The sequence below is a fragment of the Streptomyces sp. NPDC020875 genome, assembly GCF_040641415.1.
Classification (GTDB): domain Bacteria; phylum Actinomycetota; class Actinomycetes; order Streptomycetales; family Streptomycetaceae; genus Streptomyces.
Map to the genome: position 1 here is coordinate 55,248 of NZ_JBFADP010000025.1, position 50,419 is coordinate 105,666.

Annotated in this window: 52 protein-coding genes and 2 pseudogenes (1 of these 54 running past the window's edge); 31 read left to right on the forward strand and 23 right to left on the reverse strand. The window is 68.9% G+C overall.

The annotated features are described in order from the left end of the window. The 3 genes and pseudogenes from AB0G74_RS16615 to AB0G74_RS16625 form a co-directional block, all read right to left on the reverse strand. Positions 1-614 (reverse strand): annotated as a pseudogene (locus AB0G74_RS16615) (Tn3 family transposase); its annotated part reaches 236 nt to the left of the window's first position; the annotation flags it as partial. Between the two features lie 35 nt (positions 615-649). After that, on the reverse strand, positions 650-1,366 hold the full coding sequence (locus AB0G74_RS16620) for a hypothetical protein (protein ID WP_361146321.1): 717 nt from the start codon (positions 1,364-1,366) through the stop codon (positions 650-652). A 7-nt stretch (positions 1,367-1,373) separates the two neighbouring features. Beyond that, positions 1,374-2,012: a sigma-70 family RNA polymerase sigma factor gene (locus tag AB0G74_RS16625; protein WP_361146324.1), complete on the reverse strand. Its 639-nt coding sequence runs from the start codon at positions 2,010-2,012 to the stop codon at positions 1,374-1,376. An 821-nt stretch (positions 2,013-2,833) separates the two neighbouring features. On the opposite strand from AB0G74_RS16625, the gene AB0G74_RS16630 reads away from it, so the two are divergent. Continuing rightward, positions 2,834-3,145, forward strand: a complete 312-nt coding sequence (locus AB0G74_RS16630) for a hypothetical protein (protein ID WP_361146327.1) — start codon at positions 2,834-2,836, stop codon at positions 3,143-3,145. Positions 3,146-4,602: 1,457 nt separating this feature from the next. Here AB0G74_RS16630 and AB0G74_RS16635 read toward each other — a convergent pair. The 4 genes from AB0G74_RS16635 to AB0G74_RS16650 form a co-directional block, all read right to left on the reverse strand. Then, positions 4,603-5,937: a multidrug effflux MFS transporter gene (locus tag AB0G74_RS16635; protein ID WP_361146330.1), complete on the reverse strand. Its 1,335-nt coding sequence runs from the start codon at positions 5,935-5,937 to the stop codon at positions 4,603-4,605. Continuing rightward, entirely contained in the window at positions 5,930-6,574 is a 645-nt protein-coding gene (locus AB0G74_RS16640) for a hypothetical protein (protein ID WP_361146333.1), read from the reverse strand. Before AB0G74_RS16640 ends, AB0G74_RS16635 begins: the two co-directional genes overlap by 8 nt. Positions 6,575-7,354: 780 nt before the next feature. Further along, entirely contained in the window at positions 7,355-7,753 is a 399-nt protein-coding gene (locus tag AB0G74_RS16645) for a hypothetical protein (RefSeq protein ID WP_361146336.1), read from the reverse strand. Continuing rightward, a complete protein-coding gene (locus AB0G74_RS16650) occupies positions 7,750-8,484 on the reverse strand; it encodes a hypothetical protein (RefSeq protein ID WP_361146339.1) in 735 nt (244 codons plus the stop codon). The genes AB0G74_RS16645 and AB0G74_RS16650 overlap by 4 nt, the downstream gene beginning before the upstream one ends. Between AB0G74_RS16650 and AB0G74_RS16655 the strand changes: the two genes are divergently transcribed. Next, a complete protein-coding gene (locus tag AB0G74_RS16655) occupies positions 8,473-8,652 on the forward strand; it encodes a hypothetical protein (protein ID WP_361146342.1) in 180 nt (59 codons plus the stop codon). The two genes, AB0G74_RS16650 and AB0G74_RS16655, sit on opposite strands and share 12 nt — an antisense overlap. Positions 8,653-9,113: 461 nt before the next feature. Here the strand turns inward: AB0G74_RS16655 and AB0G74_RS16660 are convergent, their stop codons facing one another. Together AB0G74_RS16660 and AB0G74_RS16665 are read right to left on the reverse strand one after the other, a co-directional pair. Then, complete coding sequence (locus AB0G74_RS16660; protein WP_361146345.1) at positions 9,114-9,980, reverse strand: class I SAM-dependent methyltransferase; 867 nt, start codon at positions 9,978-9,980, stop codon at positions 9,114-9,116. Between the two features lie 71 nt (positions 9,981-10,051). Further along, positions 10,052-10,354, reverse strand: a complete 303-nt coding sequence (locus AB0G74_RS16665; RefSeq protein WP_361146348.1) for a hypothetical protein — start codon at positions 10,352-10,354, stop codon at positions 10,052-10,054. Positions 10,355-10,790: 436 nt separating this feature from the next. Between AB0G74_RS16665 and AB0G74_RS16670 the strand changes: the two genes are divergently transcribed. Continuing rightward, positions 10,791-11,159, forward strand: coding sequence for a hypothetical protein (locus AB0G74_RS16670; protein WP_361146351.1), 369 nt, complete (start codon positions 10,791-10,793; stop codon positions 11,157-11,159). After that, a complete protein-coding gene (locus tag AB0G74_RS16675; protein ID WP_361146354.1) occupies positions 11,156-11,398 on the forward strand; it encodes a hypothetical protein in 243 nt (80 codons plus the stop codon). The genes AB0G74_RS16670 and AB0G74_RS16675 overlap by 4 nt, the downstream gene beginning before the upstream one ends. 17 nt (positions 11,399-11,415) lie before the next feature. Here the strand turns inward: AB0G74_RS16675 and AB0G74_RS16680 are convergent, their stop codons facing one another. The 3 genes from AB0G74_RS16680 to AB0G74_RS16690 all read right to left on the reverse strand — a co-directional run bounded on the left by AB0G74_RS16680 (position 11,416) and on the right by AB0G74_RS16690 (position 14,269). Continuing rightward, complete coding sequence (locus AB0G74_RS16680) at positions 11,416-11,982, reverse strand: hypothetical protein (protein ID WP_361146357.1); 567 nt, start codon at positions 11,980-11,982, stop codon at positions 11,416-11,418. Between the two features lie 314 nt (positions 11,983-12,296). Next, a complete protein-coding gene (locus tag AB0G74_RS16685; RefSeq protein WP_361146360.1) occupies positions 12,297-13,136 on the reverse strand; it encodes a DciA family protein in 840 nt (279 codons plus the stop codon). Further along, the gene (locus tag AB0G74_RS16690; RefSeq protein WP_361146362.1) at positions 13,133-14,269 is read right to left on the reverse strand and encodes a cell wall protein; all 1,137 of its coding nucleotides are present in this window, start codon (positions 14,267-14,269) and stop codon (positions 13,133-13,135) included. Before AB0G74_RS16690 ends, AB0G74_RS16685 begins: the two co-directional genes overlap by 4 nt. Positions 14,270-15,478: 1,209 nt before the next feature. Between AB0G74_RS16690 and AB0G74_RS16695 the strand changes: the two genes are divergently transcribed. The 3 genes from AB0G74_RS16695 to AB0G74_RS16705 all read left to right on the forward strand — a co-directional run bounded on the left by AB0G74_RS16695 (position 15,479) and on the right by AB0G74_RS16705 (position 17,666). Continuing rightward, the gene (locus AB0G74_RS16695) at positions 15,479-16,096 is read left to right on the forward strand and encodes a hypothetical protein (protein ID WP_361146365.1); all 618 of its coding nucleotides are present in this window, start codon (positions 15,479-15,481) and stop codon (positions 16,094-16,096) included. An 84-nt stretch (positions 16,097-16,180) separates the two neighbouring features. Continuing rightward, positions 16,181-16,822, forward strand: a complete 642-nt coding sequence (locus tag AB0G74_RS16700; RefSeq protein ID WP_361146368.1) for an HAD family hydrolase — start codon at positions 16,181-16,183, stop codon at positions 16,820-16,822. Positions 16,823-16,826: 4 nt separating this feature from the next. After that, positions 16,827-17,666 (forward strand): DUF1932 domain-containing protein, encoded by an 840-nt coding sequence (locus tag AB0G74_RS16705; RefSeq protein ID WP_361146371.1) that lies wholly within the window; start codon positions 16,827-16,829, stop codon positions 17,664-17,666. Positions 17,667-17,673: 7 nt separating this feature from the next. On the opposite strand, the gene AB0G74_RS16710 is transcribed toward AB0G74_RS16705, so the two are convergent. The 3 genes from AB0G74_RS16710 to AB0G74_RS16720 form a co-directional block, all read right to left on the reverse strand. Then, positions 17,674-18,243: a guanylate kinase gene (locus AB0G74_RS16710; protein ID WP_361146374.1), complete on the reverse strand. Its 570-nt coding sequence runs from the start codon at positions 18,241-18,243 to the stop codon at positions 17,674-17,676. Next, a complete protein-coding gene (locus tag AB0G74_RS16715; RefSeq protein WP_361146377.1) occupies positions 18,240-19,280 on the reverse strand; it encodes an AAA family ATPase in 1,041 nt (346 codons plus the stop codon). The genes AB0G74_RS16710 and AB0G74_RS16715 overlap by 4 nt, the downstream gene beginning before the upstream one ends. A gap of 182 nt (positions 19,281-19,462) precedes the next feature. Continuing rightward, entirely contained in the window at positions 19,463-20,254 is a 792-nt protein-coding gene (locus tag AB0G74_RS16720; protein WP_361146380.1) for a GntR family transcriptional regulator, read from the reverse strand. A gap of 395 nt (positions 20,255-20,649) precedes the next feature. Between AB0G74_RS16720 and AB0G74_RS16725 the strand changes: the two genes are divergently transcribed. The 18 genes from AB0G74_RS16725 to AB0G74_RS16810 all read left to right on the forward strand — a co-directional run bounded on the left by AB0G74_RS16725 (position 20,650) and on the right by AB0G74_RS16810 (position 35,666). Continuing rightward, positions 20,650-21,258, forward strand: a complete 609-nt coding sequence (locus tag AB0G74_RS16725) for a hypothetical protein (RefSeq protein ID WP_361146383.1) — start codon at positions 20,650-20,652, stop codon at positions 21,256-21,258. A gap of 87 nt (positions 21,259-21,345) precedes the next feature. Then, on the forward strand, positions 21,346-21,702 hold the full coding sequence (locus AB0G74_RS16730; RefSeq protein ID WP_361146386.1) for a hypothetical protein: 357 nt from the start codon (positions 21,346-21,348) through the stop codon (positions 21,700-21,702). 113 nt (positions 21,703-21,815) lie between these two features. After that, positions 21,816-22,586 carry a DUF4097 family beta strand repeat-containing protein gene (locus AB0G74_RS16735; protein WP_361146389.1) on the forward strand — a complete coding sequence of 257 codons (771 nt, stop codon included), beginning with the start codon at positions 21,816-21,818 and terminating at the stop codon, positions 22,584-22,586. 109 nt (positions 22,587-22,695) lie between these two features. Next, entirely contained in the window at positions 22,696-22,950 is a 255-nt protein-coding gene (locus AB0G74_RS16740) for a hypothetical protein (protein WP_361146392.1), read from the forward strand. Positions 22,951-23,103: 153 nt separating this feature from the next. Further along, complete coding sequence (locus AB0G74_RS16745; protein ID WP_361146395.1) at positions 23,104-23,691, forward strand: hypothetical protein; 588 nt, start codon at positions 23,104-23,106, stop codon at positions 23,689-23,691. 178 nt (positions 23,692-23,869) lie between these two features. Further along, positions 23,870-24,049 (forward strand): hypothetical protein, encoded by a 180-nt coding sequence (locus AB0G74_RS16750; protein ID WP_361146398.1) that lies wholly within the window; start codon positions 23,870-23,872, stop codon positions 24,047-24,049. A 129-nt stretch (positions 24,050-24,178) separates the two neighbouring features. Beyond that, a complete protein-coding gene (locus AB0G74_RS16755; RefSeq protein ID WP_361146462.1) occupies positions 24,179-24,424 on the forward strand; it encodes a WhiB family transcriptional regulator in 246 nt (81 codons plus the stop codon). Between the two features lie 113 nt (positions 24,425-24,537). Then, the gene (locus AB0G74_RS16760) at positions 24,538-24,789 is read left to right on the forward strand and encodes a hypothetical protein (protein ID WP_361146401.1); all 252 of its coding nucleotides are present in this window, start codon (positions 24,538-24,540) and stop codon (positions 24,787-24,789) included. Between the two features lie 161 nt (positions 24,790-24,950). After that, positions 24,951-25,721, forward strand: a complete 771-nt coding sequence (locus AB0G74_RS16765) for a hypothetical protein (RefSeq protein WP_361146404.1) — start codon at positions 24,951-24,953, stop codon at positions 25,719-25,721. 91 nt (positions 25,722-25,812) lie between these two features. Continuing rightward, a complete protein-coding gene (locus tag AB0G74_RS16770) occupies positions 25,813-26,277 on the forward strand; it encodes an NUDIX hydrolase (protein ID WP_361146405.1) in 465 nt (154 codons plus the stop codon). Between the two features lie 34 nt (positions 26,278-26,311). After that, a complete protein-coding gene (locus tag AB0G74_RS16775) occupies positions 26,312-26,512 on the forward strand; it encodes a hypothetical protein (protein WP_361146407.1) in 201 nt (66 codons plus the stop codon). Positions 26,513-26,721: 209 nt separating this feature from the next. Then, positions 26,722-26,991 carry a hypothetical protein gene (locus AB0G74_RS16780; protein ID WP_361146410.1) on the forward strand — a complete coding sequence of 90 codons (270 nt, stop codon included), beginning with the start codon at positions 26,722-26,724 and terminating at the stop codon, positions 26,989-26,991. Beyond that, the gene (locus tag AB0G74_RS16785) at positions 26,988-28,730 is read left to right on the forward strand and encodes a DUF2637 domain-containing protein (RefSeq protein WP_361146412.1); all 1,743 of its coding nucleotides are present in this window, start codon (positions 26,988-26,990) and stop codon (positions 28,728-28,730) included. The genes AB0G74_RS16780 and AB0G74_RS16785 overlap by 4 nt, the downstream gene beginning before the upstream one ends. A 364-nt stretch (positions 28,731-29,094) precedes the next feature. Further along, positions 29,095-31,203 carry a hypothetical protein gene (locus AB0G74_RS16790; protein WP_361146415.1) on the forward strand — a complete coding sequence of 703 codons (2,109 nt, stop codon included), beginning with the start codon at positions 29,095-29,097 and terminating at the stop codon, positions 31,201-31,203. A gap of 101 nt (positions 31,204-31,304) precedes the next feature. Then, positions 31,305-33,818 carry a DNA translocase FtsK gene (locus AB0G74_RS16795; protein WP_361146418.1) on the forward strand — a complete coding sequence of 838 codons (2,514 nt, stop codon included), beginning with the start codon at positions 31,305-31,307 and terminating at the stop codon, positions 33,816-33,818. Between the two features lie 5 nt (positions 33,819-33,823). Further along, positions 33,824-34,126 carry a hypothetical protein gene (locus AB0G74_RS16800; RefSeq protein ID WP_361146421.1) on the forward strand — a complete coding sequence of 101 codons (303 nt, stop codon included), beginning with the start codon at positions 33,824-33,826 and terminating at the stop codon, positions 34,124-34,126. 81 nt (positions 34,127-34,207) lie between these two features. Then, positions 34,208-34,846 (forward strand): hypothetical protein, encoded by a 639-nt coding sequence (locus tag AB0G74_RS16805; RefSeq protein ID WP_361146424.1) that lies wholly within the window; start codon positions 34,208-34,210, stop codon positions 34,844-34,846. A 100-nt stretch (positions 34,847-34,946) separates the two neighbouring features. Further along, positions 34,947-35,666 carry a hypothetical protein gene (locus AB0G74_RS16810; RefSeq protein ID WP_361146426.1) on the forward strand — a complete coding sequence of 240 codons (720 nt, stop codon included), beginning with the start codon at positions 34,947-34,949 and terminating at the stop codon, positions 35,664-35,666. A gap of 219 nt (positions 35,667-35,885) precedes the next feature. Here the strand turns inward: AB0G74_RS16810 and AB0G74_RS16815 are convergent, their stop codons facing one another. Then, the gene (locus tag AB0G74_RS16815) at positions 35,886-36,221 is read right to left on the reverse strand and encodes a DUF2199 domain-containing protein (protein ID WP_361146465.1); all 336 of its coding nucleotides are present in this window, start codon (positions 36,219-36,221) and stop codon (positions 35,886-35,888) included. Positions 36,222-36,627: 406 nt separating this feature from the next. Here AB0G74_RS16815 and AB0G74_RS16820 point away from each other — a divergent pair, with 406 nt between their 5' ends. Beyond that, positions 36,628-37,209: a hypothetical protein gene (locus tag AB0G74_RS16820; protein ID WP_361146428.1), complete on the forward strand. Its 582-nt coding sequence runs from the start codon at positions 36,628-36,630 to the stop codon at positions 37,207-37,209. Between the two features lie 72 nt (positions 37,210-37,281). Here the strand turns inward: AB0G74_RS16820 and AB0G74_RS16825 are convergent, their stop codons facing one another. Continuing rightward, complete coding sequence (locus tag AB0G74_RS16825; RefSeq protein ID WP_361146431.1) at positions 37,282-37,704, reverse strand: DUF6188 family protein; 423 nt, start codon at positions 37,702-37,704, stop codon at positions 37,282-37,284. A gap of 251 nt (positions 37,705-37,955) precedes the next feature. Between AB0G74_RS16825 and AB0G74_RS16830 the strand changes: the two genes are divergently transcribed. Both AB0G74_RS16830 and AB0G74_RS16835 read left to right on the forward strand, forming a co-directional pair. Next, entirely contained in the window at positions 37,956-38,633 is a 678-nt protein-coding gene (locus tag AB0G74_RS16830; RefSeq protein WP_361146434.1) for a GGDEF domain-containing protein, read from the forward strand. Beyond that, a complete protein-coding gene (locus tag AB0G74_RS16835) occupies positions 38,630-39,100 on the forward strand; it encodes a hypothetical protein (RefSeq protein WP_361146437.1) in 471 nt (156 codons plus the stop codon). Before AB0G74_RS16830 ends, AB0G74_RS16835 begins: the two co-directional genes overlap by 4 nt. Here AB0G74_RS16835 and AB0G74_RS16840 read toward each other — a convergent pair. Continuing rightward, positions 39,011-39,754, reverse strand: coding sequence for a hypothetical protein (locus tag AB0G74_RS16840; RefSeq protein ID WP_361146439.1), 744 nt, complete (start codon positions 39,752-39,754; stop codon positions 39,011-39,013). The two genes, AB0G74_RS16835 and AB0G74_RS16840, sit on opposite strands and share 90 nt — an antisense overlap. Before the next feature lie 575 nt (positions 39,755-40,329). Between AB0G74_RS16840 and AB0G74_RS16845 the strand changes: the two genes are divergently transcribed. Further along, positions 40,330-44,067, forward strand: a complete 3,738-nt coding sequence (locus AB0G74_RS16845; protein ID WP_361146441.1) for a DNRLRE domain-containing protein — start codon at positions 40,330-40,332, stop codon at positions 44,065-44,067. A gap of 59 nt (positions 44,068-44,126) precedes the next feature. On the opposite strand, the gene AB0G74_RS16850 is transcribed toward AB0G74_RS16845, so the two are convergent. From AB0G74_RS16850 to AB0G74_RS16865, 4 genes are all read right to left on the reverse strand, one after another. Beyond that, positions 44,127-44,762: a hypothetical protein gene (locus AB0G74_RS16850; protein ID WP_361146444.1), complete on the reverse strand. Its 636-nt coding sequence runs from the start codon at positions 44,760-44,762 to the stop codon at positions 44,127-44,129. Positions 44,763-45,765: 1,003 nt separating this feature from the next. Further along, positions 45,766-46,086, reverse strand: coding sequence for a MafI family immunity protein (locus AB0G74_RS16855; protein ID WP_361146447.1), 321 nt, complete (start codon positions 46,084-46,086; stop codon positions 45,766-45,768). Between the two features lie 397 nt (positions 46,087-46,483). Beyond that, entirely contained in the window at positions 46,484-47,809 is a 1,326-nt protein-coding gene (locus AB0G74_RS16860) for a ParB/RepB/Spo0J family partition protein (protein ID WP_361146450.1), read from the reverse strand. Then, complete coding sequence (locus AB0G74_RS16865; protein WP_361146453.1) at positions 47,806-48,957, reverse strand: ParA family protein; 1,152 nt, start codon at positions 48,955-48,957, stop codon at positions 47,806-47,808. Before AB0G74_RS16865 ends, AB0G74_RS16860 begins: the two co-directional genes overlap by 4 nt. Before the next feature lie 269 nt (positions 48,958-49,226). Between AB0G74_RS16865 and AB0G74_RS16870 the strand changes: the two genes are divergently transcribed. Both AB0G74_RS16870 and AB0G74_RS16875 read left to right on the forward strand, forming a co-directional pair. Next, complete coding sequence (locus AB0G74_RS16870) at positions 49,227-49,472, forward strand: hypothetical protein (RefSeq protein ID WP_361146456.1); 246 nt, start codon at positions 49,227-49,229, stop codon at positions 49,470-49,472. A 143-nt stretch (positions 49,473-49,615) separates the two neighbouring features. Continuing rightward, on the forward strand, positions 49,616-50,158 hold the full coding sequence (locus tag AB0G74_RS16875) for a hypothetical protein (RefSeq protein ID WP_361146458.1): 543 nt from the start codon (positions 49,616-49,618) through the stop codon (positions 50,156-50,158). A 73-nt stretch (positions 50,159-50,231) separates the two neighbouring features. Here AB0G74_RS16875 and AB0G74_RS16880 read toward each other — a convergent pair. Then, positions 50,232-50,419, reverse strand: a pseudogene (locus AB0G74_RS16880) (HNH endonuclease); the annotation flags it as partial.

Here is a 50,419-nt window from a genome sequence, read left to right on the forward strand (position 1 = left end):
CGAGCGCGGCCCGCATCGCGGTCTCCGCCGCGTTCTCGTCCTGCGGCACCAGCGACACGACCGTGGCGGCCGCGCTCAACGCGGCCGACCGCGGCGCGACTTCCTCTCGGCCGCCGCCCACAGCGCCGCGACGTCCAGGTCCGCGCCGTGTTCCTCGACCAGTTCCAGCTCCTCGAACAGCACCTTCGCCGCTCGCGGGACCGTCCTGGACGCCCTCTCCAGCTGCGGCAGCGTGGAGAGCCGCTCTCTGTCCGTGGCACGCTTCGCGGTGCTGATCAGCCGGGTGGCCATGAGGACCTGGAACAGGTGCAGGGCCTCGTCGATCGCCTTCGCCTCCAGGTGCCGCATCACCGCGGTAAGCATCGCCGTACGCTTCGGCTCGGCCACCCTCTCCAGTAACGGCGCCTTCGACCCCAGCGCGTACCGCGCCAGCGCCGCCAGCCGGTTCGGCGGAATCCGCGACAGCTTCAGCTTCCCCAGCTGGACGCCGAGATCTCGTCCACCCGCTCCAGGGAGCGGGCGAACGCCGTGCCCGTCGTCCGCGTCGGCAGCGGGCGCATCCGCTCCAGCTCCGCGAACCGCCCGCCCTCCGGCGTCCTCAGCAGCGCCACCAGGCCGCGTCCTCGGCGAGGATGCGGCCCATGCACGATCAAGGAGTGCTGCTGGCGATCAAGTCCTGGAGTTGGTGAGCGAGGCGGGGGCTGGGTTGCGGTACGGGGCCGAGTCCGTCGATCTGGCCGACGTCGAGGCTCTGGATGGCGTCGCGGACGGCTTTCTCAGGGATGGCGGCGCTGTGCTCGGGGATGGCGACGTCCATCCGGATGGTGACGTTGACGAGGAGGTAGTTGGGTTTGAGGAGTTGGTGGGTGACGGGCCGGTATTGGCAGGGTTCGTTGTCCAGGGCGGCGCTTTGCCTGACCCAGAACTCGGCGTCTTTGATGTCGCCGCGGCGTAGGTGGAGGAGGTAGAGGCAGACGGCGGCGCTGGGGTTTCCGGCGCCGGCTGCGAACTGCCACCAGAACTGGGCGCCTTCCTCGATGCCCGCGAGGACGAGGAGGCAGGCGAAGGCGAGGGCACCGCCGGGGTCGCGGGTGGTGTCGAAGCGTGCGATGCGGCGGGCGGCGTCGGCGTCGTGGATGATGCCTTGGCACAGGGCTCGGAGGTCGTGTGCGGCGCGGTCGTGTAGGGGTGGGGGGCCGGCCGGCCGGGCGGCGAACGCGCCCGGGACGGTCAGCATTGTGTGCAGGTCGTTCAGCTTCTCGGTGATGCGGCGCCGCGAATCCGCGAGGTGGGCCGGGGTGTAGCGGCCATCGAAGACCCGCGCGCGGGCGAGGGCTTCGTCGAGGTTGCGCGGTTCGCGGCGCACGGGTCTGTCACTCCTCATCAGGGTCGGTGAGGTTGCCGATCGGGAGGCCCAGGTCGGCGGCGAGCCTGCGTCTGGCGGAGCGGCGGGTGGAGCGGACGGTGCTCTTCTGCATTCCCATGACCCGGGCGATGGTCTCCGTGTCGAAGTCGAGGGCGTACTGGAGGACTATGACATCAAACTGACGCTCCGGTAAGCGGGCTATTGCCGCAAACAGCCTCATGCTGTCGGCGAGTTCCGTAACCTGCCCCTCGAAGGCTGCGAGGTCGTACTCGGCGCGGAACTGGGTACGGAAGTCGTCGAGGATCGGCGAGGTGGCTGCCTTGATGGCGCGCTCGAACGCGAGGGTCTCGGTGGCCGCAGAGGCTGCGCGGCCCTGGAGGGCGAGTTCGTCGGCGACGCGGGTCTTGAGCAGGGCCCAGGCGTAGGCGGCGGGGTTCTCCTCGGTCATGAGGTGGTCCCACATGACGGCGAGTACGACGAAGGTGTTGTCGACGAGGATGTGGGCCGCTTCCTCGTTGCCGAGTTGGACGGTGGCGTACTCGAGGTAGGGCCTGTGGTACTGCGCGTGCAGGGCCCAGAACGCCGGAGGCATCGGATCGTCGGCGTGTACGGAGGATGCGGGGCGGGAGGTGGGCTGGGAGGTCATCGTCGACCTCCGCGGTCGTGGTTGGGGTGGGAGGTGGGCGCGGAGCACTGATGCTCCATCAGCGAGGTTGTTCCGGCCCGGACTCCTGCGGACAGCAGGCGTCGCAGCGCTATTCGCACGTCGGGGGCGAACGCGCGTGCGCAGGCGATCGAGGCCAGCACGAGGCTGGCGACGTCGTGGGTCAAGGTGGTGTAGGCCTTTCAGGTTCTACGGGCCCGGGGGCGTGCCTGAGCCTCCCCTAGTCAGGCGGGTCGGGACCTGGAGCGTCGTTGCTCTTGCCGATCAGGAAACCGCTTCCAGGGCCCGGAACGTGCAGAGCTCTGACCACCAAAAATTAACGGAAGGTAACTTTCGCATCACACAAAATCTCGCACAGGGGTTCACTCGTACACCCGGGTCGCGACGCATAGCCTTGCCGCATGCCGGTTGACCTGCGCGGCTCACGACTCGGGCGGCCCTCAACTAGAGCAACGCGTCAACGTTAAGTGATCATTCAATCACTCTACGTGTGATGCACATCACCTCAAGCCCACCCAATACGCGCCCCAAACGCGCCCCCAAGAAGCGATCGCGCCCCACCTCGAAGGCGAGCGGCTCACTACCGGCGACGTGGTGGCCGACGAGCGTCACGACAGGCCCGGCGGAGGCCGCGTACCTCGCGCCGCCACCAACCGGCGAGCGGTGCCCCGGTGGGGTGGGCGACAGGGTGCCGCGAGTGAATGCCGATGGCAGAGCGTTACAAGCGTGGCGTGGGGGGTTATGGGCGCTGCTGCGTGCCGGTGCGGATCCGCTGCGCTGGCTCAGCCGCGAAGGAGTCAGTTTTGCTGCGTCGTCGTATCACCGCCGCCGTCGGGGTTCTGACGTCGGCAGGAGCTCTGGTCCTCGGGATGACCGGCCCTGCGCATGCCGCTCAGGGCGACATTCGCAACAGCGGGTGGCACGAGATCAACCCCAGCGGTTGTGTCGAGGTACCCCGCCAGGACAACCAGTTCGTGGTGCACAACTACACCAACGAGTACGCGCTCGTGTACCAGACGGCCGACTGCAAGGGGCCGGTCATCGAGGTGATCCCGCCAGGGGGCTCCTCCACCGACACGTCGAGGTTCCTCGGCCGTGCCGTCTTCCTGAAGTGACCTCTTGGCGCGCTGGCCTCGCTTCCGCGAGCGCCGCCCGCACCAGACCGTAGTACTCGGCCGCCGGCCGCGCCTTCCAGTTCGGCCGGCTCGCCCACGTCACGGTCTACACATCCCTGAGGAACCAGGTCGGCCGCTCGCACAGGACAACCATCCGGCATCGACCGCTGCCTCCCGCCGGTCGGCCGCGGTGCGACACCCACAGCGTCGGGCTCCTGCTCGAACAGCACGACAGCGGTCCCGGCCGGGCCGTCCGCGCGGCGCAGGGGGCCTCCGGACTGGCCCGAGGGCCGCTCCGGCAGAGCCCGGTCCGCCATCCGCTCCGATTCAACGCCTTCGACCGACGGACCCTGCTCGCACCCGATCGCCGACGCCTCCCGCATCGACAGCTTCCTCACCCGCCCCCCTGGCCCCTGGCTCCTCGCGCGCTCCTGCCCAGCGGTGCCGTCTGGCGGCCGCGGCCGCCGTGCCGGCGCGCTGCGCAGCATGCCCTGTCGGCCCGGCGCAGAGGGTCGAGGCGTGTGTATCGCCCGCCGGACCGGGGGCGTGAGCGGACCGCTGTACCGGTGCTCCGTACCGCAGACCTTGTTGATGGGCAGGTCCATGCCATTCGGGTTGGGGTACGCGTGGGTAGGCCGTCTCGGTAGCCGGTCGCAGGAGCGCACCGGGCCCCGTCTGCAACGGACGGGGCCGTAGCGGCACGGCGACACCGCGGGACCGGGACCGGCTGCCAGGCCGTCCACCAGGTCCGGCCCGCCCGCGCCCGTCGTCGTCTCGGCCAGCGCAGCTTCGTGCCGACGGCCGGGGCGTCGGGAACGACGTCCAGGCGGCCGGTGTCCGCGTCGCACGCCGTCGCCTGCACGCGTCCTGCCAGCTCGGGCGCGGCCCTGGCGAGGATGTCGTCGAAGTGGGCGAGGACGCTGCCGCCGACGGCCGGGGCGACCAGGCCGCGCTCGGTCATCATCATGCTGATTGCCACCGAGCCCGAGCGGCTCGCGCCCGTCCCGCCGTACGACCGTGCCGGTCCGGCGCTAGGGAGCGGTGATCATCCCGCCACCCTGGACCAGATCACCTGTGGACAGATTCTTGAACCCGGCGGCAGAGGCGGTTCCTCCCGTCAGACGCGCAGGAATCTTGAACCGCGTCCCGTGCGACGGGATGGCGGGGACGGGCGCCGTGCGCCGCACGCTGGTACGGACAGAGGTCTTCACACCTGCTACAGGTGTGGAATCCGGGCGCGGCGTGACGGCGCCCGGACGCTGTCGCGGGAGCATCCCGCGCATGTGGGCGGTGGAGAGAACGCTCGGCTGCAAAGCCCTTACCGCCCGCTCCACCGCCATGGTCTACCTCGCGATCACCAACCTCATGACCGCGGCCTCCAGCACAAACCGACACGGAGAGAGGCCTGAACGACCATCAAGGGCTCACCACGAGGTGAGTCGTTGGGAGAAATGCTCTTAAAGTCTCTCATGGTTAGGTCCCGTTGCTGGTCTAACTTCGCCGGGGCCGCTGGGGGGCCTATCGCCGTCCCGCCTTAGCAATGCAGAACATGGACGGCATACACAGATAAGGGTTAGTAAGGCTGCTGCAGAGACGGTGAGCTGAACGACCGCCATGGGGAGTGCAGTATCCTCGCCAGCAATCCCCACGATTGGGGATACGATTGCGCCGAGAAGATACTGGGCGCTCCCGAGGAGCGCGGAAGCCGAACCTGCGTGTCCGGCAGAATCGGCCAGAGCCAGCGCGTTGGCATTGGGGAAGATAAGACCCATGGAAGCCATGAGCAATACCATGGCACATGCAGTAGGTACTAGACCCATCGCCTCGATGCCATACATGGCCATACCGAACAGGGCCGCCGAGCTCAGGAGCGCGGCGACGATGCCGGCCAGTAGAACGCGGTCAAGTGACCAGCGGCGAATCAAAACTCTTCCGTTCAATTGACCTGCCGCAACCAGGCCCAGGGAGCTGATCCCGAACATCAGGCTGTATGTCTGGGCTGAGGCGCCGAAAATCTCCTGGTAGACGAAGGAAGAAGCCGCGACACACGCGAAAAGCGCAGAGAACGCGAGTCCGTTCGTCAGCACGTAGCCGACGTAGGATCGGTTGCTGAGCAGCTCGCCAGTTGTACGGAACCAGCCGGAATTCGATCGGCCGGAGGCGGACTTCCCAGGAGATGTCTCCCTCAGCCACTTCCATACACCGAGGGTGAGAAGTAGTCCAAGGACAGCCAGTGCAATGAAAATGCCGCGCCAGTCAGTTCCGCGAAGGATCTGACCTCCGAGTACCGGTGCGCCAATCGTTGCGGCGCCCGAGGCCAGCATGAGGGCTGAGAAGAACCGGGCCATCGCGGCTCCCTCGAACAGGTCACACACGATAGCGCGTGACAGCACGATACCTGAGGAACCAGCGAGCCCCTGGATCAATCGCCATGCGACTAAGGTCTCGATGGAGTTCGTCATCGCGCACGCTGCAGTGGCCAGTGTGAAGACGAGCATTCCTATGATGAGGGGTCGCCTACGGCCCCAACGGTCACTTAGCGGACCGACCAGGAGTTGCCCCACAGCTAAGCCGACCACGCAAGCGGACAGGGTGAGCTGAACGGATGAAGCTGGTGTTGAAAGGGCCCGGCTGACTTCGGGGAGAGCCGGAATATACATGTCCATGGATAGCGGCGGGAGCGCTGCTAGGCCACCCAACACGACAACGATGCGCCTGCGTTTGCCCTGCGGTATGGCATGCCTCTCCGGTTCAGGAAGCATGCGGATCTCCGGCACACGGCCTTCAGTCATGCGCCCGACCCTCTGGGGTTCCGGAAACTTTTCGGAAGACCGGAACCTCTCTCACCTCGCGCAGATACGGGGTTCCCTCCGTGTAGCCGGTGCCCGACCGATCACCTAACATCCGGACGGCAAGTCGATAGTGAGTATTACGCCATCGGCGCATTGTCGATGCGAAGAGCTCGAGCGCATCCATAACTAGGTGTCGACTATTAGCATCGGGGCAAGCTTGCGCAGCGAACCGGCCATAGGCATCGTCCAGGGAAACTTGCCCCTCAAGGATCCGCTGCCTGATGTCGGGAACTGAATAGTAGGCAGGAGAGTCTCGGCGCTCTTCACTCGGGGAGCAGCAAAGAGATTCCATGAGTTTATAGTTCTGCGACTGGATGGCGCTTGCACCCTCTGTGAAATCCCGGAAAGTTCGGAAGGATTCCACCTGCATTGTCACCAGTAATGAAAATAAGGGCGCCGACTCGCTCAGGGATCGCTCGGCCAGGAGGATAGCCTCTGTAGCCCTCTCAGCCTCGCTGCGCGTTAAGCGCAAGATTGCGATCTTTATTTGACTGGCCATCAAGGCAAAAGTTACCTCGAACATCTGCAGTACGCGAATAAATAAGTATTCGTCGTGTGACGTGTAGACCGGCAGCATGCTGGACGCAACTTCTACGCCTGGTCCTGCGTCTTTTTGGGCTACGGCTTCCAGCAATGTTCGTACTCTGCTCTCCGTGTCAGTAGAGGATGGCACCCGGATGTCTCTGCGTGCCATGATCGGCCCAGCGATTCGCAGGCCTAGTCGACAGCGCTTCTCCACAGGCGGCGGACGGCCAGAGCGCGGCCAGGGTGGGGACGGTCGAGACGAAAGGGAAGCCAGGTGTTTTGCTTTTCGGTTCAGCTGCCGGTAGGTCAGATTCTGAGCTCCGTAGCGCACCGCAGGATGGTTTGGAGTCCTATCTGCCTGCTTGCTCAGGAGGGTCGCGAGCGAGTTGGTAGCGATCGATTGATTTAAGCCAATGGCGACTGCAGGGATGTTGCCGCGTCCCGCGACGGGCGAGGCCCCAGTGTTGAAAGTTTCACGATTCGGCATGTCAAGTGCCCCGTCAGGTTTGAAATCAAGATCTTTTGGCCGTGGACCGTAACTGCCGAAACGCGATAGATGCAATGGGTAGCCAAAAAAATGTCTGATCCTTCCGGTGCAGTCAGAAAATGCGCACGGCAACCTAGCGTGGCCTAAAAGGGTTGAATTGCGCAACTTGTGCATTCAGTTAGAAAGGGAGATATCGCCCCTGTCTGTGCACCCGCTCAGCAATGGCCCCTATCACCGATTGATCGCAGGTCGACCAGCTGTGCTGTTGCAACTCGAGCCCTGGAGGTACGGCATCCCGGATCGTGACGGTTGCAACCATGCACCTCGTGGTGTCTGTGAGGAACGTCATGAACGGGTGATCGGCGCACGTTGAACCGAGATGACTGAAAGCCGTTGCATGCGAATTTCCAGCGTGGTGATCAGTGCCAACAAGCCGTGCGGGGTTGGTAGCGCGACGCTGGAGGTGCCAGTTGGCCATGCTCCTGTGGCGAGGAACAGGGCTCGCGCAGCGATCATCATCAGCGAGACGGATCCGCCGGCGGCCGGGGCCACCAGGCCGCGCTCGGTCATCATCATCCCGATTGCCGCACCGAGCCCGAGCGGCTCGCGCCCGTCCCGCCGTACGGCGGTGGTGGTGCGCCGCTTCGGCTTCGCCGCGCGGCCAGCGCCGTTCTTCTTGGGGGCTTCCTGGGCGGCGAGCAGGGCCTGGCGGGCGAGGTCGATACCGCTCGGCTCGCCGGTCATGCGGTCACCGCCCCGGTGTCGCCGTCCAGCGGGCGAGCGGCCAGTTGCGGCAGGCGCTGTGCCCACGTCTCGGGCTGGACCGGGGTGGGGCGGGTCTGGGTGTGCAGTTCCTCGAGGCGCGCCGCGAGCAGGTGTTCGGCGGTGCGGGTCTGCGCCCTTGCGGCGGCTTCGGTCGCGGCGCGGTGGGTGTCGTCGCTGTCGGGCACGGCCCTGTGCCACGGTTTGGCGAGCTCGGTGGCGTACGCCTTGCGGGCCTCGGCCCGGGCGGTCTCGCTGCGGCCGAGCATCATCAGGGCGTTGTCCTGGTACGCGCCGACGGCCTGCTGCGCGATCTGGAACGCGGTGAACGCGTATGCGTCTGCGGCGGCTTGCGGGTCGGCTTCCAGGGTGGCGGCGTCGGTGATCTGGAGGAACTCCTGCCACGCGGCGGCGGTGCTGCCCCCGATGGCCGTACGGACCTCGGCGACGGCGGCCGCGACGCCTCCCGGGTCGCTCAGGTCGGCCGACCCGGCCGCCGCGAGGAGACCGGCCTCCACGGTCAGGGCCCCGGTCTGACGACGGTGACCGCACACCTCGCACAGCCCGGCCGACCGCTCCCGGCCGCAGTCCCCGCACGCCAGCGCCTGACGGACCGCGTCGGCCGTGGCCTGGCGCTCGCGCTGCTCAGCGGCTGCCCCCCGGGCCGCTTCGCGCCTGGCCCGCTCCGCACGGGCCTGCTCGTGGCGCCACACGAATTCCTCCGCCTCGACAGCAGCGTGATCGCGCAGCCGCTCCTCGAGGACGCGACGACGCTCACCGTGGGCCAGGCCGGGCAGCTCCCGGTCGACCTCGGCCGCGATCTGACGGCTGATCGCCGCCCGGCCCGGCGGGGTGGCGCGCAGTCCAGATACTCACCCTGAGGGGTGTTCAGGCGGCTCGTGGAGCGTGCTGAGCCGATGCAGTCTCGCCGCTCGTGGGTAACCGCAACGATCGGCGAGCACCGGGGACGGCGCAACCCGCTGAGTCGAAGTGTTGCGCGGTCGATGTCGGATCCGGCTTCCATCCGCCATCGACCGCGAGATTCCAGCACGGGCGTTGCGGTTCTCATAAGCCGTGTAGGTTCTCGCCGTTCGTGTCGGATGCCGTCTTCATGACCTGCGGCTTCATCCGAAGTCTCACGACGAGTCGGACGCGAGAGTCTCACGCCCGTGTCGGATCCTCGACGGTCCGTGCAAAGCGGCGCGGACCGCCGGCCCTCTGACCTGGGCTGTCCCGTCGCATTCCAGTTGGCAGGTGACAAGGCCCCGACCTGGAGGGCTGCCAGATGGTGTGAAAGTTCGGTGCGGTGTCATTCTCAAATGAGTTGGCCTCCGCAGAAGGGTCACGTGGCCGGCGCAGGTGTCGGTTCGGCGGGGTCGTTCCACCAGACGAAGACCTCGGTGCTCGGCTGGCGTTCGGAGAACCGGTCCTCCGGGGAGACCTCTCGCAGCAGCCGACGCAGGTCTGCCTCGAATTCGTCGCGGCGCGGGCCGAACAGATGCGGAGCCGAGAACGACATCGAGAACACCCCCGCGACGACGTCGTCACCCGTGCGTTCCAGCGCCTGTCTGCCGGGGACGACACGGCGCTGAGGACCGGCGAATCCTGCCCGGGCGAGCACCGCGGCCTCGCCGCCGGGTGTTCCCTGCGGCAGCACGCCCCGGCTGGCTCGCCGGACCGGTCCGAGGTAGTGCCTGACCAGCTCTTCGATCGCCGCGTAGGGCACCGCCGGATGGGGAAGACCGTCGACGGTTCGGGACTCCGTCTTCAAGTCGGAGATGTGCACCAGCGCCCCGCCGGGCTGGAGCATGTTCCGGGTGATTGCCGCCACCAGGTCGCGATCCATCCAGTGGAAGGACTGGGCGAAGATCGCGACGGTGAACGTTCCAAGACCCGCTGGCAGATCCTCGGCCCGGGCCTGGACCCATTGCGCTTTCCCGGTCACTCCGCGTTCGGCGGCTTCGCGAGTGGCTTCGGCGATCATTCCGCTGTCCGGGTCCACGCCCACAATCTCGGTGAACAAGTGCGCCAGACTCAGGGCGAGGATGCCCGGTCCGCACCCCACGTCGATGAGGCGGCCTCGCCCGTCAAGATTCAAAACCTCGGCGAGCACGTCCGTCAGCCCGGGGGCGTAAGGGAGCCTCCCGCGCCGGTAGTAGGTGGCTGTGCCCGAGAACAATGTGTCGTCCCATTCCCAGTCGGTAGCCATGTCCACCCACCATCCTTCACAGAGATCACGCGCCTGTCCGGCGGCCCGATAATTCCACGGCTTGATCGGGTTTAGACACTTGGTCCAGGCCGTAAGTCAGGCGGCAGGCAGAAGTGCCGGTAGAGGGGGTCCTGGGTTCCGAGGGTGGTGTAGATCCGTGCGAATCGTCGGCTCAGCTCGGCGGTCGTTGCCAGGTAGAGCTCCTTGGGGTCGGGGGCGGATGTGGGCGGGTCCAGGATCAGGTGCGTGAGCACGACGATCTCGGGGAACGCCGCGAGGTGGCTGCGGTCCTCAGCCGAGATCTTCTTGCTGATGGCGAGAGCTTCGACGCGGTCGAGGCGATCGGTCCATTCGTTCCCGAGGTCGATCGGCATTCCGGAGGATTTCCACTCCGTCGTTCTCGTAGTCGAGGCCGATGTCGTCTGGCAGCTCAGATTCCGTTGGGCATCTGAATGTAGTCAGGTGTGCGGTTGGTGCGTGACCTGCGACGGTGCTTGCTCTTTGGCATGATTTTCCCGTCAGGCGGCAGGGCGGCTGACCACAGGCGCGTCCGTTCACGAATGCACGTGCAGAGCTGGCTCGTGACGGCACCCTATCCACTGACGAGGCACCGCCTGGCAGCGAATCAATGCTTTCCCCGATGGGTGGGGCGCTGAATTCGTACCGTCAAGCTGCCAGGCCCGGTGGAACGGGGAGCGGTACGACGTCGGAGTGAACGGGTAAACACACGTCCGGTACCCGGTTCCGGCCCATTTTCTGCCGGGTTCGCCGGTAGCGTGGCGGGAAGCCGAGAAGGAGGGGGTGAGCGTCATGGCCGAGCCGGTGTCGACCGTCCCGGATCCGGAGGAGGAGGCGGTTGTTGAGCGGATCAGGGCGCAGCAGGCCGCGTTCGCGGAGCTGGACCGCGAGCCCAGGCCCCCTGTTGCGGGGCCCGTGACCGTCGACGTGCATGGTGAGCGGTTTGTGGTGCCTCTTACGGTCGGGGATGTGCGGTCCGCGCTGTCCGCCGAGCTGCGCCCGGTGTTCGACGGGGAGATCGCTGCGGCTTCCCCTGCCACGGTCGGCCGACTGGTGCGCAAGTGGGCGCTGGAGGTCATTCCCGGTGACGAGCTCGACCGTGTCGATGTCCTCCTGCTCGCCGAGCGGCAGGCCGCCGGGCTGGGGACGGCGGCCGCGTGAGTTACCGTATCGCCTTCGCTCCCGCCGCCGAGGAAGCGCTCGGCAAGCTCGCCTCTCCCAGCAGCTTCAGGGCCGCCGTGGCCCGTACTCTCGGTACCAACCCCTACGGACACGGATCCACACCGGTGGGTGGTGACAAGGACCGGCGTGAGGCAGTGGTCTCCCGGGTGATCGTCCGCTACATGGTCTCCACCGGGATCCTGACCGTCACCGTCGTACGCCTCATCCCCGAGCCGTAGGACCCCGGCAGGATCCGTCAGCCGGAGGCCTGCGGCGGGCCTTGTGGAACACGCCCGCCAGTGGCGGGGGAGGTCTGTTTCTCCCAGGCCGCCCGCCAGATCCTCAGCTCTTCTTCGGTATAGCGGACCGTGTGTCTGTCGAGCTTTCCCTCGGGCACGGGGATGCCGCGTTTGGGGGAGCGCTTGTGCATGTAGGTCCGGGTCGTCGACGGCTTCCAGGGCAGGATCTTCTTGTGCCATGCCTCATGCAGTGAGAAGCGGACCGGTTCGGGGTGGCCGACAGCGTCGTTCGCGGACGGCGGCTGGAGAAGGACGGGTGGCGTGACGGCGGTCCGCTGTGGCATCTGGGCCGGGTGTTTGGGCGGGACGAGGGGACTCTGTCCGCACACGTGTGGCCGCTCCTGGGTGACCAGCGGTTCCATGGTGGCGAGGATGCGGCGCAGCGGTGGGCCCGGGGCGCCGGCCGCGAGTGCTTCCGCTGTCAGCTCGGCCACGCGGGATCCGGCGGTGCGCAGGCTGGCCACCTTGCGGTTGCGCACCGCCACCGCGTCGGCGAGCTCCTTGAGCAGCTCAGTCCAGTCCATGCCCCGCACAACGCCCGTACCCGAAGAAGAGTGACGGCTTGGCCGTTCCAGTCGGTGACCGTGCGCTCCGGGGCTCATCGCCCGGTTCACCAGGCTGCGGCAGGTTCCGTACTTCAGGGCCAGTTCCGGCTGCCGGTGGCAGGACGGAAGCCGTCGGATACCGACGATCGAGGATCTCGCTCCGCAGCGTCGCCGCGATCTCGCGGAACCCCAGCTTGACCTGCTGCCTTTCGCTCACCAAGGGCTTCTTCCAAGTGGCTGACGGCGTCCGGCACCCGTGAAGGCGTATCCCGTCGGGTCGTTCGGCGTAGTCGTCATGATGCCGCAGAGAGCCGGTGCGCCGGTGCGGGAGTCTCACTGCGCCGTTTGTAGGCGAGCGCGGCCCGGACGCTGGCCTCCAGCCTGTCCGGGGTACGAGCCCGGCCGTGCTGGTTTCGGAGGATCTCCTCCTGGGCGGTGATCTCGGTGAACGCCGTCTCGGGCTCCCGGTTCTGCCGTAGTCGCCGGGTCTGGTGCTCGGCGGCGGCGCGGACTCGGGTGTCCATTTCGTGGTCGTGGGTGGTGCGGTGTTCCTGGTGGGCGGCGAGCGCGGCCAGATACCCGGCGCTCTTCGGCCGGGGCCCGGCCGGCTGCCTGGCCGGAGCCGGCTTCTCTCGTACCGGCGGGGCGCCGGACGCCGGTACGGTCGGAGCGGCAACGCCGCCGGGGACCAGGATCTTGAGGTGGCGGACGGTGTCGTTTCCGACGGCTTCGTTGACCTTGGCGATGATCTGCGCCTGGTGGAGGTGGAGCTGGGTGCGGTAGGCGTCGGAGCAGGGCCGCAGGTGCAGGGTCCGGGTCTCCTCGTCGAACGAGACGGCGTCGACCTTCCCGGTGAGTTCGGGGGCGATGGCGGGCCACTGGTCGAGGACGCTGCCGCCGCGGGCGGCCGTGTCCCAGCCGCGTTCGGCCATCATCTGCGTGATCGTGGCCCCGAACGGCAGCGGGTCCCGGCCGTCGCCGCGCCTGCGGCGGGTCGAGGCGCCGGTGCGGCGCTTGGTCTGCGGCAGCGTCTTCGAGGCGGCGCGGGCGTTGGCGAGCGCGACGCGGGCCAGGTCGACGCCGGTCAGCTGGTCCGTACCGCCGACCGCGCCGGTGGTGCTGGTGGCGGTCATGCGGTGGTTCCCGTTCCGAGGAAGGCGGCCATGTCGGCCGCGGCGTCGATCGCCTCGTCGCCGAGGAGGTTGTCGAGGCCGTTCGCGGCCTGGTGGGCGGAGTAGGCAGCGAGGCCCTGGGCGAGCCCGGCCAGGACGTCGGCGACCAGATCGGGGCGGGAGGCCCGGAACGTCCCGGCGGCTTCGTCGTCGTTCCAGCCTTCGGCGGCTTCGAGCTCGGCGGCCTGGTGCTCGGCGGCGGCCTGCCGGGCCAGCCGGGTACGGATGTACTCGGCCGGGCGGGCCGGGCGCCAGGTCAGCATCCAGGAGTGGAGCTCGGCCGAGATCATGTCGGCGTCCCACCCGGCGTCCGTGAACGGCCGCAGCACGTAATCCAGACGGCGCAGCGGCGCGGTCTGGGTCCAGTTGACGCGGGCCCGCACCTGCCGGGTCACCCAGATCGACCGCCACGTCTGCGCGGCCGTCCGACGAGGACCGCCCCCGTTGTTGCTGCTGCTGCTGGTCGTGGACTTGTGGGGGCGGGGCGATGCGGTTCGGCGACTCGCGCGCTTGCGCGAGGTGTCTTTACTACCCCTCTCAACCTCAGCTTCAGGTGATCGGGGGTAACGACCAGGAGAATGGGGCTCACGGCCCTGGGGACCGGAGTTGTCCACAACCTGGTTATCCACAGGCTTCCCCGTCTTCGCCGCCGCCTCGGCGATCGCACGCTCGCGGCCCGCCTCGGTCACTCCGCAGATCCGGGCCTCGTACCCGTGACCGGTCAGCCGGTGCCCCATCGCCTCGTCGAACACCGGAGGGATGACGGCCGCGTAGATCGTTGCCGTCGCGGTGTACGCCCGGCCGGGCAGGTGGAGATTCCGCTTCGAGCCGTGCCGCCACCACGCCAGCGCACCCAACTCCCGCAACACGGCGACATGCCGCTTCACCGTCGCCCGCGACAACCCCGTACGCGCGACCGTGCCGTCCAGGTCGTACATCACCAGCCCACGCCGGTAGTCCATCCGCGCGGCCAGATCCCGCGCCACCACGAGCGTCGCCGGGCCGGCCTTCGGATGCAGCCCCGACCCGACCAGCCACACCACCGACCGCAGCCACGCCCGCGGTTCGGCCCGCCGCGACCGCGTACCCGACACCGACTGCCCCGTACCCACTACCGGAGAGAACACGACGACCGGAACGCCATCGACAGCCCGGCGCGGCCCCGGGACCCGCCCCGCGGGCACGCCGGAGGAGACGGCGGCGCCCTCGCCGAGAGGGCGGTCCACCGCAGCGGCCGACACCGCGACCGCGCTCACCGGACATCCCGCGAAGCTGTCAGAAGGTGATCCGCCCGGTGACCATGCGGGACCGTCCCGCCTGGAGGGACGCGGTACAAGGCGGGCATGCAGGGGCACGGCGAGGAAGAGGTGGGAGTCATAGCGCCACCGTGGACCGCCGGGGGGTAAGCCCCGCAACCCCCTCCCCCACCCAGCCCCGGACCCCGCCGCGCGACCCGCCGGGATCCGATGTCCGCCGACGAGGTCCGAACAAGGCATCGCCCCGGCCCCTGATCAAGGCGGCACGCCGGGCGCCGACCGGCGAAGTCGGGACGAAAGGGCCTACGAACCGCTGCGGAGAACAAGGATGGCGAAAACGTGCCACCCCGAATGCGTTCGAAACGGGCGCAGGTGGGGTGGAAAAGTGCACGGAGGTACGGCAAAATGGCTCCTCGTCGGGGGCCATGCCTTCAGACAGCACAAAGCCCCAGTTGTGGGCTTTGGGTTCCGGAAGAACCAAGATCGAACTGTTCGAAGCCGAGCTACCGGGTCGAACAACTCCTCCGGGAGAGCCCTTGCAGGGGCTCGAGCGGAGATTCGGACGGGGCGCTGAGCCGGGGTGCTGGTAACACCAAGGGCTCGGCCCCAGGCGGCTGGAAATCCTGCATCGCAGGTGCCGCCCTCACAGGATCACGTCGTCGCGACCTCCACGAGGAGCGAGGCGTACCCGCGGCTGATCCGTCGCGGAAGCATGAAAAAGGCACCCTCGAGCCGGAGCGACGCGCAGGTCGTCGCTGCGACGGCAGCGGGTGCCTTATGTGTCTGGTGAAGGGTGCGGGTATCCTGGAGCATGTCGAGACCATTCTCTGTAAGGTCTGCGGCCGTGCCCCGGAGTGCAGCCTCGCGGGGCTTAGCCATGTCTGTGGTGATCTTATCCACGGACACCCTACTCCCATCACGGGCAGTATCAGCACCCCGGTACCGACCGTGTCGCCCCTCGCTCACGCCTTCCTGACGTACCGCCATAACGGCAGCATCCGCCCCCTGAGCACAACGCGGGATCCGGGGACCGGCATGATGAGCAGTGTGACGACCGACGACCTCGATACCAGCGACCTTGATGTCGAGACCTTCGCGACCCCGGCGCAGCGGCGCCGCTTCGCTGCCGCGATGGAACGGACCGCCGCAGTGCGAGAGCCCGGCAGTCCGGTGCGCGTGTACGTGAGCGCGGCACCCCGGACGGCGAACAGCCCTAAGTGGGAGAGCTGGCTCGCGCAGATCACCGAAGAGCTTCCGGCTGAGGTAGAGGTACTCCACTACCGGAGTGTCTTCGGCGATGACCGGCCCTACGAATGGGACCGCTTCGTTGAGCAGCTTGACGGCCTGGTCATCGTCGGCAAACAGAAACGGGCCGGCAGCCGTGTCAACCTCCTCGGCCCCGTGGCGCGCCTCGAGCTCCGCTCGCTCATCGCGCAGAAGCCCGTACTCCTGTACGGGCACAACCTGGGGCTGATCCCCGTCATTGATTGCAAGAGCCAGGTACTCCGTCCGGAGGGCACACCGAGACTGAAGCTCATCGCACCGAAACGATGGAAGAAAGACTCCGTGACGCTTAGGTCCGCTCTCGCAGCCCTTACCCCAGCAGAAGCGGCCCCGGTGGAAGAAACGCATGATCATCTCACTCGCCCCTTCCACTCGCGCTGACTGGTGCGTCACACCCTTCACCATTAAGCGCATGTCCGCCAGGAAGACCCCCTTCCTGTAGGAAGAGACAAGAGAATCGCCCATATGCCCCTCGTGCTCTTCGACTTGGACAACACCCTGGTCGACCGGCAACTGGCGCTCAACGATGCCGTGACCGCCCTGTGCCGCTCCAACGCGCTCGCCGCAAACGCCGACCAGTGGCTGCGCACCGAACTCGCCGACCGAGCAACCGCTGACGACTTCGCTCGGCTGCGCGAAGCCTTCGACCTGGAAGCCTCGGCCGCGGACCTGTGGCAGGAGTACGTCGATCTCATGTCGGCTACTGTCACCTGCCGTCCCGAGGTCCTTGAGGGCCTGGCCCGCCTGCGCGCGGGTGGATGGACGATCGGCGTCATCACCAACGGGGCTGGCGACATCCAGCGCGCCAAGCTCGCTGGCACCGGACTCGCCGACCTGGTGCACGGAGTCGCTGCCTCGGGCGATCTTGAGATCCGCAAGCCGGACCGGCGCCTTTTCGAACTCGGAGCCAGCCGGTGCGGCGTCAGCCTCGCGGATGGCGGCTGGATGGTCGGCGACAACCCGACCGGCGACGTCGGCGGTGGCCACCAGGCTGGCCTGCGCACCATCTGGCTGCGCGGTCGACCCTGGCCCGACGGGCTCCCCGCCGCGAACCACGTCGTCGACGATGTCACCGACGCCATTACCATCCTGCTCACCGAGGAGTAGCGCCGTGGACCAGCCGACCGTCGGCATCCTCCACCCCGGCAGCATGGGCGCCGCAGTCGCCGCTTGCGCCGCGACCAACGCGGCCGCGGCCCTGTGGTGCGGGACCGGGCGCAGCACCGCGTCCGTGGAGCGAGCCGCCCGTTTCGGGCTGACCCCCGTGGCCACGCTGGCCGAACTGCTGGACCGCAGCGACATCGTCATCAGCCTCTGCCCGCCAGCCGCGGCCGAGGACCTCGCCCGCGATGTCGCCGGGTACCGCTTCGCCGGGGTGTACGTAGAGGCGAACGCCATCAACCCCGAGCGCACGCAGCGGATCGCCGCGTTGCTCGACGGCGGCGCGACCGTCGTGGACGGCGGTGTCGTCGGCTCCCCGCCGGTCGGCGGCAAGACGCCGACGTTGTACCTGTCCGGCCCGGCGCCCGGAACCGAGCGCGTTGAAGCGCTTTTCGCTGGCACCGCCGTCCGGACGGCGGTGCTGGGTACGAAGGTGGGGAAGGCGTCCGCGTTGAAGCTGTCGTACGCGGCGTTCCAGAAGACCTCGCGGGTGCTGGCGGCGCTCGCGGTCGGCATGGCGCGGGAGCACGGTGTCGACCAGGAGCTCATCAAGGTCGCTTCCCGGCGTACGGACTCGTACCTGTCCGAGCCGCAGTACGTCGCCAAGACCGCAGCGCGCGCTTGGCGCTGGGGGCCGGAGCTGGAGGAAGCCGCCGACACCCTCGCGGCCGCCGGCCTCCCGCCCGAGATGCTGCGCGCGGCCGCGAGCACGCTCGCACGGTGGAACAACGCCAAGGACGACAGCGAACTCACGCTCAACAACGCCCTGGACCGACTCGCCCAGCCGTAGCCCGCGCTCATGCCGTCGCCGCTCCCGCCTGCTGCGCCAGCACCTCGTCGATGAGCCGCGCCGCGCCCTGCGGCGCCGACGCTGTGGTGTCCACGGTCAGGTCCCAGACCATGCCCGGGTGCGTGTCCAGGTCCTCGCGGGTCGCGTCCCACGCCGCCAGGCGCGCTGCGGTGTCGCTGTCGCCGCGCCCCGCGGACCGCTGCTCGGTCACCTCGCGCCGACACCACAGCAGCACCACCGACCAGCCAGCCGCGTAGCCGTCGACCAGCGCACGGATCCCGTCGACCTGCCCGAGGTGCACCACCGGCACCCCGGCCGCGAACGCCGCGTCCAGGCCGGGCCGGTCGATCGCGTACGTGTTGCCGTACCGCGTGTTCGCGTAGACGACGTCGCCTGCGGCCTCCAGCTTGCGCAGCTGCTCAGCGGTGCCCATCCGGTAGCCGGCCGACTTGCCGGTTCCGACCTTGAGCCGGGCGAACTGCGCGTACTTCGGGTTTAGCCCGGTGAGCGCGGTGGTGACGGTGTCCTTGCCCGACGCTGGCGGGCCGTACAGGATCACGCCCAGTTTCGGGTTCACGTGTACATCGCCCCCATCGCCTGTCGGGCCTGGTCCGCGAGCGTCACCGCGGTCCCCAGCCGGTTGTCGACGACCAGGTGCGGCACCGCCGGGCGCAGATCAAGGTCGATCGTGTCTATGTACTCGTCCCACCGCTGGAGCTTCCACGCGTCGCGGGCCGCTGAGCGGAAGGTGATGTACTCCCTCATCGACTCCTCGTCGCAGCGAACCCACACCGGGTAGACATCTACGCCCATCGAGCCCGCCCGGTTGACCAAACGCTGCATCCAGGCCGGGTTCGTCAGCTCCGATATGAACGGTGCCGAGAGCACGCTGGAGATCCCGCACCGCATGTTCGCGAGCGCCGACTGCATCAGGCAGTCGTACTCCACGGGCCGGACCTTTTCGCGGTAGAGCTCGGTATGCCGGTCATTTGCGTCGCCGCCCAGCGCGACTAGGAGGCGCTCTACAAGCGGGCGGGTGAGCGGGTCCTTGTCGAGGAGCGGCCAGCCGGTCAGCTGAACGAAGAACCGGGCCAGCTCGGTCTTGCCGCTGCCCGCGAAGCCGCCGACCAGGATGAGCACGGGGCGGTGAGGGTCGCCGCCCGTGTGCCGACGCTTCCACGCGTCGATGATCCGCTGCTGCAAGTCGAAGTGATCGGCCTCGTCTGAACCGGGCGTGATCCGGTGGATCGCGCGCTCGACAGCCAGGACGTGAGATCCGTTGATGCGGTCATCAGTTGGGGTGAGCTTGAACGACGACGTTTCCTCCCCCGGCAACGCGGCACGGAAGCCGAGATCAGGCTCGGTAGCGCGGTACAACAGGCAGTAGGCACGCCGGTAGTGCGGGCCGGGGTAGACCTCCCCCTGCTCGTGCTGCCACAAAGTTTGAGGATTCGCAGCCGGAATGCCCTTGAGCCTGGCTCGTTCAGCAACTTCCCGGAGCCGTTCGCCAGCCTTCTCCAGGGTTAGGCCGTGGGCCTCGCGCTGCTCCCGCAGCCGGTCCGGCCTCCACCCAACTCGCTGCTTCCCCACCCTTTGACCCTCCGTCATCGCCATGGCCGTGAGCCTAGGGCTCGCGCGGCAAATCGCATGTATACGCGGATGTTGAAAACGCGTGAATGGCGGTGCGTACGAGCTTGGACAAGCCGCTGTGATGGTTCGTTCCGCCTGGCCCGAGTGTGATGGCCCTCACGAGATCATCAGCCGACGGGAGGGGCGCCATGGCACGCGAGGTGCTGTCAACGGTCGTCGTCACCATCTCCGTCGTCATCAGCGAGGCGAGCACTCGCGTGGCGTCGGATGGAGTAGCCGATCTCGAATTCCTCGGCGCTCATTCTCGTGTCGTTCAGCTCGACAACCTTGCCGTTAGGGCTGGTCGTGACTCGCACGACGCGCAGGAGCGGAACGCCAACGTCGGCTGGGAGGTTCAATGCCTCCGCCTCTTCAGGCGAAGGCATGCGGGCGGAGACACCTTCGCTCCAGTGGAGCGGGCGGTGGCCCATCTTCTCCAGGCGGTCATAGATGCCACCGGGTCCTGTGTCGGCCTCCGCGAGTTGAGTCCCTCGAGCGAGGTCGGCCGGCAGGTAACTGGTGGCCAGCTGCATCGGCTTCCTGCTTTCGGGATCGCCCATTACGCGGTCGCGAACGAGGACTTCGGATCCGGTGGCGAGACCCATGAGGGCAGCAAGGTCGACCGGCACGACGCCCCAACGCAGAGCGGGAGGCTCCAAGGCCACCCAGGGTTGGGCAGTCGGGTCGAAGTAGTAGCCGATCTCATCGCGGAAGACCTGGCGGGACCGGGTGATGCGCCGCTTCTCAGACCGCTCCCGCACGATGGTCCCTCTGCGGCGTACCGCGACCACCAGGCCCTCTTGTTCCAGAAGCGAGATAGCGCTTCGCACGGTCTGGTAGCCAGCGCCGTACTGGGCCTGGAGCTCGGTGAGCATCGGCAGCTTGTCGCCCGGCATGTATCGCCCCTCGCCGATCTGCTGTCGCAGGTCAGCGGCGATGTCGCGATACGAGACGGGCATCGGTGCCACCTTTCAGAGTGCTGTGCTGATCTGATTCTAGGGCTAGCTCTATCAGGCAGCGATGTACGAGCACAACCGATCGACACGAATAAAGCTATCGCTATTGACTCTGCAGCCTGGCATGGTCTCTACTGGGCGATAGCGATAGCCCTAACTCTCCGTTGAGCGGGGGTTACCGCTCCTCAGTGCCACCGCAGTAGTCGTCCGCCCCTCGGGGCGGCCGGGGTTGAGAGCACCATCGAACTCCCCCGGAGCCTGACGGCACGACGAATGCATGCACGTCACAGCGCTGTGCGCTGTCTGTCCTGCGGGACGCCGGTCTCTTGCCGTGCGGCTCGGAGGGCGGAGAGAGCATCGCGACGCGCTCCCTGTCGCTCCGTTCACGAGGAGTTCAGATGTCTGCTTCGACCCTTGAGCACACCGCCCGACCCCGCCGGAGCCGGACCCGCTCACGCACCGTCAGCGCCCGCCCGGCACTCGCCCTCTCCACCCTCAAGCCCCACCAGTACGACCTGCGCCCGGCCTGTGCCTCGCTGGTCTGCCCCGACTGTGAGACGTGGGTGCCGATCACCGGCCTCGGCACCAAGAGGCCCAAGGTCGTGCCGCACGACACCGGCCTCGCGGGCAAGGCCCCGTCCGTCCGCTGCCGCCTGGGCAGCAACCGCCTAGTCACGGTCGACCTCACGGTCCGGAAGTGGGCGGAGTGCCTGGAGGACGGACACGCGGAGACCGGCCACCGCCGCAAGACCACCGTGCTGCGCAAGCCCAAGGTCGCGGTCGCCCCGGCCGTCAGCCAGATCGCCGCCCAGAAGCAGGCGCCGACGGGTGACGAGCACGGTGACGGTCGGCCGTTGTGGCTGCTGCGCGAGATGAAGTGGGCGTCGACCGAGCCCGCCGTCCGCGACGCCGACACCCGCCGCGCCTACCGGCCCGCCGGTGACACGCCGCTCGGCGCGCCGCCGGTGCCGCTCCAGCCGCTCCGCCCCGAGCACCGCGCGAGCTGACCAACACCTCCGTACCGCACCACGAGCCCCCGGGAGACCGTCTCCCGGGGGCCGCTTCTCCATGCCCTGCCACCCGAGGAGACCCTGATGCGAACCACTCTGGACAGCCTCTACGCCCGCTACTCCGCCCGGCTCGCCGCCGCCGCGGCTGAGCAGCTCGCCGAGATCGGCGCCGACCCGGTCGCCGACGCCGACGACGTCACCCAGGACGTATGGCTCCTCGCGGCGCAGCTCCTGGCGCTGCCGGAGCCCGGGCACGCGTGGCCGGTCCTGACCGGCCTGCTCGACCAGGCGCTCGCCGCCTTCGAGGACGCCCGGCACCGGGAGCTGCCGTACGGGATGGACCAGCCGGGCGCGCGCTGGATGCCCCCGGCGCCGCTGAAGCCACAGCGACTCCCGGCCGACGACCCGGCGGGCATCTTCCCGGCGGCTTCGGCGGCCTGACGTCCGGACGATCGACCACGGCCTCGGCCGCCCCCCGTAAGAGGGGGCGGCCGAGGCCGTGGCTGCTCGTACGACCAGCCGCCCCTTCGATACCTCTACGGAAGGAAGTGCCCATGATCAGCAAGCTCGCGGACGCCGGTCCGGTCCTGGCGGACATCACCTGCCCCGACGGCGCCGTACGCGTCGTGGTCGACCCGGCCGCGACCGCCGCCCGCGTCGAAGTGACTTCCGGTGACCCGGACGGTCCGGCCGCCGAGGCTGCTGCCCGTACGCGGATCCACCAGACCGGGAACCGGCTCAGCGTCGTCGTCCCGCCGGTCCCGCCCACGGTCTACGCCGGTATCCGCGGCAGCGGTGTAATTGTCCTCAGCGGCACGGTTCATATCAACGGCCTCAACATCAACGGCCACGGCGGCCGGGGCACCGTGATGACCGGGTCGACCGGCGTCGAGGTCCTCGTCGTCCTGCCCGCAGGGTCGTCTGTCACCTATACCGGGTCGTCCGGCGACCTTCGTACTCACGGTGTGCTCGCCGGGCTGACCGCGACGACGGTCAGCGGGTCGATCATTGCCGAGTCCGTATCCCGGATGAGCGCGGAGAGCGTCAGCGGCAGCATCACGGCCGGGACGGTGACGGAACGGGTCGACGCCGAGTCCGTCAGCGGTTCGGTCACCGTCGGCGCCTACGGCGGAGAGCTCGCCAGTATCCGTACGACGAGCGGGTCGGTCCGGCTGACCGCCTCCCCCGCCGCCCGTGGCCGGATCACCGCCCGGGCGGTCTCCGGAAGCATCCGAATCCACGGCACGGATGGCCGCGACGACCTCGATATTTCCGCGTCGGCGGTGACCGGCACCGTCACGACGACCTCCCGCGCCCGCAGGTAACCCCGAGCCGGACGATCGACCACGGCCGCCCCCACCCCCTTTCGGGGTGGGGACGGCCGTGGCTGCTCGTACGACCAGCCCACCACCATCGAGCCGAAGGAGAACTCCAATGGTCCGCCCGCTCCCCCGCGACCCCCGCCCCCACGTCGAGCGCCTCGAGGACCAGCTCCTCGCCGCGAACAAGACGCTCGTGAAGGGCGGCCTGCCCCGCGACGAGCTGGTCCCGGTCGTCGCCCGGATCCGCCAGCTGACCGACGAGCTCACCCGGCTCCATTCGGTCGGCCGCCCGCAGGTGAACGCCCCCGCCTCCGCGCGCCGACCCGCCCCGGCCGGTGGCCGGACCGGGACCTGCGACCACCGGTGACCAGATGGTTTTCCTGTTCTGCAGATCGCCCCTGGCCGCACTCACGGCCGGGGGCGATCTGGGGCTACAGGACGCCTCGAAAAAAGCGCGCCGCCCGAGAGATGAGAGCTCCGGACGGCGCCACAGGCCAACACCATGACAAGGAGAACGCCTGTGCAGATCATGATGACACGCCCGGCCGCCCGGGCCGTAGCGTTGGACGACAGCCCGCGCTGCGGGACCTGCCACCGGATCCACTGCCACTGCGCCCAGCCCTGGGCCCGCCGTACGACGGCCTCGTCGGTCGAGGAGATCGAGCGCGAGGACAACCAGCGGTGGCTGGAGCCCCACGACGACGAGGTCTTCCACCAGCTCGTCGCGTATCTCGTCGCCGACGGCGACCGCCGGGCCGTCGCCGACATGGCCGCCCGGGCCTGCCCGTCGTGCGCCGGCGCCGGCGGCCGGACCGAAGACACCAGCTCCGACGGGATCGTCCGCCGGACGTGGCGGTCCTGCACCGCGTGCGGTGGTACTGGCCAGAGTTACGCCCCCAGCACGGTTGCCCGCCGCTCTCTGTCCGCCCTGGACCAGCTGCTGACGGCCGGTCAGTGCTGGCTATGCGGCCGGTGGAACTGCAAGGGCCACGACTGCCCGCCCGCCGCTCCCCCGACCGCCGCGCTGCTCCCGGCTGCCGCGCCGACCGGCGCGGCGGGCCAGTGGTTCGACGACTGGCCCGGCGGCGTCTGCGACGGCTGCCGCTGACGCGCGCCCGGCCTCATGTCTGCGGTCCGGGACGCCCGCTTTCGGGTGTCCCGGACCGTACTTTCCTGGGCCCGGCTCACCTCGTCACCCGGACCTGGGGGACACCGGTCGGGCTGTCACCACCCTCCACCCACCGCCCCGCCGTACGGCGGGGCGGACCAGGAGCTGAACCACCCTCATGCCGAACGACCCGCTCTACGACCGCTACATGGCCGCCCACCGCGAGCTCCGAACCCACCTCCGCGGCTGCTCCTCCTGCGCCGACGACGACCTCTGCCCCGACGGCGCGAGGTTCTTCCGCGCCCTGGCGGTCCTGCAGGACCAGCACCTCGCCCGGCAGAAGCACCAGCGACCCTGACCCGCCCGCTTCACCGGTTCCGGGACCGTCCCGGAACCGCGCGACCCGATGGAGGACCGCATGCGCGGCGACATCATCCGCATCATCCGCACCAGCTCCGCCCAGGTCACGGCCGTACCGGCCGCTGGGATCGACTGGCGGCACAACGCGGTCTGCCGGGAGGAAGACCCCGAGCTGTTCTTCCCCGTCGGCAACACCGGACCGGCACTCGACCAGATCGAGGAAGCCAAGGCCGTATGCCACCGCTGCCCGGCCATCGACCAGTGCCTCCAGTGGGCCCTGGAGTCCGGCCAGAGCGACGGAGTATGGGGCGGCCTCGACGAGGACGAGCGGCGCCGGATGAAGCGCCGCGCCGCCCGCCGCGCTGCTGCCTGACCGGTTCTGTCCGCTGCCTGATCCGCTCGCGTCGGCCATAGGCCGGTCCGGGGGCGGTGAAGGGGAGCCGGACAGCCCGGATCTGCAGCACCATCCAGAGAGCGGGGCCGTTCTTGTTCCGTCGGCTGCGCGACACCGTCAACGAGGTCCAGGGCCACCAGCGGCTCACCCGAGGCACCAGCGAGGCCATCGAGTCCGGCGACCAGGAGGCGCGGGCCGCGTTCACCTCCGGCACCGGGACCCTGGCCGCGGCGCTGACGCGCCGGGGCTGCGACACGCGCGGCGCCGAAGTCTGCGACTACGGCACCCGGGTCGCCGCCGTCGGCGGCGGGCCCGAGCGGGTCCACCGCCTGGCTCGCGACTGATTTGGCCCGCCCGGCGGGAGCGGATCACAGATCCCTGCCCACGCCCTTGCACCACTGGAAGGCAGGCCGCCCGTCGTGCGGGCGGCCTGCCTTCCCCATGCTCCGGCCCGGGGAAGAGTGCCCAGGGCCCTGCCCTCCACGGAGTTGAGAGGACGACCCGTATGTCCCGCACCATCGCGCTGACGAACGCGCTCGACGAATCCGGCCTCACACCGAACCCGGACCGATCCGCCCCGGCCGGGCCGGACACCCCCGCCCCCGCGCCCGTCGCCGACATCAGCCGGTACCACCACCCGCACTTCCTGCGGGCCGAGCCCGGCCCCCACCACACCACCACCTTCTCCTTCACCGCGTTCACCGGCCGGGAGCCCGAGCCGCGGACCCCGATCGCGATGTACGAGGACCGGGCGCTCGATCGCAGGCAGCTGGAGGCGATCCGCACCCAGTACGAGGTGGCCCAAATCCTGTGGTCCAAGGCCCGGCTCCGTCTGCGGGCGGAGCCCGTCCTGCGCACCGCAGCGCCGCTGTGGGCGGCGTGGGAGACCGCGCACACCCAGCTCACCGAGGTGTTCGGCGCGTTCTGGGAGACGCCGGACGGTATGTGGCGCGCGCAGCTGCTGCGCCTGGGCGACGCCGAGACCGTGGCCCTGGACGCGGCCCGCGTGTGGGACGCGGTCGCCGGGAAGCTCGCCGTTCTGGCCGAGGAGCAGGCCGCCGTCGCCGGGTACGAGCACGAACTGCCGCTCACCGAGGTCGCCTCGGAGGCCGGTATCGACGCGAGCGCCTGGTTCATCGCGCCGGTGAACGAGTACGGCGACGGCGTCTGGAGCACCACCACTCCGCTCGTCCACCGGGCCCGTACGGAGATCGCCGTGCAGCGCGGTCGTCTCCTCGACGTCGCCGTCCTCGCCGGGGACCGCGAGCCGGTCTGACAGCTGCCTCCCCTGCCCGTCCGGCACCGCGCCGGGACGGGCGGGGCGCGGGGAGCCGGACAGCCCGGCCGCCAGCCAACCCGGAGGAAACATGACCGATACCGCGCCGGAGACGATCCGCTACACCGCCGACGTGGTGTGCGTCCGCGGCAACGACGTGCTGCTGATCGAGCGCGGCTGGCCGCCCCATCAGGGCAAGCTCGCCCTGCCTGGCGGGCACGTCGACGAGGGCGAGACGTCCCGGGACGCCGCCGCCCGCGAGCTGCTGGAGGAGACCGGAGTCGCGGTAGCGCCGGACGACCTGGTCCTCGTCGGCGTCTACGACGCGCCCGCCCGGGACTCCCGCGGCCGGTACGTCAGCGTCGCCTACCTCGTCCGTGTCCCCGCCGACACCATCGCCCGGGCCAGCACCGACGCCACCGCCGTGCGATGGGTGCCGCTGAACAACCCCGGCGACGGCCTGGCGTTCGACCACGGCCTGATCCTCAAGGACGCCGGACGGCATATGCCCGCCCAGGACCACGCGGCCCGGTGCCGCGCCCTCCCCAAGCCCTGACACCCGCCCCCGCTGTTCGAAGGAGACCCCGCCCATGGCCGGGATATTCGCCCGTCTGACCAGCCCGCTGCGCCACATCGACGCCGACCCGGACGAACTGGTCCGCGAGGCGTACCAGCTCCTGAAGGACGCCGAGAAGAACCAGGGCCTGTGGCCCGCGATGTCGGCGTACAGCGCCATGGCGAGCGTGAAGATCCAGCTCGCCCAGTACCTCAAGGAGCACCACGGCCGCTGACCATGCCTGCCGCGGCCCTGCCGGACCTCGGTCCGGCGGGGCCGGCGGTTCTCCCGCCCCGTCACCGCCTCCGCAGGGCCGTGACGGGGCCGGAGAGCCGGAAATGGCTCGGCAAAGAAAAGAGGCCCCGGTCAGGGGGCCTCTCCTTGTTCCCGCGACCGCTATCGAGGAGCGAATCGCATGGTCAACGCTACCAGCGGAGGTGCCCGGTGAGTACCACCGCGACCACCCCCGGCTTCGGAAAGTCCACTGCCCCGCACACGGAGCGCAGCCCGGTGCCCGCGCTGCTGGCCACGCTCGTCGCGCTGGCCGCCGCCGTCCTGGCGCTGCTGGACCTCTTCGCCCACGGCTTGTGGCCCACCGTCCTGCACACCGCGGTCGGCCTGGGCACCTTCGGCCTCGTCCGGCTCTGCATGGGCCTGGCTCTCGAACCCCCCTCCCCCGACGACCTGCACGACGAACCGGAGACCATCCCATGACCGCCCCCGTCGACATCCGCAAGCACGACACCCTCCCGGCCACCCTCCCCGGCCCGGCCCGCCACCCCCGCCTCGACCACGACCACGAGCACGACCCCGACGGCCAGGAGGCAACCGCCCGGCAGCCCGGCACCGAGCCGGACGGCGACCCGCGCACGATGCGGCTCCTCGCCGTCATCGCCGGTGCCGGCGGCCTGGTCCTCGCCGGGATCGGCTTCACCGGCTCCTACACCACCCTGAAGAACCTCGCCCTCGGCAAGGGCTTCGGCAGCTTCGCCTACGCGTTCCCGATCGGGATCGACGCCGGGATCCTGGTGCTCCTGGCCCTCGACCTCTACATGATGCGCAAGCGGATGCCGCTCCCGGCCCTGCGCTGGACCGCCCATGCCCTGACCGCGGCCACGGTGGCGTTCAACGCCGCCGCGCCGAAGGGCCCGTGGACGGACGACCCGCTCGCTGCGGCGATGCACGGCGTCATCCCGGTCCTGTTCATCGTCGCGGTCGAGGCCGCCCGGCACTACATCGGCCGGATGGCCGACCTGCTGGCTGGCGAGACGCCGCTCGGCTCGGTCCCGCTCGCCCGCTGGCTGCTCGCCCCGCTGTCCACCGCCCGCCTCGCCCGCCGGATGCGGCTCTACCACCTCCCCTACGCCGAGGCCGTCGCCCAGGCGCAGCAGATCCGGATCTACCGCGAGAGCCTGCGCCAGAAGTACGAGACGAGCGAGCGGTCGTGGCGGAAGGCCGCGTCGCCCGATGAGCTGCTGCCGTTCAAACTCGCCCCGCTCGGATTCAGCGTGGAGCGGGCCCTGGGGGTGCCGCTGGAGGAGGAGACCCGGAGGGTCGTCCGGGAGGCCGAGGCCGATGTTCAGCGGGCCGAGGCCGAGATTCAGAAAGTCGAGAAGGATGTTCAACTTGCCGGGGCCCGTGTTCAGGCCGAGGTCGACAGGATCCGGGCCGAGGGCCGGTTGAAGATCGCCAAGACCGAAGCGGAACGGGAGGCTCAGGCCGAGATTCAGCGAGCCGCAGCCGATGCTCAACTCCGCGAGTCCGAGCGGGTCCACGCGCTCAAGCTCAAGGAGGACCAGGCCGCGGCCCGGGTCCAGGAACTCGCGGACGAGACCGAGAAGCGCCGCACCCTCGCTCGGATCGAGCGGGAGAAAGCACAGTCGGCCTGGGGCCTGGAGCAGCAGCAGATGACCGCGCAGGCCACCGAGGCTGAGCGCCGTATCGCCGCCGACGCTGCCGCCCGCACCCGCCGCGACGAGATCGCCCGCCAGGCCGGCCTCGCCGAGGAGCAGCAGCGCCTGGCCGCTGCCGAGGCCGCGGCGACCAAGGCCCTGGCCGAGGCCGCCGAACAGGAGCGGATCGCGGCCGAGCACCGCGCCCAGGAGGCGGAAGCCGACAGGCGTGAGCAGCTGGACCGCGAGGAGAGTGCCGCCTCGCTCGCCCGGGAGGAGAAGGCGAAGGCGGAGGCCGCCGGGCACCAGGCGCGCGCCTACGAGTTCGAGGCCCGGGCCGTTCAGGCTGCGGCCCTGGCCCGGATGAACCAGACCGACTGGGACACCCACCGGGTCATCGCCATGATCCGGACCCGGGGCGAGAGCGCGGTCACCATCCGCGTCATCGCCGACGAGCTGGGCACCTCCACCGGTACGGCCCAGGACCGCAAGAACCGCGCCGTCGAAATCCTGAAGCAGGAGAACGGCGACGGTTCGGTCCCGGAGCGGTCCGCCGCCTGAACCGGAATCCCCAACCCCTTCACCGAACACTGCTCCTGGTTCTCACGGTCGTCCCCGCGCCCCCTGCCCCGGCACCACGCCCCGGGGCACAGGTGGTGCGGGGCCGGCCGTGGCCGCCAGGCCCCCGAGTACGACCCGTACCGGACCGGTTATCGCCGCTCCCCTGCCCTCGAATCCCCCTGACCGCCCCCTTGATCCAGCTACGGACTGTAGCGGCGAGGCGAGGCTAGGCCAGGCGAGGCGAGCCGGAACGCCCCCTAACCCTCGCCTCGGACGGCTCCGACACGGGTAGGAGGGGGGGCTGGTGCTCGCCTGGCCTCGCCTCGCCTGGCCTCGCCGCTACGGTCAGTGAGGAGAGCCTGTCGTGGCAGACACCGCGACCCTTGACCCCCAGCAGGCCCCCGACACCCCCGCGCCCGACACCACCACCGTGGTCCAGGCCGCCCCGGACCCGGCCCCCGCACCCGCTCCGGAGACTCCGGCGCCGTACCGCGGGCGGACCCGCGCGGTCCCGCTCCTCGTCCACGGCGCCAACGCAACCGGAACGACCCTGGGAGCCGCCTACACCGCCGCCGGGGTTCCCGGGCTCGCTGCCGCCGCGGGCGTCGGGACCGCGGTCGGACTCGCCGCCCTGGCCGGCCGGAGGAAGAAGAACGCCGCCGCCGCGCGCAGGGCAGCCCGGGATACCGCCCGGAACCGGTCCGGCACCGGCAGGGGCTCCGGCTCCGGTGGCACCGGTGGTGGTGGCCGGTCGGGCCGGGGCGGCGGACTCCTCGGCACCGGGCGCGGCAGCCGCGGCAGTGGCAGCGGTGCCGGGTCGTCCGGAGGCCGGATGAACAACCGCTCCGGCGGTCTGAACAACCGTTCCGGAGGGTTGAACGGCCGCTCCCCCGGGGCCCATGGGCCGGGCCGGGGAGCCTCCGGCCGGGGCGGAAACGCACCCGGATCCCCCGGCTCGCCGGGCGGCCCGCGCGGCGGTCTGAACAAGAACGGCGGCAGGCTGAACACCCCCGGCTCGCGGTTGAACAAGACCGGCGGCGGCCTGAACGGGGCCGGTCCGGGCCGCCCCGGGGGCTCCGGCGGCGGGCGGGCCGGGAGCGGGTCGCTGACCGGCGGCCGTCACCGCAAGAGCGGAAGCGCCGGGAGCGGCGGGGCCTGGCAGAGCGTCAAGAGCACGCTCGGTAAGCTCCGCCGCCGCGACCTGAACACCGGCGGCGGCACGACGGACACCACCACCCCGAAGACGCCCGGCACCGCTACGACCCCGAAGTCCCCGATGCCGGGGCGCTCGCGGGCCTCCCGCCTGCTGAACACCGCGCGGTCCTGGATGAACAGGCTGCGCAGCACCAAGAAGGCGAAGACGGCGGCGAACGGCGGCTCCGGATCCGGTACTGCGGCCAGGAAGGCGCCGGGCCGGGTCTACCGGTGGCGGCGCCTGGTGCTCCGCAAGACCGGGCACTGGGCCCGCTGCGCCGGCGCCGGGCTCCTCGCCGGACTCGCCGGACTGGCCACCCTCCCCCTCGGCATCCTCTGGGGGACCTGGCGGCTGATCACCAAGCACCGGGACCCGCTGCACGGCTTCCTCTTCCCCGTCCGGATCGCCGGGCGGATCTGGCGCCGCTTCTTCCGCCGCTCCCGGGCCCGGCACGACGCCGACGCCCGCGCCGAGACGCTCACCCTCACCGTCAACGACCCCCGGAAGGAAGACCCCTCTATGGGTTCCAGCCTCGATATCAGCAGCGCCGTCCTCGACGGCAAGAACAGCAAGTTCGCCCTCGCCATGGCCGCAAGCGACGCTTCCTACGCCGGATACCGGCCGCGATCCATGATGGAAGTTGCGGCCGAGTACGCCGGACTGCCCAACGCCCTGCGCTCGGCCGCCGCCACGGTTCGGGACATGGCCGTCGCCTCGGACCGCAGGTACCCGTGCAGCAAGCGGGCCCTGATGAAGCTGGCCGAGGCCGCGCAGCGCACCGCGAACGCCGCCGCCCGCGCCGACGCCATGGCCGTCCTCTTCCGTACGGTCCACCGGTTCGACATCGAGCGAATCCTGCACCCGCGGACGGGCGAGTGGATGTGGAACGTCACCCCGGTCGGCGCCGCCGTGCCGGAGGGCGCGATGTTCATGCCGGGCCGGATCGAGTCCGGGTGCGTCCTGATGTCCGCGCTGTACCGGACGTTCGAGCCGGTCCACATGATGCAGGTCGGCGCCGAGTACGAGGGCATGAGCCTCGGCCTGGCGTCGCTGGCCGACTCGGTGTCCCTCCTGCACACCCGCACCCGCGACTTCTACCCCGTCGACGACCGGGTCACCGACGAACTCGGCACGATCACCGACACGCTCGGCGCGGCGGCCGACGACGCCGCGATGGCCGCAAAGCTCTTCGCCCACGACCACCGCCGCGAGATCAGCCACAACGTGAACCCGCGCAAGGGGCGGTCGTCCGAGGAGATGTGGAACACCCCCCGCTGACCCCGCCCCCTGCACCACCCGGTGGCCGCCCGCACCCGCGCGGGCGGCCACCGCCCCTTCCCCCTGGTTCTGCTTCCCCTTACTTATGAACGGAGTTCGTCATGTCGCGTCAGTGGGACTGGTCGCCGCCCGCCGGTCACCCCGCCTTCCTCGGATACGCCGGTGAGACCGCAGCGACCGCGGTGATGCTGGCCCCGCTGACCGGGATGCCCTGGCAGGCCGCCGCCGTCACCCTCACCGGAGCTGCGACCGCCGGCGCCGCCTGGGACGTACGGCAGTCCACCACCACCGGCACCCTCGTCACCCGGGGCCTGACCTGGCTGACCGCCGGGGCCTGGACCTCCTGGGCCCTCGCCGCAGCTCCCCTGACCATGACCGGCTGGGCGTCCGGCCTCGGCGTCGCCGCCGTCGGCCTCGCCCTCAACGCCAGTGCCAACCGCACCGAGGAGACCCGCTCCGAGCGCAAGGCCCTGTTCGTGCTGCGCCGGGAGTCGGTCGGGATCCTCAAGGACTGGGAGGACCGGCTGGAGCGGGTCGCCCGCATCGAGGGCTGCCACGGCAAAGATGTGCGGCACTGGCCCGGGAAGGTCGGCTACACCGCCGAGATGGACCTCCCGCCGGGCGGCACCACCGCCGACGACCTGGCCGGGTACGGGCCCAAGTGCGCGGCGGACATGCGCCTCCCGGACGGCTGCGGCGTCGAGATCGCCCCGGGCGCCAACCGCGGCACGATCCTGATCGACGTCACCCTCGAAGACGTCGTCTCCCAGGACCTCCCCTACCCGGACGACTACAGCGACCTCACCCTGACCGAGCGCTTCCCCTTCGGGATCCACCGCGACGGCGAGCCCGCCCTCGGGTCGCTGTGCAACGACTGCGGTGTCCTCGTCGGCGAGACCGACGCCGGGAAGACCAACACGCTCCGCGTCGTCACCGCCCAGCTCGCCCGGATGCCGGACGCGCTGATCTGGGCGATCGACATCACCGGCGGCGGCGTCGCGCTTCCCTGGATCACCCCCTGGGCGACCGAGGGCACCGCCGCGGCGCCGGTGGTGGACTGGATCGCCCACGACCTGGCCGAGGCGAAGCTGATGCTGACGATGGCCGGGGAGATCATCGCCGCCCGCAAGGCCGGATACCAGCAGCTCATGCGGGAGAAGAAGTCCGACAACAAGCTCCCCATCACCGGCGACATCCCCGGCCTCGTCATCGTCTGCGACGAGACCGCCTCCCTGCCCCACGACGTCAAGGAACTCCTCGACAAGGTCATCAACGAGGGCCGCGCGATGCGGGTCCGTACCCTGACCTGCGGGCTGCGCGGCACCCAGGACGTGATCACCGCCGCGATGAAGCTCCAGGCGAAGTGGCGAGTCGGCATGACCGTCTCCGACGCGGAAGAACTCGCCTACCTCTTCCCCGGGTACATCAAGCTCGACCCGAAGGACGCGCCGGTCGCCGGGTCCGGCTGGACCATGCACACCCGCCTCGGACCGAAGAAGCCGGCCGCCTTCAAGGCGTGGTACATCACCGACGAGATCACCGACAAAGTGTGCGCCGCGACCGCCGCCCGCCGCCCCGCCCTCGACCCGCTCTCCGCGAACGTCGAGAGCGGCGCGCTGTATCCGCAGCGCTGGGCCCGGGCCCTGCCCGTCCTCTACCAGGGCCAGACCCTGACCGAGTCCGCGCAGCATGCCGTCGACAACGCCGGAGAGCTGATCGACACCACCACCGCCATCACCCCCGGCCCCTCCCCCGCACCCGCTCCGGAGGGCGGCCCGGTGCCGTCCGGGTACGAGGGATTCGGCGGCGCCGCGGCCGAACTGTTCGCCGCCGTCGACGCCGCCCTCGCCGGAGCGGACACCGGACCGGCCTCGGTGCCCGCCGACCCGAGCGAGGCGGACCCGGAGCCGTTGCGGGCCGTTCCGCAGAACGTCGTTCCGCTCCAGCCCCGGCCCGTCGCCCGTCCCGCCGACCCGCGAGAGACAGGGCTGGAACTCCTGACCGCAGTCGGCACCACCGGCTGCACCCCGAAGGAACTCCACACCGCGCTGCGCCAAGCCCTCGGCGACGACGGGGTTCCGGCGGAGCGGACCGTACGGGGCTGGATGGCGAAGTGGGCCGAGGAGGGCAAGGTCGTCGCGGACACCAGCGGCCAGTACACCCGCTACATCTCCCGCACCGCCGCCCAGCCGACCACAACCCCAGCCACATCCCCGGCTGTACCTGCGGCGCCGAGTCCGGACCCGTCAGCACCGGACTCGGTGGCATCGGCCGGCCCCGCACCGGACGCCCAGCCGCGTCCCGGTCTGCCGGAGGGAGAGGACGGGCTCCTCGTCCTCCAGGCCGCCGAGCTCGTCATCGCCACACAGTTCGCGACCGCGCCAATGCTCCAGCGCAAGCTCCGCATCGGCTGGGCGCTCGCTGGGCATGTCCTCGACGTCCTGCACAAGCTCGGCGTCGTCGGCCCCGCCCACGGCAGCCGGGCACACGAAGTCCTCGTCCTGCCCGGCCACCAGGACGACACTCTCGCCCGCCTCGCACGCGAACTGGGCATCAGCAACGCCGACATGACTGCAGCCGGACTCACCTCCCACACCACCGACCCAAAGGAGTAGCGCCCGTGGAGACACCGGACGAGGAGATCGCCCGACTGGAGGCCGAGCGGCACTCCTACAGCGAGACCTTCCGGAACACGGCCGAGACCGACACGGTCACCCGGGCCCACCTCCAGGAGGAGATGGACGTCCGCACCGCCCGCATCCGCGAGTTGCAGGACTACGAACCGTTCGGGTTCCTCGCCCGCTGGGGCCTGCGCACCCTCGCCCTCGCCGCCGTATGGGGCGCCGTGGAGACCGACTGGCTATGGGCCCGGATCGCCCTCGGCATCCTCGCCGCCGCCCTCGCCCTCTACAGCCTCGCCTGACCAGCCACCACACCCTGCCCCAAGGGCCCGTCCGGCACCCGCCGGACGGGCCCTTCCGCATCTTCGTCGAGGAGTCCCCTTGTGAACACCACCATCCACACCAACCCGGAGCCTGCCCACCTCACCACGCCGCTCCCCTCCCCCGGCCCGCCCGTCTCCACCACCCCGCTCGCGAACCTCCCCGAAGAGGACCTGCGCCGTATCTGGGCCCTGTTCCCCGGATCCCACCCCTACGTCACCGAAGAGGTTCAGCAGCCCGCCCACGAACCGGCCCTGCTGCTCGCCGACGACGCCTACCTCGCCCGCGTCCACGACCTGGCCCGCCGCGAAGAAGCCCTCGCCCACCCCGGGGCACACCCCGACCACATCCTCACCCCGGTGCCGGTCCCGGCGCCCGTCCGGCTGCTCCCCGCCGCGACCCCCGACCCGGTCGCGCAGCAGCGGGTGCCGGCCTTCGTGTGGAAGTACAGCGCGCTCGCGCTGTCCACCGGCGGCGGCATCGCGCTCGCCGGGATCGGTGTCGGCGCCGCCGCCCCCGGCCTCGTCGCCCTCGAAGGCGTTCTCGCCGCCGCCGGGCAGGCCGTGATGAGTCTCGCCGCCCTCATCCTCCTCATCGGCCTGGCCCTCGCCAGCCGCAGCACCACCCGCAGCGGCGGCCCTGTCGGCACCACGGTGAACATCCGCAAGGCCGTCTTCCGCCGCAACAAGTTCCACGGCTGATCCGGACCGCCCGCCCCGTCTCCCGCACCGCCACGGCGGCCCGGGAGACGGGACAGGCCGCCCGGCCCCACACCCCCGGATCAGAAGGAGCAGCCCCGCCTTGGCAACCAACAACAACCTTGACCTTGACGTGACCGCCGACGCCGGAACCCCGGCCCCGAAGAAGGACAGCCCGCTCGCCGACGCCCGCGTCTGGTGGGACACGGCCTGGACCACGGGCGGCGTGCTCCACGACCGGTGGGAGGAACTGCGCCTGGCCCCGCAGCTCGGCTGGCACCACATGGCCACCTGGATCAAGGCCCTGATCGCCGGTACCGGCATCGCGTTCGTCATGGTGCTGGCCGCCGACGCCGCCGCAGCCCTGATCGCCGGTACGGATCAGCTCCTCACCACGCTGGCGTCCCCGGAGGCCAACAGCACCACCAACGACATCTGGGCGGCCATCCACACCCCCGCCCGCACCTACCTCACCACCCACACCCAGGGCCTCCCGATCGACGCCCCCACCGCGTACGCCCTCTGGCAGACCGCGGGCCTGGCCGGCCTGGCCGGAGGGTTCCTCCGCATCACCGCCGCCCGCACCCTGTGGATCACCTGGGGCGCGGCCAGCATCGCCATGATCTGGCAGGCCACACCGGACACCGGCCGCCCCGTCGCCACCGGCATCGCCGTCCTCTTCTGGATCCTCGCCAGCGCCGCCGCCCTGCGCGGCCTGACCCTGCGCCCCGCCATCCGCCGCGCCCGACCCGCCCAGCCGCCCGCCCACCGGCCAGCCCCGGCGGACAACACCTCCGGCGTACAGGCGCACCACACCCGCTGACCCGCCGATCTGCCTGGCCCTCGCGCCCACAACTCCCGGGAGCGAGGACCGGGCAGGCCGCCCGGCCACCCGCAACGACGGGACAACCCGTGAAGATCCGACTGCTCTGGACGTCTCACGCGCCCCGGTCCCGCTGGACCAAGACCCGTACCCTCACCGCTCTCGGTACCCTCACCGGGGCCTGGCTGGAGGGCGAGATCGCCACGGGCTGGTCAGCCATTACCGCTGCTCGCCGTCTCCGGAGTGGAGCACGCTCGACGCAATCTCCCGTACGCGCTCCGGGCTGATTCCTGTGCGCTGCTCGATGGCGAGGGGGTGGTCGGTGGGCTCCAGCTCGACGAAGGGACGCTCGCCGACCGGACGGGTATGGACGTGCGTCTTCAGGTTGAGCGTCGTCGCCGGGTATACCGGAAGATCGGTGGTGAGCCAGCCGAAGTACGGCTTCTCAGCCTCGCGGCCGGGCCTGTCCCACAGATCCGAGGTCCGGGAGAAGCTCTCTCGGCTGAGCGAGAAGGCCGGCTCCCACACGGCGGGGGCCTCGGCCGTGTAGTTCATCGGCAGCTCAGGGTGGTGGGCCCCGCAGCACGCGCAGGTGAACCCCAATTCACTGGTCATGGGCCCGGAGCCTAGCGACCGACTCCAGCCGTACCCGAAGAGGGCTCAGTCACAGCTGACTCCCCCGATGACAGGCAATGGCACGTGGCTTCCTTGGCGCCGGAACACAGCAGCTACGGAACAAGTGCACTCCACCAACACCGCTCAAGATCCTGGCGCTCTGCCTGAAGTGCTCCGACGGCACGCCCGCCGACCCCGCCTCCTACACCCCTCCCCCAAGCCCCGCTCGCCGCCTGACCGGCCGGCCCCGGCCCCGCCAGCCGGAATCCCTGGCCGGGCCCGGCCACCGGCATACGACCGGCCATCCCGCTTCCCTACTTCTACCGAGACCAGGAGATCCTCGATCATGCCCCGTCTGCCCATCACCACCGAGCGCCTCGCTCTCTTCGGCACCCTGCTCGCCACCTTCGGCGAGCTCCATCCCCTGTGTGACCACTGGGTCCAGGGATCGACCACGGCGTCGCGGAAGCGGCTGTACGGCGACGACCTGGTCCACGCCGACGGCTCCCCCGCCACGCCGGGCTCCACCCGTCCGACCATGACCATCAGTACCCTGGGCCGACGCGCGGCCGTCTGTCACGTCGCCTCCTACACCGCCGTACAGCTCGCTGCGACCATCAGCATCACCCGGGCCTTCGGCTACCGGATCACCCCGGCCGCGCTTGTCGCCGGAGCGGCCATCAACGCGTCGACGCATGTTGCGATCGACCGCGGCGCCGTACTGCTGTGGCTGGCCAAGAAGACCGGCAAGACCGGCTACATCGAGCACTGCCAGGCGCTGCGCCTCGACGAAGGCGACATCAGCCAGGAGATCACCGGGCCGGGCAGCGCCTGGATGGAACTGGACGCAGCCCTGCACCGCGCGATCGGGATCGGCGCCGCCGCCGTCACCACCTGGCTCACCACCCGCCCCGGCGCCCGCCGGTGACCCACACCCGCCCGGGGCGGTCGCAGTGGCCCCTCAATCCACGGACAGCGAGACGAGTGATCTTGCGGGTTCTTACCCGGTTCTGGAGCCGGACCAGACACCGAGGTCCCCACCGGGCAACGAGACGAAACGCCATCCTCCTGGCCCTGTGATCTGCCAGGCTTCGAACGATGCGTCGGCCGAAGAGCTCAGATGCGCGCCGCTGTCAAACACCATCCGCAGTCCACCGGACTTGAACGCAACCGCGGACAGTATCGTCGCTCCGAATAGTGGGAGAGCCGCAGCCACATCCTGGGTCTCCGGCTTCAAAGGCAGGCCGGGATTGGTGCGGAGCGACCCTGCCGTGAGCTGAGCTGGTGCTTCCAAAACGACCTCCCACTCTTCCTCGAGGCCGAGAGTCAGCCGAAAGTCGATACTGATCTTCACAACCCTCAAGCCTCGAAGGTTCAGGACCCACCGGTCCTCGTGCTCGGCCGGATCCTTTGCAGCACTCATCACCACATCATGATCCAGCCCCCTCGCAGATCCCCAGGGATTTTCCTCCTGCTCGGGCCGAAGATGCTGGCTGCCCGGAACCGTTCCAACTGGACCGCCGCGACCGCCAGCCCCTGAAGGAGCCCGTACAACTGGCTCAACTCCAGCACCTTCGAGAAGCAGTACTGCCCCGGGACAGGCGCCAAGGCGTCGAAACCAACCGCCTGTCCCGGGACCACCCACCCCGTACGAGACGAGAGGGAGACCTCAGTATGGACTCCGTCCTGCACCACCGGGGCCGAATCGGCTCGCGCACCCTCCTTCTGACAACCGCCGCTGTACCGCTGACCGGCTGGGCGGTGCACGCCGTCGCGTTGCATAAGCGGCTCGCCGCCACGCGGAAGGACCCGCTGACCGGCCTGCTGCGCCGCGACGCCTACACCGCCCGCGCTCGTCGGCTTCTCGCCCGCCACGGCGACGACACCGCTGTGGTGATGGTCGACGCCGATCGGTTCAAGGCCATCAACGACAGCCTGGGGCACGCGGCGGGCGATACCGTCCTGGCGGCGCTCGCGGCTCGGCTCACCGCCTGGGCGGGCCCGCGCGCCGTTGTCGGCCGCCTCGGCGGCGACGAGTTCGCGGCCGTCCTTCCGCTGCCCGCCCCGCTCCTGGAGCAGTGCCTCGCCCAGTTGGTCCGGCTGCTGTACTCCCCGGTTGTCCTCGACGACGGCCGCACCGTCGACGTCGCCGCCTCGGTCGGCGCCGCGACCCCGGACACGGTCGGTGTCCAAGATTTGAGCCTGTTGCAGAGGGCGGCCGACGCGGCCCTGTACGACGGCAAGCACTCCGGCCGCGCGCACGTCGCCACCGCCGCGCACACCACAGTCCCGTCCATCAACGGCCGCCGCGCCGGGCGTTCCGGAACGGCTGCGTGGGGGTGGGTGGCATGACCACCGCTCCCCCGCCTCCGGCGGGCGACTGGATCCGCGGCATCAGCATCAAGCAGCCCTGGGCCACGGCGATCCTGACCGGCGTGAAGACGATCGAGAACCGTCTGCGGCACTGGTCCTGGAGGGGCTGGTTCCTCTTGCACGCGTGCCTGCAGACCGACCGGCCCGCCCTGTGCCAGCCCTTGCTCGCCCGTACGGTCCGCGGCCGGGAACTGGTGACCGGTGCCGTGATCGGCTTCGCCCGCCTCACCGGCTGCCACCAGGACTCCCCCGGCACCACTTCGTGCTCCCGCTGGGCTCAGGCCCGGGACGGTGGCTGGGGGCACGCGCTGACGGCGACCGCGTCTTCGTACAGCAGCGACAACGGACGCCCGTTCTCAGGACACCGGGCTGATTGGCGGTGTGGTGCGGACTTCGGCGTCCGGTGCCAGCCGGAGACCGGCCGCGACGAGGAAATCCGTGAGTGAGATCTGGCTGCCGCCGGTCCCGTCGTCCCATCTGGTCCAGAGCTTCGACTCATCACCGTCCCAGGTGTCGACGTCCTCGCTCGGATGCTGCTCGACCGTCCCTTCACCGTGCCGGTACCGCAGATACAGGTACTGCCCCGTCGTCGTCCAGGCATCCCACTGCGACGGACAGCCCCCGGAGGTCTGCACCACTCGCGCGAGGGCCACATCCTCGTGCAGGTGAGCCTCGACAGCGCCCAGATGCTGGTCGTGTGCGATGAGTAGATCGTCCACGAGACCGAGCAGGCGGACGTTGCCGCTGGGGAACTGGAGCATGAGGCCAGCCGCGAAGCCCACATGACCATCGTTGTAGTCGATCTGCCGAACCGACCGGATCGTCTGTCCGACCAACAGGGTCACCGGAACATCGGGCGAATCGTCGACCACGGAAACGCTTCCCTGCTCCCCCATCGAGTACGGTCCATGCGGTTGCTCGGCCCGCAGAGCCACTCCGGTTGAGGGCGTGTGGACCAGCACCGGGCCCAGGCCCTCCAGATGAAGCCACAGATGCACCAGCGACGGATCGTCGTGCGCGTAGTGATGCCAAGCCGTTGTCACCTTCAGCAGCCGCCTCCCGATCAGGTCGGCGGCAAACAGCTCCTCATCGTCGATCACCCGCCGATGCTCGCACGGCCTCGCCCATCCGACAGCCGGACCCGGCCGTGATGGCGCCATGCTTCCGCGCGTCTACGTCGACGGCCAATGTGTCCGGCAGGCAGACAACCGTCGGAGAGCAGGCCCACGAGCGGATCACCGTGTCGAGCTCAGGCTCGTACTGACCGCAACTCTGAGAAGCCATCCTGCACTTCCGGGCCCCAGCCACATCAACAGCACCGGCCTATCGGGCCATCGGACTTATAGGGCTGATTCCGCACCTCGGCCGCCCACGGGAGCACTGATGAGCCTCCGATCCTCCGCAAGAACCCACGGTCACGCTGGCCATTCTGTGGTAAACCCTGGCTCCCAGGCCGCCGCTTTCATGCATGAATCAGCCAATATGCTCGACATCTGTCAAGGCCGCGACATCAAGTCATCCCGTGGAGACGATCTTGCCTTCCCTCAAGTGCTGTAGAAGCGTTCAACGCGTTATTCGAACTGGAGTCCGCTTACTGCGCGAGGCGGACGGAAGGAAATGATGCACATTGTCTGTCTTACGAGGAAATCGTGCCCTGTCTATCGGAATAGGCACGATGCTGCTCGCCACCGGTGGAACAGTGATAGCCACCTCCCCCAACGCCGGAGCCACCCCGTCGACCCCCAAGGCACCGTCCGCCAATGCCTCACCACCGACTGAGGCGGACCTCCGGGAAGCCGATCTGGCGTGGGCAACCCGCCACAGCAAAGGCGGCATCCCCTGGGCCCTCGCCGAGGCGAAGAGGACCGGAAAGAAGACCGTCGTCCCGGACGAGACCACGCCTACGACGCTGACCCACGCTCTCCCCAACGGATCACTGACCACCGAGCTAACCGCAGGACCGGCACGGATACTGAGCGGTGGCAGGTGGGTGGCAGTAGATGCCACGCTCACCAAGGACGCCAACGGCCAGGTGAAGTCAAAAGCTCACCCCGGCGGCCTCAAGCTCGCTCCCGGCAGCGGAACTCCTGCCCCTTCCCTGAAGGCGGCCAGGACCGCCGCAGCCCGCGATCTGGTGACACTGGGCAGCGGGAAGGGCAAGGTCACACTCCAATGGAAGGGCGGCCTGCCCGCACCGCACCTCGACGGCACCCGCGCAACGTACCGCGACGCCGTACCCGGGGCCGACGTGATCGTGCAAGCGACCCGGACAGGCTTCGAGCAGTACGTCAACATCAACGAAAGACCCACCAGCCGCGACTACAGCTACACCCTCCCACTGCGGACCGACGGCCTGGCCGCGAAGCCCCAGAAGGACGGCTCGGTCACGTTCACCGACCCGGCCTCCGGCGAGCAGCGAGCCGTCATGCCAGCCCCGGTGATGTGGGACGCCACCGTCGACAAGATATCGGGCAAGCACACCAACCGCCGCCGTGTGGACATGAAGGTCATCGACAAGGGAGACGGCGCCTTCGACCTCGTCGTCACCCCGGACCCCGACTTCCTCGCGGACCCGGACACCACATACCCCGTCACCGTCGACCCCTCGACGTCCAACCTGTCGAACGTCTTCGACACCTACGCCCAGCAGGGCGAGAACGTCGACCTCTCCACGGACGTCGAACTCGACTTCGGCAACCCAGGCACAAGAAACCCCGACAACACACCCCGCACGGCCCGGTCGTTCATTACATGGAACACCGAACCGTTCAAGGACGCCCTGATCACCAACGCCGACCTGTCCCTGTGGAACTTCCACTCCGGCAACACCGACTGCCTCGGCTACGCCTGGAACATCTACGACACCACACCCTCCTCCACGGCCACACGGTGGACGAACCAGCCGACATGGGTGCGGCAGTACCACTCGTCCACCCAGACCAAGGGAGGCCCGTCCTGCCCGACGGCCCCCGACGGCTGGATCAGCGCAGACGTCACCACACTCGTACAGACCTGGGCATCCGCCATGGCCTCCCGCGGCCATATGGGCCTGCGAGCTGCCACCGACGACGTCAGGGCATGGAAGCGCGTCAACTCCGCCAACGCGACCGCCAACCAGCCCAAGCTGAACGTCACCTGGAACTACCGGCCCGGCGACGGAACCGCACAGCAGGCCGGCCCGCCGTACAGATCCTTCGCCGGACTGTGGGCCGTGAACACGATGACGCCGACGCTGCGGGACAAGTTCACCGACGCCGACGGCGACAAGGTAACCGGGACCTTCCAGATCTACGACGCCGCGACCAACACCCCCATCACCACCCCGGCGGGCGACGGCGTCGTCGTCTCCCCCGCCGTTGTTCCCGGCGCCTGGGCGACAGTCCAGGCGCCCGCCGGCCAGCTCGTGGACGGCCGCACATACAAATTCCGTACCAACGCCTTCGACGGCGTCCACTACAACCTGAACTGGTCCCCCTGGCGGGAGTTCGTCGTGGACACCACGGCGCCCGGAGAGCCACAGAAGATCAGCTCCACGACCTATCCCGAGAACTGGGGCGGCGGCGGCGCCGGAGTAGCCGGCACCTTTGATGTGACCACTGGCGCCTTGGACGCCTACGAGGTGAGCTACCGCCTAGACCCGTACGAGGACGATACCGACAGCCACGGCTGGACCTCTGTCCGGACCCGGGGCAGCCTCACGAGGGCCGTGGCCCCAGACGCCTCATACTCGGTGACCCCCGCAGCCAACGGGAACCACTTCACACAAACCCGTACCGTCGACCGCGCTGGCAACGTAGGACCGATCAAGGACTACGGATTCACCGCCGGCACCCGAGACTACAACCGCAAGCAAAAGGTCGACATTTCGCTCCCGCAGCCCGACCTCGCTGTGGCCGATCCCATCCAGGTCGATACCCCCCAGCCGCCGGGCTCCGGGGGGGCATCGAATTGGAAGGGCTGGAAGCCCCGCATCTTCAGCCAGGGCGGATCCACGGTGACCATTACCCCGCGGAAGGAACGCTCGCTAGAAGGCACACGCAAGGCGGCCAGGCAACTCAAGGCACGTGCCCCTTCCTACCCCGCTCCGATCATCAAGGGCGCATGGTGCCAGCCGTCGCTGAGCGGCGCGGCACAGAAGTCGCTGATCACTCGCAACGAAGCATGTGTCTTCATCGACGTCAAGTTCGTGGCGAACTGGAGTTTCCAGGGCATCCCCGTTGCTTCGTATCGGGCCGACTTCGAGTTCGCGTTCCAGGTCAAGACTGACCCGCTGACGGGCGACATCAAGACGTGGATCGAGATCAACCCGGTCTACAACGATTTTCCAGGGGATGAGAGAGCAGTTCTGCTCGGTGCCGGGGGACAGAATGCCTTCATCGACTCCATGTGTTTCAGCGACGGTTGTGAGGGCGGTTCGGGGCCGAAGCCCTTCGACTTCTACAACGACCTGAGCTGGAAGGGCGGCGGCGGATGGAACCCCGTCGACAGCCACATGGCGACCGGTACTTCCAACCATAAGTGGAACGGCTCCGTCAACAACTCCACCGGGGCTCGGGACATCGACCTCTCCAAGGCTCTGCCCATCTGGTTCGTGGGCAATTTCGCAACCGAGAGTGGCCCGCCGGACGGAAAGGGCGAGAAGGAGAAGGACACCGGTCCGTGGCGGTCCCCCAGCATTGATGTGCGCTGCGACAAGGTAGCGAGCAACGGCACCACCTCAGGCTGTGTACTGCCGCAGTACTTCCCCGAGTACAAGTTCAACACCGCGAAATACCCAGCGGCTGCAGCGCACGCATGGCTGATCCAGCACAAGTCGAAGGTCAAGGGAAGCGGCAAGTCACTCGCCGACCCGCTGAAGTACCTGCCGAAGAAGGAGCGCAACGAGCTCGCCCACGAACGCAAGGACAACCGCGACAAGGTGATGTGCCCGCGATACACAGGTCCACGGCAGGACGGCTGGGTGCCAGTGAAGCGCTTCAACGCGCATCCGCGGACGTACCTCCACCCGGAGCTCGACGGTGCCTCAGAGAGCATCTCGTGCGATGAGTTCCCGTTCTCCTCGACCTACCAGTCACCGGGCGTTCCCGCGCTGAAGCACGGTGAGAACCCGGCTGGCCGCAATGGCGGCGGAGAGTGCATCCAGACCGTGGCGGCCAAGGTCGACAACGGCAGCGAACACCTGCTGGACGACACCCGCTACGATCCCCCCACCTTCAACGAGAACTGCGGTAGATCCTCGATGTCCTTGAAGGTCAACTCAGGCTCAATGAACCTGACCAACTTCTACGAAGGATTCCTGAAGAAGTTCCGGGTCATCGACCGAGACGCATACACCCTAGAACCGGGCAGTGCCTGGTTCAGAACGTGCGACACGACCAAGCCCGAACTGGTCTGCACCATGACCAAGCCCTAACAGCCACACCCAATGGGCGGCCCCCACCCCTGCTCACGACGGGGTGGGGGCCGCACCGTTCAGTGAACCTGCCGCCAGAAGGCGCCAGCCTCATCCAAACCCGGATTCTCGGGGTCGTCCCACACCAAGCACCCCCACACCAGCCCAGGCACATCGGAACCCATCAGATCCGCAGGTCCAACCGTCAGCGTTCGGTGAACAGTCTCCAGATACACGGCAATCGACGAGAAGACGGCCTCGCCAGCAGGCTCATCCACAATCGACCAATCACCCACACCCTGAGGGCCCGCGTACAACCCGTGCTCGGGCCCAGCCTCATCCCGGGTCAACCACGGTACAACCGGAGCACCACCCCAGCCGTCCCTGCCTCCCCCCACAGGCAACCTCAGCCCCAAAGCCTGCGCCGGCGGGAGTACGACCCCGCCGGGCAAGAACGCCCCTGAAGCTACTTCCCCCTCCTCATCGGCTTCGATGATCTGGTGCGTCACTCCCCCACACAGGCCCCATAACGCCGCCAGCCCCGACGGCAGTCCAAACCCGAGATGCTGCCGCAGAGCCGTATCGGCGATTCTGATGTCCTCCTCCGGAGCCGGCGGCAAGAGGGACGCGAAGGACAGGGGCGCGTGTGTGGCGAGCCAGTCCGTCAACACCTGCCAGACTGCGGCAATTCGCTCAACTTCATCGTGGTCGCTCATGAGCCGATCCTAGGGATGACCCGGTGCCCATGGAGCAGGAGCAGCGAGCTGAGAGCGCTCAGCGGCCGGAATACTGCGTGGGCGGGGCTGCATACCGCTGGGGGCTGCTCGGAGGCGATCAATCCGCGGTCTTACTGAAGCTTGCCGCCAACCGTCGCCAGTGACGCTGATCGACGAGGGGCCGAGCACGCACTGGACACAGCCATTCCTGCCGACTCTCCTGACAGCCTGCAACGGAACTGTGGACGCCTCATACCTCGACCGTGATCCCGACGAATACGAACCTGGCCTGTTCCTCGCCCAGCATCATCTGCTGCCACTGTGTGAAAACCTTGTAGTTCGGCGTGGGGTGGAAGCAGACGAGTTCTGGGCCCCTGGAACCCCCTGCCGTCGCCGACGATACTCTCACTCCCTTGAACGGCCTGGCCATCGACAACGGGGGACAGCTCGCGTCCTTCAACCAAGACTCCGGAGAGCTGCCGACACCCCTCACCGCCCCGGGACACGCCCTTGGCGACTTCCTCAGCTCGCTCGCTGCAGCTCCCCCATCTCTGGAACCGGCCCCTTGACAGAAGAAGCCACACCTCACGCCCACCGAAGCGCCCTTGTCCGGGAGCCGCTACCCGGAGACGGAACAGCCTGGACAGGCATCGACTGCCCCTAACAATCGTGCCGAGCCCAGAGGGCCTGTACTCCCCCATCACTGCCGGGAGTGCAAGCCATCCTTTGTTGCTCGGGTACTCAATGGCAGACGCCCGGCTCGCCTATCTGGCTTCTCGGGTATTAACGCCGTTAACGGGTCCTCGAGGGGGCGGGCCCCTGCCTCCAGAGGTGTGACGTCTCAGTCGTGCGATTGCGACGTGCACGCCGATCCGCCATCAGGGTCAGATGCGCCGTCTTGTAGGAGATGCGAAGGCTGCCGAATCCCTTGCACATGGAAGCTCCGGCAAGTCCCGCACGCGGGATGTGTGAGGGAAGCGATGAGGTCCTCCGGGCTGGCTGATCATTCCTGCTCGGAGGCAGCGGCGAGGTGACGGCGACAGAAGTCGGCAGCTGTGAGGTGGGGCCTGTGCAGCGCATCGCTGTAAAGCCGCATCTCACGCGCTGCTCGGTCCAGATGCCGCCAGAAACTGAGGGGCAGGTCGAGATCGTCACCGATATCGACCAGGCAGTCGAAGGCAAGTCCGAGCTCGTTGTGCTCCAGGAACTCGAGCGTCGCTGAGAGATCGATATCCGGCAGGCGTGTGAGGTGGGCCCGGGCAGCGTCGAGGTGGTCACTGGTCTGATTCCAGCTGGCCTGCAGAGCCTTGCGATCATCGGGCATGGCGTCAGTGTGGCCGGTTCCCTGATCAAGGGCACGCGACTTTCGCTGGCCGTCCGCCCCAGCGCAGGCCCTTCTCGCCGCAAACACGAACAAGCTCTGCCACCACACCCCCAGCGATCGGACGGACCTCACCCCAAATCCAACCCGCCGCCATCACCAACCTGGCGAACCTTCCCGGTCAGAGCACTGGGCACCGGGTCGAGACCTCGCCTCCACATGCCGTACGCGTACCCGCTTTATGCACGCCCTGCCGCAGCCATCTCCAACCACAGCGCGACCCTGGAGCCGAGCTGTCCGGAAAGAGCTGACTCCCCCATCGAAGCGTCGATGGGGGAGTCAGCTCTTCTTGAGCTCGCAGCCAGCGCAAGGTAGGACTGCTCCGACCTGAGGCCAACTCCTAATCGGCAGTTGACTGGACCACGTCGCGACGCCGCTGGGCCATCTCGTTGAGTGTCTCAACCAAGATCAGGAACTGTGTGTCGTTCATACGGCTATTAAGGAACTCGGCCGCCTGGACGGCGTTGTCGTACGGGAACCTGACGCCGGTAACTACCGGCTTCTGAGCCCCACCATGAGGTCGCTCCCCTCGAGGTACAGGCACCGCGTCCGACGCCTCTGCCCGTCCGTCCGAGGAACCTCCTTGGCCCCCCGCACCGCCAGAATGAACGCCGCCATCAGCGCCTCCAGCTTCGGCGGGGCCAACGTTGTTGTCCGCGGACAACACAACAGCGTCGACCGTCGCAGACGAGCTCTCCAGGATGGCGCCCCCGGAGTCCCCCTCACCGATGGAGCCGATGTTGTCCGCGGACAACAAACCGGAGGGCTCGGGTGCCCCGACGCCGGCCTCCCCCGGCACCACCGGCGAGTGCTCAGAGCCAGAAAGAGATTCGTTGTCCGCGGACAACAAACCCGACGATCCCTGAGCCAAGGCCTCACGCCCCGCCGCCAGCAGACGCTGCTCCTCAACCTTCTGCTGCTCCAGCGCCTCCTTGGCACCCGCAAGGTGAGCGAGCAACGCTGCCGCGTCCAGACCCGGATCATCCTTGAGCCGACGGGCCAAAGCACGACCATCCCGCTCGGAAACCTCACCGGCGCTCAGCATCACCTGAATCTCAACCGGCAGAGTCAGCAGAGCCAGCTGGTTCGTGATCCAGGACCGATCCTTCCCGAGTCGCTTTGCAGCCCTGCTCCGCGCACCGCGCTCGCCGCCCTCTTCCGCGCAAACACAGACGAGCTGCTCCACACCTCGCGCCCGCTCGATGACGTCGAAGTCCTCGCGGTCGAGGTTCTCCGCAAGCAGGTGATCGACGAAGTCCTCTCGGCTCGCGGCCAAATCGTCACGGACGACGAAGTCGAGCTTGTCCAGCCCCACGTGGACGGCGCTGCGGAAGCGGCGTTCGCCGTTGACCAGGACGTAGAGGGCATCCGGCCCAATCGTGGTCTCGTGCTCTGGCCACAGCTGCAAGTAGGTCTCGCGAGTGACCGCCACGCACGCTGCCAGCTGAGCTTCCCGCAGCTCCTCACCGAAGCGGGCCATCTCGTCATCGGACCCGAAGTTGCGGCGAGGGTTGAGGGGGGTCGGCGCTACCTGCGTCAGAGAGAGACGCGCCAGTTCATACGCCGGGATCGAACCCTCGGTCAGCGCCTTCGCCCGCCCCCGGGCGCTCCGACTGCGGGCCCGGCCAAATGAAGAACTCTCGCCCACCTTGTCAGCGACGCTCATCCCTGGAACCTCCTGGCAATCGAACGCAGGACGTTCGCCTGCTCACAGTCCGGCTCATAGGCCAGCAACGGTTCTTTCCGCCGCACCGCCTCCCGCTGTTCCTTGAGCTCCGGGACGATGCCCAGCACGGGTTCATCCATACTCTGCCAAGACTCGAGGGACGACGTCGCGATGTATCCATTCCTGGCGTCATAGAGATTCACGACGAAGCCCAGGGTCTGGATCTCGACCTTCAGGTCCTCGCACAGGTCGTCCATCTGCTCGGCGAGCATGTCGTACGCGTCACCGGAGGTGTCCTCCGCCTGCACCGGAATGACGATCCCTGACTGTCCCGGCTCCTCACCTTCACGCGTGCGCCCGTAGTAGAGCGCCGTGTCCATGGTGTAGCCGAGGCTCGGCGGACAGTCGACGACGATGAACTCGAACTCCTGCTCAAGGCCAGCCAGCACACGCTCAAGCGCAGTTTCCTTGATTCGGACAGCCCGAGTGGTGGCGAGCTTCGCGTCGAGCAGGAACGCGTCCTTGCACGCCGGGAGCAACCACAGACAGTCCTCGAAGTCGCCACCCTTTATCGGGACGAGCAGTGCCTGCAGATCGCCCTCAGCGTCGGCCAGCATGTGCTTAGCCAGACTGGGGGACTCGATGTCGAGCATCTCGTACCCCAGCTGCCGGGTGAGATGACCCTGTGGGTCGAAGTCAATGAGCAGAGTCCGCTTGCCGGTCTCCGCCAAGGCCTGGGCGACGCCCGCCGATACCGACGTCTTTCCTACGCCACCCTTCTGGTTTCCGAACACCAGGCGCCGTGCGCCCGTCGTCCGCGGGGGAGTGGGCCGAGGCGAAGGATGAGCATCGAGCCAGCTTCGGATGGACTGAGCCATCCCCTGGTTGTATGAGATCTTGCGAGGCTTACAAGCGCCCTTCAGCTTCTCGTACAGCCCGGCGGGCAGGTAGGTCGAGAAGGAAGAGCCACCGCTCGTGTCGACAGCGGCATGGTCCTGCAGATCCAGCCAGGCCGTGACGCCCTCCGTCACGGCCTCCTGGATATCGATCCCCAACTCCGCTGCTCTCACTTTGAGTTCGCGACGAAGAGGCACCGGTAGCTTGGCAACTACCTTTTCACGATCTTCCGGGCTGTATGGAACAGTCATGGCGCTACCTTAGTACCGTCTGATGGTTTTGGAGCGCACCTTCACCTCGTGTCGACCAACCACGGACCGCAAGCCCCACCCTGAGACCACTCTCGACGTAAGCAGACGGGGACGCTCGCCCTCGTCCGTGCCCGTACCGAAAACCGGTAAGCCGCCAGGGGCCGTATCCGCCCGCTGCCCGCAAAGCGTGCACCCGGTCGACGCCGCAGCCGGACAGAGCAGCGCCGACCGACTGCCTCTGGACATCCCCGACTTGTACGATCCCCGGCATGACACCCCGTCGCCGCCCCCTCGGACCCGGCCCCGTACCGCAGCCCGACGCGGAGCGCCAGGAGCACGAAGACGACGCCCGTACGGCTCCCCGCATCCACGCCGCTGAAGCCGACCTCGACGACCGGCCGCTGTACCAGCCCGACATCGGAATCGACGACCTCCGAGCCAGGGGAGTCCTCGGACCGCACCAGTCCGCGGCCGCGCCGACCACTGCCCACCGCAGACTGTGCTCCGGCGACTGAATGCAGGGCCGGGCCCGCGTACGCCGTGGCGGCCAGGTCGGTCCCCTTCGGCGCTGCGGAACTGTTGCGGTTGGTGGTGTGCGCAGGGTCTGCCGCGCCCCGGCGTCGGGGTTTGGGAGCAAGACCAGGGGGAGTTGCTACCGATGTTGATGACGTTGTCCGGTGGGGCCGGGGCCGGGAAGACGACCCTGGCCGAAGCTCTGGCTGCTACCGCGGCCCGAGGCCGGGTGCAGGTGTTCCACTGCGACGACTACTACTTTCAGCGCCCCGGTCAGGGCGTCTGGAGTCCGGACGAGACCGGGGAACTCAGGCTGGATGTCGGTGACCCGAAGTCCATCGACCTCACACGCCTCACCCGCGATGCCGGTACCGCGCTCGCCGGCCCTGCTGCTGTGGTCGTCGTCGAAGGGCTCTTCGCCCGGCACATCACCCCCCAGGTCCCGGTACCGCGGTTCGACATCTTCGTCGATCTCCCCGCCGACCTGCGCCTCGCGCGGAAGATCCACCGCAAATGCGTCCGCGACGGCTTCCCACTGGACGTGCTCCTAAGGAACTATGTGAGCCGCCGTACCGCCCACGAGCAGCACATCGAGCCCCTCCGCAGCACATGTGACTTGGTCGTCGATGCCGCTGTCCCCTCGGCGGAACTCGCCCAGCGCATCTGGACCGCCATACGGACATCGTGAGGTCTGCCGCCGACTGGCGGGGAGGACCCCGCCGGTCCGGGAGGACGGACGGGGCCACAGACGCGCCGAGGGCCTACGGCGCCGTCGTCCAGGTGACGTTCGTCGTGGTGCACCCCGCGGCGATCTGCCGCAGCCGGGTCTGTTCGGTCCGGTCGATGGTGAGGCTCCAGCGGAGCTTGGTGGCCAGCCACTCCGAGGTGTAGCGGCAGATCGCGCCGTTGGACGGCGGCAGCCACTGGGCGGGGTCCTGGTCGGACTTGG

What these genes read in the sequence shown, in the direction of transcription:
- AB0G74_RS16850 (WP_361146444.1), bottom strand. Translation starts at nt 44,762, where the DNA reads ATGAGCGACCACGATGAAGTTGAGCGAATTGCCGCAGTCTGGCAGGTG.
- AB0G74_RS16735 (WP_361146389.1), top strand. Translation starts at nt 21,816, where the DNA reads ATGATCAGCAAGCTCGCGGACGCCGGTCCGGTCCTGGCGGACATCACC.
- AB0G74_RS16815 (WP_361146465.1), bottom strand. Translation starts at nt 36,221, where the DNA reads ATGAACTACACGGCCGAGGCCCCCGCCGTGTGGGAGCCGGCCTTCTCG.
- AB0G74_RS16825 (WP_361146431.1), bottom strand. Translation starts at nt 37,704, where the DNA reads ATGAGTGCTGCAAAGGATCCGGCCGAGCACGAGGACCGGTGGGTCCTG.
- AB0G74_RS16640 (WP_361146333.1), bottom strand. Translation starts at nt 6,574, where the DNA reads ATGCTGCCGGTCTACACGTCACACGACGAATACTTATTTATTCGCGTA.
- AB0G74_RS16820 (WP_361146428.1), top strand. Translation starts at nt 36,628, where the DNA reads ATGCCCCGTCTGCCCATCACCACCGAGCGCCTCGCTCTCTTCGGCACC.
- AB0G74_RS16865 (WP_361146453.1), bottom strand. Translation starts at nt 48,957, where the DNA reads ATGACTGTTCCATACAGCCCGGAAGATCGTGAAAAGGTAGTTGCCAAG.
- AB0G74_RS16770 (WP_361146405.1), top strand. Translation starts at nt 25,813, where the DNA reads ATGACCGATACCGCGCCGGAGACGATCCGCTACACCGCCGACGTGGTG.
- AB0G74_RS16835 (WP_361146437.1), top strand. Translation starts at nt 38,630, where the DNA reads ATGACCACCGCTCCCCCGCCTCCGGCGGGCGACTGGATCCGCGGCATC.
- AB0G74_RS16665 (WP_361146348.1), bottom strand. Translation starts at nt 10,354, where the DNA reads ATGCCGATCGACCTCGGGAACGAATGGACCGATCGCCTCGACCGCGTC.
- AB0G74_RS16645 (WP_361146336.1), bottom strand. Translation starts at nt 7,753, where the DNA reads ATGACCGGCGAGCCGAGCGGTATCGACCTCGCCCGCCAGGCCCTGCTC.
- AB0G74_RS16635 (WP_361146330.1), bottom strand. Translation starts at nt 5,937, where the DNA reads ATGACTGAAGGCCGTGTGCCGGAGATCCGCATGCTTCCTGAACCGGAG.
- AB0G74_RS16845 (WP_361146441.1), top strand. Translation starts at nt 40,330, where the DNA reads ATGCTGCTCGCCACCGGTGGAACAGTGATAGCCACCTCCCCCAACGCC.
- AB0G74_RS16680 (WP_361146357.1), bottom strand. Translation starts at nt 11,982, where the DNA reads ATGGACTGGACTGAGCTGCTCAAGGAGCTCGCCGACGCGGTGGCGGTG.
- AB0G74_RS16875 (WP_361146458.1), top strand. Translation starts at nt 49,616, where the DNA reads ATGTTGATGACGTTGTCCGGTGGGGCCGGGGCCGGGAAGACGACCCTG.
- AB0G74_RS16670 (WP_361146351.1), top strand. Translation starts at nt 10,791, where the DNA reads ATGGCCGAGCCGGTGTCGACCGTCCCGGATCCGGAGGAGGAGGCGGTT.
- AB0G74_RS16625 (WP_361146324.1), bottom strand. Translation starts at nt 2,012, where the DNA reads ATGACCTCCCAGCCCACCTCCCGCCCCGCATCCTCCGTACACGCCGAC.
- AB0G74_RS16785 (WP_361146412.1), top strand. Translation starts at nt 26,988, where the DNA reads ATGACCGCCCCCGTCGACATCCGCAAGCACGACACCCTCCCGGCCACC.
- AB0G74_RS16750 (WP_361146398.1), top strand. Translation starts at nt 23,870, where the DNA reads ATGCCGAACGACCCGCTCTACGACCGCTACATGGCCGCCCACCGCGAG.
- AB0G74_RS16855 (WP_361146447.1), bottom strand. Translation starts at nt 46,086, where the DNA reads ATGCCCGATGATCGCAAGGCTCTGCAGGCCAGCTGGAATCAGACCAGT.
- AB0G74_RS16720 (WP_361146380.1), bottom strand. Translation starts at nt 20,254, where the DNA reads ATGCCCGTCTCGTATCGCGACATCGCCGCTGACCTGCGACAGCAGATC.
- AB0G74_RS16765 (WP_361146404.1), top strand. Translation starts at nt 24,951, where the DNA reads ATGTCCCGCACCATCGCGCTGACGAACGCGCTCGACGAATCCGGCCTC.
- AB0G74_RS16775 (WP_361146407.1), top strand. Translation starts at nt 26,312, where the DNA reads ATGGCCGGGATATTCGCCCGTCTGACCAGCCCGCTGCGCCACATCGAC.
- AB0G74_RS16795 (WP_361146418.1), top strand. Translation starts at nt 31,305, where the DNA reads ATGTCGCGTCAGTGGGACTGGTCGCCGCCCGCCGGTCACCCCGCCTTC.
- AB0G74_RS16740 (WP_361146392.1), top strand. Translation starts at nt 22,696, where the DNA reads ATGGTCCGCCCGCTCCCCCGCGACCCCCGCCCCCACGTCGAGCGCCTC.
- AB0G74_RS16870 (WP_361146456.1), top strand. Translation starts at nt 49,227, where the DNA reads ATGACACCCCGTCGCCGCCCCCTCGGACCCGGCCCCGTACCGCAGCCC.
- AB0G74_RS16860 (WP_361146450.1), bottom strand. Translation starts at nt 47,809, where the DNA reads ATGAGCGTCGCTGACAAGGTGGGCGAGAGTTCTTCATTTGGCCGGGCC.
- AB0G74_RS16830 (WP_361146434.1), top strand. Translation starts at nt 37,956, where the DNA reads ATGGACTCCGTCCTGCACCACCGGGGCCGAATCGGCTCGCGCACCCTC.
- AB0G74_RS16685 (WP_361146360.1), bottom strand. Translation starts at nt 13,136, where the DNA reads ATGACCGCCACCAGCACCACCGGCGCGGTCGGCGGTACGGACCAGCTG.
- AB0G74_RS16730 (WP_361146386.1), top strand. Translation starts at nt 21,346, where the DNA reads ATGCGAACCACTCTGGACAGCCTCTACGCCCGCTACTCCGCCCGGCTC.
- AB0G74_RS16660 (WP_361146345.1), bottom strand. Translation starts at nt 9,980, where the DNA reads ATGGCTACCGACTGGGAATGGGACGACACATTGTTCTCGGGCACAGCC.
- AB0G74_RS16715 (WP_361146377.1), bottom strand. Translation starts at nt 19,280, where the DNA reads ATGGCGATGACGGAGGGTCAAAGGGTGGGGAAGCAGCGAGTTGGGTGG.
- AB0G74_RS16725 (WP_361146383.1), top strand. Translation starts at nt 20,650, where the DNA reads ATGTCTGCTTCGACCCTTGAGCACACCGCCCGACCCCGCCGGAGCCGG.
- AB0G74_RS16700 (WP_361146368.1), top strand. Translation starts at nt 16,181, where the DNA reads ATGCCCCTCGTGCTCTTCGACTTGGACAACACCCTGGTCGACCGGCAA.